This is a genomic window from Thermodesulfobacteriota bacterium (assembly GCA_040756475.1).
Classification (GTDB): Bacteria; Desulfobacterota; Deferrisomatia; order Deferrisomatales; family JACRMM01; genus JBFLZB01.
Genome location: JBFLZB010000011.1, coordinates 1 through 48,881, shown reverse-complemented (window position 1 = coordinate 48,881; position 48,881 = coordinate 1). Strand labels below are relative to the sequence as shown.

The 48,881-nt window shown below is 70.2% G+C and carries 37 protein-coding genes; 5 read left to right on the top strand and 32 right to left on the bottom strand.

What is annotated here, in order from left to right; genetic code table 11:
- The 10 genes from AB1578_03100 to AB1578_03055 all read right to left on the bottom strand — a co-directional run.
- Nucleotides 1–8,042: CxxxxCH/CxxCH domain-containing protein (locus AB1578_03100; protein ID MEW6486885.1), on the bottom strand; the 8,042-nt coding region annotated here is incomplete at its 3' end.
- A gap of 97 nt (nucleotides 8,043–8,139) precedes the next feature.
- Entirely contained in the window at nucleotides 8,140–11,661 is a 3,522-nt protein-coding gene (locus tag AB1578_03095; GenBank protein ID MEW6486884.1) for a CxxxxCH/CxxCH domain-containing protein, read from the bottom strand.
- A 10-nt stretch (nucleotides 11,662–11,671) separates the two neighbouring features.
- Nucleotides 11,672–14,257, bottom strand: coding sequence for a hypothetical protein (locus AB1578_03090; protein MEW6486883.1), 2,586 nt, complete (start codon nucleotides 14,255–14,257; stop codon nucleotides 11,672–11,674).
- 18 nt (nucleotides 14,258–14,275) lie between these two features.
- The gene (locus tag AB1578_03085; GenBank protein ID MEW6486882.1) at nucleotides 14,276–15,628 is read right to left on the bottom strand and encodes a hypothetical protein; all 1,353 of its coding nucleotides are present in this window, start codon (nucleotides 15,626–15,628) and stop codon (nucleotides 14,276–14,278) included.
- Nucleotides 15,629–15,684: 56 nt separating this feature from the next.
- Nucleotides 15,685–16,527, bottom strand: coding sequence for a carboxypeptidase-like regulatory domain-containing protein (locus tag AB1578_03080; GenBank protein ID MEW6486881.1), 843 nt, complete (start codon nucleotides 16,525–16,527; stop codon nucleotides 15,685–15,687).
- Between the two features lie 126 nt (nucleotides 16,528–16,653).
- Nucleotides 16,654–17,181 carry a TlpA disulfide reductase family protein gene (locus AB1578_03075; protein ID MEW6486880.1) on the bottom strand — a complete coding sequence of 176 codons (528 nt, stop codon included), beginning with the start codon at nucleotides 17,179–17,181 and terminating at the stop codon, nucleotides 16,654–16,656.
- 28 nt (nucleotides 17,182–17,209) lie between these two features.
- The gene (locus AB1578_03070) at nucleotides 17,210–18,904 is read right to left on the bottom strand and encodes a cytochrome c3 family protein (GenBank protein ID MEW6486879.1); all 1,695 of its coding nucleotides are present in this window, start codon (nucleotides 18,902–18,904) and stop codon (nucleotides 17,210–17,212) included.
- 46 nt (nucleotides 18,905–18,950) lie between these two features.
- Nucleotides 18,951–19,619, bottom strand: coding sequence for a zf-HC2 domain-containing protein (locus AB1578_03065; GenBank protein ID MEW6486878.1), 669 nt, complete (start codon nucleotides 19,617–19,619; stop codon nucleotides 18,951–18,953).
- Nucleotides 19,620–19,691: 72 nt separating this feature from the next.
- Entirely contained in the window at nucleotides 19,692–20,351 is a 660-nt protein-coding gene (locus AB1578_03060; protein ID MEW6486877.1) for a hypothetical protein, read from the bottom strand.
- Nucleotides 20,348–20,926, bottom strand: a complete 579-nt coding sequence (locus AB1578_03055) for a sigma-70 family RNA polymerase sigma factor (protein ID MEW6486876.1) — start codon at nucleotides 20,924–20,926, stop codon at nucleotides 20,348–20,350. Before AB1578_03055 ends, AB1578_03060 begins: the two co-directional genes overlap by 4 nt.
- A gap of 441 nt (nucleotides 20,927–21,367) precedes the next feature.
- Here AB1578_03055 and AB1578_03050 point away from each other — a divergent pair, with 441 nt between their 5' ends.
- Nucleotides 21,368–21,907, top strand: coding sequence for a TlpA disulfide reductase family protein (locus AB1578_03050; GenBank protein MEW6486875.1), 540 nt, complete (start codon nucleotides 21,368–21,370; stop codon nucleotides 21,905–21,907).
- A gap of 124 nt (nucleotides 21,908–22,031) precedes the next feature.
- The gene (locus tag AB1578_03045; protein ID MEW6486874.1) at nucleotides 22,032–22,607 is read left to right on the top strand and encodes a TlpA disulfide reductase family protein; all 576 of its coding nucleotides are present in this window, start codon (nucleotides 22,032–22,034) and stop codon (nucleotides 22,605–22,607) included.
- Here the strand turns inward: AB1578_03045 and AB1578_03040 are convergent.
- The 5 genes from AB1578_03040 to AB1578_03020 all read right to left on the bottom strand — a co-directional run bounded on the left by AB1578_03040 (nucleotide 22,604) and on the right by AB1578_03020 (nucleotide 27,645).
- Nucleotides 22,604–23,158 carry an HD domain-containing protein gene (locus tag AB1578_03040; GenBank protein MEW6486873.1) on the bottom strand — a complete coding sequence of 185 codons (555 nt, stop codon included), beginning with the start codon at nucleotides 23,156–23,158 and terminating at the stop codon, nucleotides 22,604–22,606. The two genes, AB1578_03045 and AB1578_03040, sit on opposite strands and share 4 nt — an antisense overlap.
- A 5-nt stretch (nucleotides 23,159–23,163) precedes the next feature.
- Nucleotides 23,164–25,107 (bottom strand): transketolase, encoded by a 1,944-nt coding sequence (locus tag AB1578_03035; protein ID MEW6486872.1) that lies wholly within the window; start codon nucleotides 25,105–25,107, stop codon nucleotides 23,164–23,166.
- Between the two features lie 56 nt (nucleotides 25,108–25,163).
- The gene (locus AB1578_03030; protein MEW6486871.1) at nucleotides 25,164–25,499 is read right to left on the bottom strand and encodes a hypothetical protein; all 336 of its coding nucleotides are present in this window, start codon (nucleotides 25,497–25,499) and stop codon (nucleotides 25,164–25,166) included.
- Nucleotides 25,500–25,718: 219 nt separating this feature from the next.
- The gene (locus AB1578_03025) at nucleotides 25,719–26,465 is read right to left on the bottom strand and encodes a hypothetical protein (protein ID MEW6486870.1); all 747 of its coding nucleotides are present in this window, start codon (nucleotides 26,463–26,465) and stop codon (nucleotides 25,719–25,721) included.
- A gap of 148 nt (nucleotides 26,466–26,613) precedes the next feature.
- Nucleotides 26,614–27,645: a DUF72 domain-containing protein gene (locus AB1578_03020; GenBank protein MEW6486869.1), complete on the bottom strand. Its 1,032-nt coding sequence runs from the start codon at nucleotides 27,643–27,645 to the stop codon at nucleotides 26,614–26,616.
- A 189-nt stretch (nucleotides 27,646–27,834) separates the two neighbouring features.
- Here AB1578_03020 and AB1578_03015 point away from each other — a divergent pair, with 189 nt between their 5' ends.
- Nucleotides 27,835–28,347 (top strand): ferritin family protein, encoded by a 513-nt coding sequence (locus tag AB1578_03015; GenBank protein MEW6486868.1) that lies wholly within the window; start codon nucleotides 27,835–27,837, stop codon nucleotides 28,345–28,347.
- 12 nt (nucleotides 28,348–28,359) lie between these two features.
- Here AB1578_03015 and AB1578_03010 read toward each other — a convergent pair whose 3' ends face one another.
- The 13 genes from AB1578_03010 to AB1578_02950 form a co-directional block, all read right to left on the bottom strand.
- Nucleotides 28,360–28,731 (bottom strand): response regulator, encoded by a 372-nt coding sequence (locus tag AB1578_03010; GenBank protein MEW6486867.1) that lies wholly within the window; start codon nucleotides 28,729–28,731, stop codon nucleotides 28,360–28,362.
- A gap of 37 nt (nucleotides 28,732–28,768) precedes the next feature.
- Entirely contained in the window at nucleotides 28,769–29,242 is a 474-nt protein-coding gene (locus tag AB1578_03005) for a chemotaxis protein CheX (GenBank protein MEW6486866.1), read from the bottom strand.
- A 5-nt stretch (nucleotides 29,243–29,247) separates the two neighbouring features.
- Nucleotides 29,248–30,966, bottom strand: coding sequence for an ATPase, T2SS/T4P/T4SS family (locus AB1578_03000; protein MEW6486865.1), 1,719 nt, complete (start codon nucleotides 30,964–30,966; stop codon nucleotides 29,248–29,250).
- Nucleotide 30,967: 1 nt separating this feature from the next.
- Nucleotides 30,968–31,321: a zinc ribbon domain-containing protein gene (locus tag AB1578_02995; protein ID MEW6486864.1), complete on the bottom strand. Its 354-nt coding sequence runs from the start codon at nucleotides 31,319–31,321 to the stop codon at nucleotides 30,968–30,970.
- Nucleotides 31,318–32,331 carry a diguanylate cyclase gene (locus tag AB1578_02990; protein MEW6486863.1) on the bottom strand — a complete coding sequence of 338 codons (1,014 nt, stop codon included), beginning with the start codon at nucleotides 32,329–32,331 and terminating at the stop codon, nucleotides 31,318–31,320. The genes AB1578_02995 and AB1578_02990 overlap by 4 nt, the downstream gene beginning before the upstream one ends.
- A complete protein-coding gene (locus AB1578_02985; protein MEW6486862.1) occupies nucleotides 32,280–33,098 on the bottom strand; it encodes a hypothetical protein in 819 nt (272 codons plus the stop codon). The genes AB1578_02990 and AB1578_02985 overlap by 52 nt, the downstream gene beginning before the upstream one ends.
- Nucleotides 33,095–34,741 carry a tetratricopeptide repeat protein gene (locus AB1578_02980; GenBank protein ID MEW6486861.1) on the bottom strand — a complete coding sequence of 549 codons (1,647 nt, stop codon included), beginning with the start codon at nucleotides 34,739–34,741 and terminating at the stop codon, nucleotides 33,095–33,097. The genes AB1578_02985 and AB1578_02980 overlap by 4 nt, the downstream gene beginning before the upstream one ends.
- Nucleotides 34,738–37,359: a DNA mismatch repair protein MutS gene (gene mutS / locus AB1578_02975; protein ID MEW6486860.1), complete on the bottom strand. Its 2,622-nt coding sequence runs from the start codon at nucleotides 37,357–37,359 to the stop codon at nucleotides 34,738–34,740. Before mutS ends, AB1578_02980 begins: the two co-directional genes overlap by 4 nt.
- 407 nt (nucleotides 37,360–37,766) lie before the next feature.
- Nucleotides 37,767–38,240, bottom strand: a complete 474-nt coding sequence (locus tag AB1578_02970) for a LapA family protein (GenBank protein MEW6486859.1) — start codon at nucleotides 38,238–38,240, stop codon at nucleotides 37,767–37,769.
- Nucleotides 38,225–38,776, bottom strand: a complete 552-nt coding sequence (locus tag AB1578_02965) for an HIT domain-containing protein (GenBank protein ID MEW6486858.1) — start codon at nucleotides 38,774–38,776, stop codon at nucleotides 38,225–38,227. The genes AB1578_02970 and AB1578_02965 overlap by 16 nt, the downstream gene beginning before the upstream one ends.
- Nucleotides 38,773–39,270 (bottom strand): metallophosphoesterase, encoded by a 498-nt coding sequence (locus tag AB1578_02960; protein MEW6486857.1) that lies wholly within the window; start codon nucleotides 39,268–39,270, stop codon nucleotides 38,773–38,775. Before AB1578_02960 ends, AB1578_02965 begins: the two co-directional genes overlap by 4 nt.
- Nucleotides 39,271–39,427: 157 nt before the next feature.
- Complete coding sequence (gene dtd, locus AB1578_02955) at nucleotides 39,428–39,877, bottom strand: D-aminoacyl-tRNA deacylase (protein ID MEW6486856.1); 450 nt, start codon at nucleotides 39,875–39,877, stop codon at nucleotides 39,428–39,430.
- A gap of 7 nt (nucleotides 39,878–39,884) precedes the next feature.
- A complete protein-coding gene (locus tag AB1578_02950; GenBank protein ID MEW6486855.1) occupies nucleotides 39,885–41,216 on the bottom strand; it encodes a peptidoglycan DD-metalloendopeptidase family protein in 1,332 nt (443 codons plus the stop codon).
- Nucleotides 41,217–41,816: 600 nt separating this feature from the next.
- Between AB1578_02950 and AB1578_02945 the strand changes: the two genes are divergently transcribed.
- Entirely contained in the window at nucleotides 41,817–44,081 is a 2,265-nt protein-coding gene (locus tag AB1578_02945) for a hypothetical protein (protein ID MEW6486854.1), read from the top strand.
- 66 nt (nucleotides 44,082–44,147) lie between these two features.
- On the top strand, nucleotides 44,148–45,254 hold the full coding sequence (locus tag AB1578_02940) for a VCBS repeat-containing protein (GenBank protein ID MEW6486853.1): 1,107 nt from the start codon (nucleotides 44,148–44,150) through the stop codon (nucleotides 45,252–45,254).
- A 213-nt stretch (nucleotides 45,255–45,467) separates the two neighbouring features.
- On the opposite strand, the gene AB1578_02935 is transcribed toward AB1578_02940, so the two are convergent.
- From AB1578_02935 to sppA, 4 genes are all read right to left on the bottom strand, one after another.
- On the bottom strand, nucleotides 45,468–45,872 hold the full coding sequence (locus AB1578_02935; protein ID MEW6486852.1) for a HEPN domain-containing protein: 405 nt from the start codon (nucleotides 45,870–45,872) through the stop codon (nucleotides 45,468–45,470).
- Nucleotides 45,869–46,201: a nucleotidyltransferase domain-containing protein gene (locus tag AB1578_02930; GenBank protein ID MEW6486851.1), complete on the bottom strand. Its 333-nt coding sequence runs from the start codon at nucleotides 46,199–46,201 to the stop codon at nucleotides 45,869–45,871. Before AB1578_02930 ends, AB1578_02935 begins: the two co-directional genes overlap by 4 nt.
- Before the next feature lie 165 nt (nucleotides 46,202–46,366).
- Entirely contained in the window at nucleotides 46,367–47,995 is a 1,629-nt protein-coding gene (locus AB1578_02925; GenBank protein ID MEW6486850.1) for an NFACT RNA binding domain-containing protein, read from the bottom strand.
- A 101-nt stretch (nucleotides 47,996–48,096) separates the two neighbouring features.
- Nucleotides 48,097–48,881: signal peptide peptidase SppA (sppA, locus tag AB1578_02920; GenBank protein ID MEW6486849.1), on the bottom strand; the 785-nt coding region annotated here is incomplete at its 5' end.

Genomic DNA, 48,881 nt, shown 5'->3' with positions numbered 1-48,881 from the left:
AAGTCCACGATGAGGCTCACGTGGGTCGCGGCGCCCGTGCCGTAGGCCGGGTGGCAGTTGGCGCAGGCCGTCTCGCTCGCCGTGCCGAACTGCGGCCCCCAGGCGTCGGCCAGGTGGGCCCGGTGGTTGCCGGTGGAGAGGTACGTGCCCACGGTCGTGTCGGTGGTGTCGGTGTCGTGGCACATGCCGCACGCGCCGTCCCCCGGCTGCCAGACGGGGGCGGTCTTGCTTCCGCTCACCACGGCAAAGGTGGCGCCGTGGCAGTAAAGGTTCGAGCAGGTGTTGTTGATGTCGTTGAACGAGGTCGAGTCGAGGCTCGTGTCCACAGGATTGCCCGCCTCGGCCACCGGGTTCCAGCTATCGAACCGCACTTGCACCCGGTTGTCGATGTTGGGCGCAACCAGGCTGTCCCACTGGTCGGCCGAGGTGATCGCCCCGCCGGTGCCGCTGTTGTGGGCAGAGCCGTTGTGGCACTTGGCGCACTCGAAGCCCTTGTTGGGCACCGCGGCCTCGCTGCTCGGCCGGCCCACGTGCACGTCGTGGGGGGAGCTCATCCGGTGAGTCCCCGCGATGAAGGGCAGGCCCGGGTAGCTGTGGCAGCCGTTGCACTGGAGCGCCATGAGGCCGTCGGCGGTGGCCAGGTTCGAGTCCTGGTTGTGGATGTGGCACGAGGCGCAGTTGTTGCCCCGCTCGTCGCGGTTGTAGGCTGGCGCGGCGTGGTTGCCGTCCGCGTTGTGGGTCATCGGGTAGCCCGGATTCGCGGTGTTCGTGTGGCACACGGCACAGATGTCGTCGCTGTTGGTGCCCTGGGTGTCGTTGTACGAGAAGTTGCCGGTGCGCCCCTCGAAGCGGACTCCCGAGACCGACACCGCCCCGGTGATCCGCACCGTCGGGTTCATCATGAAAATGTTGTAGCCGGTGCCGTTGGCCACCATTCCGTGAGGCTCGTGGCATTGATCGCAGGCCGTGGTGAATTGGGCCTCGAGGCGGGCCGCGTAGCCCTGGTTCGAGTGGGTGTTGACGTCCTTCTTCGTCGCCGGCGAGGCTCCGGTTGTGGAGTGGCAGGCCTGGCACGCCTGGGTCACGTTGGACGCCGCGGCCCCGTTGATGGTGCTGCGCATGCGGTTGCCGGCGTAGGTGGTGTCATTGGCATGGTTCACGTGGGTCGACCCCAGGTCGTGGCAGTCGCCGCAGGGCCGGTTGCCCGGGGTGTTGTTCGAGACCGGATAGGCCCCCAGGGCAGCCGGCCGGCTGTGGCCGCGCACCTCGGCGCCAAAGTTGGTGCCGTCGCCGTACACCGCGGGCGCCCGAACCTTGGGGTCTGCGGCCGAAGCGCCACCCGCCTTGGACCAGGCGGCGTCGGCAGCGTTGTGGCAGGTGAGGCAGTCGAGCTGGTAGGCCCCGTTGGACCAGTTGGCCTTGGCCAGCACGGTCCCCACTCCCCCACCGGGGAGCGAGGCGGTGGTGACAGTGGCGGTGGAGTGGCAGTAGTTGCAGCGGTCGGTGCTGGTGGCGTCGGGAGCGCCGGAAGGGGCCGACGCGCCCAGTACGGCGTACGGGGAGACCGTCTGATTGTTGTTGACGAAGTCCACCTTCCCGTCCACGTGGGTGGACGTGGGCGAGCTGGCTCCCGGATTCGTGGCCCCATACATTTCCGTGCCGATGTGGCAGGACGTGCACTCCGATGTCACGGACGCCGCATTGTGACAGGCATTGCAGCCGTCCCCCGCGTGCGTGTTCGAGAGCCTTGGCCCCCTGTCCGGCTTGTAGTGCACCGGATGATTCCCACCCGATACTTCCTTCAGCGCGGTAGCATTGCTCCCGAAGCTTCCGTGGCACGTGCCGCAACTGCCCGTAGTGTAATCGTTCCAGTTGGGTGTTTGGTTTGTTCCGCCGTTCCCGAGGCCGTCGCCGTGGCAATAGAAGCTCGAGCAGGTGCCGAAGGTGCCGGTGCCAAACTTGACCGGCGGGGACGAGCCGAGCGAGTAGGACTCGGTGCGGGTACCCCCGGGATCGAGGGTCCCGCTAAAGTCGAGGTTCACCGCCCCGGATTGGTGCGCCATGTTCGTCCCGTGGTTGGGATGACACAGGGTGCAGGCGTATCCACGCCCCGGCGGAAGAGCGGCGCTCGAGCTCACGTGAGCAGGGTGCACGTTGGGAAGGGCCGCCCCCGCCGTTCCCGACCCATGGCAGTTGGAGCAGGTCGCCACCGCCAGGGGCTGGAACCAGCCGTCGCCGTCCGCCGTGGGGGTACCCGTCGTGGGGGTCGTCACCCGGTAGTGGCAGTCCACCGTGGAGCAGCTCTTTCCTCCTGCCGTGACGGCGTTGTTGTATGTATCGGTCGTCAACCCGTTCGCGGCGCCGGTAATGGTCAGGAACGACGTCCCGGTGTTCTGGGGGTCGCCGTGCACGTCGGCAGTGCTCGCCAGAGACCCTGCCGTGTTGACCTCGTGGTTGGCGCCGCCGGGGTTCGGGTGGCACGTGGCGCAGGTGGTGTTCTTCTGCGCCGTGGTGGGCGACGCCCCGAACCGGGCCACTGCGACCGCGTCGATGTGCTGCTGGTGGTCCGCGAGCCGGTTGGGATAGGCGGTTCCGTGGCCGCCGCTGCCGGCGGGCACGCTGTCGGGCCACCAGTTGCCGTTGCCCTCGGAGGCCAGACCGCCGCCGTGGCACCCGGTGCAGCTCCCCCGGAAGCTCTCCTTGTGGTCGTGGCACGACAGGCACGCCGCGCCCCAGTTGTGGTTGTTGGGGAGCGTGGTGTTCGCGTGGGCCTGCGCCGCGTCGGCGTGGCAGCGGTCGCACACGCCGTCGTCGGCGGCGCTCGTGGGGTCGAGCCCGGTCTCCGCGAGGAGCGTCACGTTCGTGGCCGAGGCTCCCATGCCGTCGACGATGGTCGTCTTGATCATCGCGACGTTCGACGTCCCGTGGGGCTCGTGGCACACGACGCAGGAGTAGTTGTAGGCCGGATTCCCGGCGTAGCGGCCGGTGACCGAAGAAGCGTGGGCGCTGGCCTCCACCGTGGCGTCGCGCCCGAGCACCGGACCGGGTGCCGACTGCCCCGGCGCATGGCAGTCCGCGCAGGCGGTCTGGGCCGTCAATGCTCCCACCAGGCGGTCCTGGTCGTCGAGGGCGTGGCTCACGTGGGTCTTGGCCTCGTCGTGGCAGACGGCGCACCCGTAGTTGGGGGCCGGGTTCCCGGTGGCCGAGAACGTTCCGCTACGCCCGTGGCCGCCGTTGTCGGCGGCGTAGTACGCGTCCTTGCCCGGGGCCCGGACGTTGGAACTGGGCGTACCCGCTCCGCCCGCCTTGGACCACGAGGGGTTCGCCGCGTTGTGGCAGGTGACGCAGGCGAGCTTGTAGGAGGCGTTGCTCCAGTTGGCGGGCGTCTTGGCGAGCGCCACGCCGCTCAAGGTCTGCCCCACCGCCACGGCCGTGGAGTGGCAGTTGTCGCAGGCGGGCGATGCGGCCAGGGTGTTCGGCACGTAGGGGTCGAAGGCCGGGTTGGGGGCTGGGTAGGTGAGCACCCCGTTTCGGAAGTCGACGGTGCCGTCCGCGTGGCTCCCCGTGGGCTGGTTGGCCCCGACGCCCGACATGTGGCAGGAGGTCGTGCAGTTTTCCAGGATGTTGTGGCAGGCGTTGCAGCCGCCCTGGGCGTTGCCGGGATGGGGGTCGAGCCGGGGCCCCACCGAGACCGCGGCGACGCCGCTCGCGTCGTACTGCTGGAAGTGCACGGGGTGATTTCCCGACGTGACCGGCGGCCGGGCAGTCCCGCCCGAGTTGAAGGGGCTCCCGTACACGCCGTGGCAGGTGCCGCACGCGCCGTGGGCGGCCGTGCCCCAGTTGGGGGCATTGGCAACGGCGCCGTTGGGGAAGTTGCCGTGGCAGTACAAGCTCTGGCAGGTGGCGAACGTCCCGGTGCCGAACTTCACCGCGGTGGTCCCCGTGGGCAGGGCGTTGTAGGTCTCGGCGCGGGGGCCGCCCGCGGCCGGATCCAGCGTGGTGGCGAAGCTCCAGTTGACGGCGCCGTCCTGGTGGCTCGTGGAGTACGCGGCGTTGTTCACCCCGCTCGGGTGGCAGTACCAGCAGCCGTAGGCCATGCCGGCAGGGGTCCCGGCGGGGGCGTTCACGTGGGCGGGGTGGGAGTTGGGAAGCGCCGCTCCCGCGGTGCCCGAGCCATGGCAGTTGGAGCAGGTGGCCATGGCCAGGGGCTGGTACCAGCCGTCGCCGTTCGCCGTTGGGGTGCCCGTGGTCGGGGTGGTGACCCGGTAGTGGCAGTCCACCGTGGAGCAGGTCTTGCCGCCCGCGGCAATCGAACTGTTGTACGCTCCCTGTGCGGCCTGGGTCGCCCCCGTGATGGTCCGGTACGTGGACGCCGCGGCGCCCGCGCGCCCGTCGCCGTGGAGGTCGGCGGGGGCGTTCCAGGTGGCCTCGAAGTGGGCGGCCTCGCCCGTGCCCGACCGGGAGGCGCCCGGGTTGGGGTGGCACCAGGCGCAGGTCTGGTTCTTCTTCTGCGTCTCGGTGGCGCCCGAGAGCGTTGCCGCGTTGACCGCGTAAATGGCGTCGATGTGCTGCTGGTGGTCGCCCGGGCGGTTGGGGTAGTCGCTCCCGTTCTGGGCGGTGCCGTCGGGCCACCAGGTGCCCGCAACGGGGTTGCCGTGGCAGCCGGTGCAGGTGCCCACGAAGCTCTGCTTGTGGTCGTGGCAGCCCACGCACGAGAGTCCCGTCGCACCCTGGTTGTGGTTGTCCGGGTGGCTCGTGTCGGGATGGGGCCGCACCTCCCCCGAAGACCGGTGGCAGGCGTCGCACGCGCCGTCGTTGGCGGCCGTGGTCGGATCGAGGCCGCGAAGATCGGTCGCCGAGGAGTCGAAGGCCGCGCCTACCGCCACCGGATTGCTCGTCCCCCCGAGCTGCCCGTCGAGGGAAGGCTTCACCATGGCGAGCTTGGGCGTGCCGTGGGGGTTGTGGCAGTCGGCGCACTGGTAGCCGGGGCTCGTGGCGTAGTTGGCGCTGTTGCCGTAGGCGGGATAGGCCGTGGGCGCCAGGGCGCTGGTGTTGTATCGGCCCGTGACGCCCCCCGAGTGCACGGTGGCCTCCCGGGTGGCGTCGCGACCCAGGACGCCGGCCAGGGTCTGCCCCGGCCGGTGGCAATCGAGGCACACCTCGCTCACCGCCGTGGTATAGGCCAGCCCGTCGGAGGAAACCGCCAGGAAGCGGTTGTCGCCCAGGGCATGGTTCAGGTGCGCCAGGGCCGTATCGTGGCAGACCGCGCAGCCGAGATTCGCCGCCGGGGCACCGGTGGCGTTGTAGGTGCCGCTGGGCTTTCCGTGACCCACCAGGGAGTAGTAGGTGTCGACGCCCGGGGCCTGGACCTTGGGATCTGCCGCGAGCGGCCCCGCGGCCTTGGACCACGCCGGCCCGGCCGCCGCGTGGCACGTCTCGCAAGAGAGCTTGTAGGTGCCCGTGGCCCAGTTCTGCTTGGCCAGCACGGTGCCGCTCAAGGTCTGGCCGACGGCCACGGCAGTGGCGTGGCAGTAGTTGCACCGGTCGGTGCTCGAGCCGTCTAGGGGCGCGACCGGCGCCGTGAGCCCCAGGAGGCTCGCGGTCACGACGGAGGTGTCGACGTTGGCAAAGGTCTTCCCGCCGTCCACGTGGGTGGCGGTGGCGAGCGCGCTCCCTGTGTGGCAGTTGTCGCAGGCCGTGGCCGCGTTGGGCGTCCACACGGGGCCATAGGCCGCCGTGAGGTGGGCCGGGTGGTTCCCGGTGGAGATCGAGGTAGCCGGGGTCGCGTCCACCGTGGTCGCATCGTGGCAGGTGCCGCAGGCGCCGGTGGCGGCCGTTCCCCACACGGGCCAGTTGGGGGCGACCGTCCGGGTTCCTCCGGCGTTGAGTGTGGCGCCGTGGCAGTAGAGGGTGGCGCACGTGCCGCCCGTCACCCCCGACGCGCCGTCGGTGTAGACGCCGCCCGCCGGGATGCCCGGCACCAGGGAGAAGTCGAAGGCCACGATGTCCGTTGTATTCAGCGTCCCCCTGGCGTGGGTGCCGCTGTAGGTGTTGGCCGCCGCGTTCTCGTCGGCGTGGCAGACGCGGCAGGAATACCCCTTGGCTGCGGCGTTGTCATGCTTGTAATGGCTTCCCCCGTCGGGATTGGCCGCGGGCGAGGCCGCGTGGCAGCCCAGGCAGTCCACGATGGGGGCGTAGGCGTTGACCCAGACGGGGGCGTTGTTCGTGGCGGTGTCGCTCTTGCCGGTGATGCCCACCCCCGTCCCCACCGGGCCGCTGTCGGGGTTGTGGCAGCGCAGGTTCGAGCAGGTGTTGGTACCGGAGTCGTAGGTCGGAACGAGGGCCCCGACTCCGGGATTGAGGGAGGGATTGAAGGCTACGTCCACCGTGCCGGCGGGAATCGGAATACCCGTGTTTCCGAGCCAGTTTGACTCGTTGTGGGTGTTTCCGAAGTGGCAGAGGTTGCAATTGCTGGTGCCGTAGATGGCCACGTGCAGTTCGTGTACGCCCACCGCGTCCGGGTTGTCCACGAAGGGGTCGCTCCCGGTAGGGGGGTATCCGTGGCAGTCGGCGCAAGCCCCCGCTCCCCCGAACCCAGCCCCAGGGTCGATGATACTGTGCTTGTGGCAGCCCTGGCAGTTGCTGCCGACCGCCTGGTTGCCCACAAGACTCTGGCCGTGCTCGGCGCCCCAGGTGCCGAAGTAGGTCGTGAGGGGCCACACCTCGTGGCCGCTCACATTTTGCACCCCGAAGTGGCAGTCGCGGTTGTCGCACACCCCCCGGGTCGAGCCCCCGGCCCCAGAGGTATCCGCCGCCCGCCAGAAGTCGTAGTTGGGCACCGTGTCGTGGATGCCCGAGACCTGGAAGATGGTCGTGTCCTGGGGCGCGGCGACCGGCACCTGCCGGCGCACCATCATGATGTTGTGGTCCACCCCCGACCCCATTCCCTGGCCGTGGGGCTCGTGGCAGTCGAGGCAGCCCGCCGTGGCCATGTGGGAGGTGAACCCGGCGTGGCACGTGGTGCAGACGCTGAGCATGGACTTTCCCGTGCCCATGCCCGAGAGCCCGGAGGGCACCGGGAGGCTGAAGCGCTTGTCCGCGCCTGTCCAGTCATGGGCCTTCGTACTCTCGTGGCACGAGAGGCAGTTGAGCGCGATGCTGTCGCCCCCGTAGCCGGTGGCCATCCCGTGGCCCCGCAGCATCCAGTCGCTTGCGGCCCCTCCGTCGTCCTGGGTGTGGCACGCGCCGCACCGGTCGGGGCTCACCCGGGTGGTGGGGTTGTCGGTGGGCTGGTTGGAGGTGGTGCCGTCGGTCCGCAAGACGATGAGGGAGGTGTTCTGGTAGCTGTTGTGCTTGCCGTGGCACGAGAAGCAGCCGGCGGTGGGCTGGCCGTAGATCGTCGTGGCCGCATAGGAATGGGCCGGGCTGGCGGCGTAGATGGTTCCGTAGGGCACGGGGGTGGCGCTTCCGTGGCAGGCGGCATTCCGGCACGTGGCCGCCTCCACCGCGGCCTCGTTCGCCGGGGTGCCGATCAGGCCGGAGTACTTGAGGTTGTTGGTCTGGCTCGCGTCCACGCCGTGGACCGTGGCGTTTCCCTGAGTATCGGTGACCACCCCTGCGCTAAGCCCCGTGTGGCAGTCCAGGCAGTCGAACGACGTGGCGTCCCCTCCGAATCCAGACCTCTCGTTGGCGGAATGCTTCGAGAGCGACGTGGCGTTGAAGTGGTCCCACACCCCCATCATCTTCGTTCGGTTCGTGACGGAGACCGCGTTCTTCTCGTGGCAGAAGAGACACCGGATGGCCGTGGACGACTCGGTGATGCCGAGATCGACGGTCTTCTGGGACTTCTTGATGAGCCGGGTTCCCACCACCATCTTCGACTGGCTCACGGCGTGGCAGTCGACGCAGAAGGAGCCGGGCGGGTAGTGTGTAGCGGCCCGCGCGGGCGAGCCCGCGGCGAAGAGGCACACCGCCGCGGCGAGAGCGCCTAGCCAGAAGGCTCCCGCAAGGCGTGCAATGGTGGGGCTGGTCGAGCTCGGCATGGCGATCCCTGTGCCTCTAACGGACCAGTGCGGGCCCTGTCCCTAACGGTGGACCGGGGTACCGGGATGAAACGACGTTGGTTTCACGCCCCTGTCCCTATGGCAGGTTCTTGTGACAGGCGTTGCACAACGTGTTGTCCTCGTCGCGCAGCCGCAGCATGTTGTTGTCGGGGATCGCGCCGCCGATGCCTCCCGGATCGAAGACATAGAGGTCCGTCCCGTGGGGATTGTGGCACGTGACGCAGATCACGGTGTTGGTCGTCCCGCTCTGGTCGCCCACGAACTGGATGAGCGGCAGCACGGCCAGGGGTTGGGGCCTGGGTGGGGTGCCGGAGCCGTTCCACCAGTCCACGAAGAAGTCCGGGTTGCCGGACACGCCCGAGGCGCTGTAGCCGTCCTGCTCCCAGTGATCGCTGCCCGGGGGGTTCTCGAACCACGTGGTGGGCGCTTGGCGAACGGGCTGGGACGCCGCGTTCACCACGATATCGCGATTCGGGTTCTGCGTCGTGCCCTGAAGGCTCGGGTGGTGGTTGTCCGGGTAGGTGGTGCGGGGATGGCACCCGTTGCACAGGCCCGTGCCCCCCGTGTTCTCGATCGTGACGACGGACAGGCGGTTCCGATTGCCCGAAGCCGACGGGAAGTGGTCGGCGCCATCGGCGTGGCACGCCGTGCAGTCGATCGGGGTGGTCGACCCCGGAGCCGAGTTGACGAAGGGATCCTCGTTCTGGATGCCGGCATCCCCGTGGCCGCCGCGGGAGTAGCCGCTCAAGGTGCGGTAGTAGTTGGCGGCAGCGTTGGAGGCGTTGCCCGTGTATGCGAGCGTCCCTCCCGCGTCGTACACGCGCCACTGGGAGGGGGTCTGGTCATGGCACCCCTTGCAGGCCTGGCTCTTCGCAAGGCCGTCCGAAGCCCCGGCACCATCGGTGATGGGCGAAAACCAGTTCAGGTTCTCTCCCGCCGCGGGCTGGCCGTGGCAGTCGAGCGCCACGCACCGGCTGTTGGCGGCGTCCATGGCGACGTTGCCGGGCGTCGTGCCCGTGGCGTCCACGAGCGCTCCGCCGTAGGTGCCGGAGCCCCAGGAGCTCTGCCCTGCCGCCTTGGCCCGGATGTTGACCACGTCTCGGGCCGAGGTGGGCCAGGCTCCCGTGGACTGCCCGGACTCCGCGTGGTTCGTGCTCCCCGCCCCCTGCCCGTGGCAGGGCCCGCAGATCTCCCGGGCGTCGGTGGAGCTGGCGAGTTTGCCCTTCAAGGCCTCCACATGGGCCTTGTGGAACCCGCCGCCGCCGGGGTAGTTCTCGGCCAGATAGTCGGGGTTGCCGCCCTCCTCGCCCGGCCGCACCGGCGGGTACCCGTGGCAGCCGTTGCAGCCCGAGGGCATGAAGCCGTCCTGGCTGGTCGTCCCGAAGGTCCCGTCGAAGTCGTGCTTGTGGCACAGGATGCAGTCGGTGTTCACGTGCCCGTCGTTCGAGTCGTACTGGAAGTGCACCGTCTGCGTGTGACACGCCTGGCAGATCCAGCTCGCGAAGCTACCGTTTCCCACGGTGGGGTTGGCGTACCCGGCGCCCACCGTCGTGCTCGTGCCGACGGAGTCGTCCAGGAAGGAGACGGTCCCCCGGTACAGAAGGGTGCTCAGGTTCTCGGAGCCGCTGTAGAGGCGCGGCGCGACCAGGGGCCCGTCCAGGGACGGAGCCGCGATCATGAAGATGTTCTCGGATCCGTGCACGTCGTGGCACTCGGCGCAGTTGAGCTGGAACGACGCCCGCTGCGGCTGATAGGTGCTGGTCATCGTGGTGGAAGTGTTGGCGTGGGTGGAGACCTGGCTCACTGCCGATCCCGAGCCGCTTCCGTCGTGGCACCCGTTGCACAGCGCGTTGCCCGCGGTACCGAGGCGGTCGGTGTCGCCCAGGGTTCCCGAGATGTGGGCGGCTGCCGTGGCGTGGCAGTCGCTGCACGCGGCCCCGGCCCCGGAGCGGTTGGAGGACCATGGGTAGCGTGAACCCGTCGCGAGCCCGTGGCCGCGGGTGGCGTAGTGGGTGTCCTTGGGGGGAGCGAGGACGCCGGAGCCGTCCGCGTTGCGCGTCGCCGGGTCCGCCGCGTTGTGGCACGTGAGGCACGGAAGCTCGTACGCGGCGCTCGCCCAGTTCGCCTTGGCGAGCACGGTCCCGACGCCCACCGCGGGGATCGAGGCCGTGGAGTGGCAGTTGTTACAGCGGTCGGTGCTCGTGGCGTCCGGGGCCCCCGCCGGTGCGGTCGTGCCCAGCACCGACTGGGTGGCGGTGGTCTGCACGGTGTTGCCGAAGTCAACCTTGAGATCCACGTGGGTGGGGGTGGGATTGGAGGCACCCGGGCCGATCGCGCCTCCCATGATAGTGGCGGCACCGTCGAAGTAACTCGGATGGCAGTCGCCGCATCCGGCCGCGTGGTCGGCCGCCACCACGCTGTTGTGGCACTGGTAGCAGCCCGCGGACGCGTGGTCGTCCAGCAGAACGGGACCGCGCGGCACGGTGAAGTGGACGGGGTGGCTCCCCGAGGTCACCGCCTTGCCGGGAGCTCGGCCCAGCGCGACAGGATCCCCATTCACGCCGTGGCAGGTGCCGCAGTTGCCGGTCGTGAAGTCGCTCCAGAGGGGGGTCTGGTCGGTGCCGCCGTTGTTCAGATCGGAGCCGTGACAGTAGAAGCTCTCACAAGTGGCGTACGCGCCTGCCCCTCCGAACTTCACCAGCAGGTCGCTGCCCGTCTGGAAACCCTGGACCGGCCCCGGCTCGCCAAGCGCAGAAGCAAAGCTCAGGTCGATCGAACCGTTCTGGTGGCTCATGTTGGTGCCGTGGGCCGGGTGGCACTGGGTGCAGGCGTACCCCTTCCCCGGCGGCCGGTTGTTGGCCGGGGGAAAGGCGGCCACGTGGGCCAGGTGGACGTTGGGCAGAAGCGCCCCCGCCGTGCCCGACCCGTGGCAGTTGGAGCACGTAGCAACAGCAGCCGGGTTGTACCAGCCGTCCGGGCTCGCGCCGGTCACGGGGGTCGGGACCCGGTAGTGGCAGTCGACGGTGGAGCAGCGCTTGCCGCTGGCGGCGGTGGAGTTGCTGTAGGTTCCCGAGACCACCTGCGCGACACCCGCGAGGGAGGGGTCGTCCTGCTTTCGAATCGTCTGGAAGGTGGAGGCGGTGCTCGGGGTGCGGCCGTCCCCGTGCACGTCGGCGATGCCGGCGGGGTCGGCGTTCACGGCGTGGGAGGACTCCCCGGTGCCGGCCCGGGGCTGGCCGGGATCGGGGTGGCAGGCAAGGCACAGGGCAACCTGCTTGTCGTGGGCCGCACCTTTTGCCGTGTCGGTGACGAGGACGGCGGTCGTCTCCTGGTACCGCGCCTGGCTCAGGGCGGCGATGTGCTGGGGGTGGTCGGCCGCTCGGTTCGGGTACGATCCGGGGGCTGCCGCGGGCCAATATTGGCCCACAGGGCTGCCATCGACAGCCTGGCCGTGGCAGAAGCTGCACGAGCCGGGCTGGTAGGCACTGGCGAGCCCGAACCCGACCATCCGGGTGTTGTGGGCCCGCGCGGCCTGCGGCACGAGGAAGAGGGCGGCCCCGACTGCCAGCAGCCCCAGGAGGACGTGCGCGCGTTTCATCCCCTCCTCCTCACGGGCTCTCGCTGTGCGGGTGGCATTGGGTACACCGTTGGCCCAGGGCGTGGTCCGCCGTGTCCTGGGCCGGATCCAGGTTGCTCCAGAGAAGGCCCGAGTGGCAGACGTTGCACAGGTGCTCGCTGTTGCTCGTCTTGTTCGGATCGTAGGGCGGCACCGGGTCTGCCCCCGAGACGTAGAAGTTGACCTCCGTCCAGTTGGAGGAGTTCTGTGCGTCGGTGAGGTTCTCGGTCTTGCCGTGCTTGATCTTGCCTCGGATCATGAAGAAGTTGGCGTTAGTGCTGCTCCCCGAGCCGTGGGGATCGTGGCACTCGGCGCAGTCCTTGAAGAAGGCGATCTTGTCTCCGGTGGGCTGCCCGGCGCAGTTGGTTCCGCCTGGGTCGCCCTCGTGGGTGTAGATGCGCCCGTAGGCGCTGGCCGTCCCGTCGGTGCTGTTGGAGTAGAAGTGGCACGCGTTGCAGAAGCCGATCTTCGGCGTCGTGGTATTCCTGGCGTCGGTGGCGTCCTGGTTGCAATCGAGGGACCGGTTGCTGTTCTGGGTGTTCGGCCGCACGTCGCCCGAGGTGCCGAAGGGCGTCCAGATGCCGGCGGGGTTTCGAGGCGTGTCGCCCCGATTGGTGGACCAGTCCACCGTGTAGTTCGACAGGTACCCGGACCGCAGGTCGTTGCTCGCTCTGCCGCTCAGTCGGCTGTTGTAGAGGGTGGGGCTGTCGGGTGTACCCCCCTTGTCGGTGTAGTCGGTGTAGTCGATCTTGCGGCTGTCGGTGTTGTCCCCGAGGGGGAAGACGGTACCCGTGGTCTGCCGCGCATAGGCAAACCCCTTCACCACCCTGGCCTGCCCCACGAGGGAGTCGCCAGGCAGGAGCTTGTAGGCGGAAGACCCGTGGTACAGGTGGCACTCGAGGCAGGGAATCTTCGGTGCTCCGTTCGACGAGGGTAGGGAGAAGCTCGTCGTCCTCCCATGGCCGGCCGAGGCGAAGTACCTTCCGACGTTGGGGGCGGGCAGGTTGCCGCGAAATGCCGGGTAGCCGCCGTTGTGACACGAGAGGCAGAAGGGGTCGTAATGGTTGAGCGCCTCGCGGTTGCTCCATCCAGTGGGCCCGGCCGAAGGCCGACCGTAGGCAGTACCGCTCAGGAGGGTACCCACCCACACCATGGGCATTCTGCCGGAGATCGCGGTTTGGGCCCGCACCCGGTGGCACTTGAGGCACTCGTTGACGGCCGGGTCGCTCAGGTCCAGCGTCAGGTTGTCGGTCGAGAGGGTGGGGTCGTCGTCGTAGCGCACCGAGTGCTGGCTCCACCGGTCGCCGTGGAACACCTTGCCGACCCCCTCGGCCGTCCGGCCGAAGTCGTCGTCCACGTGGGCCACGGCCACGAGGCGCGCGGGCGGCGAGCCCATGGCGGAGGTCACCGCCGTGCTGTGGCAGTCGAGGCAGCGGTAGATGTCGGTGTTGTGGACGTCCTGGTGGCACCCGTTGTTCTTCTGGAGGCAGTTGCCCGACGAGCCGAGGTCGGCGTGGGCGTTCTGGTGAAAGGGGAACCGGGGGCTGAAGACATCGGGATCGAGGACGTCGCCGAGGGTCTGGCCCTCGACCAGGTACCCACTGTGGCAGCCGTAGCACACCAAGCGGTCGTTGGCCCCCGTGTAGCCCACGGGAGGCAGGTTGGCCCCCGTATAGCTCGTGCCGTAGGGGGTGTGGGAGTATCCGACGGCCCGGGTCACGATGAGGGCGGCGTTGCCTTCGGTGACGTCGGTCGTGCTCGGGTTGTCGGTCGAGGCGTGGGGGTCGTGGCAGTTGTAGCAGCCGAGCTTTTTCGTGAGCGTGCCGTTCTGGTTGGCGCTGTCGTCCGAGCGGCTGCGGATGTTGTGCCCTCCGTTAGGGGCGTCGTACTTGGCCTTGATGTCGGTGTGGCACTTGAAGCAGAGGGGGACGTTAGACCCGGTGAACGTCGCCGCCGTCCAGTCCACGCCGTAGGCTGCGTCGGTGTCCGTGTCGCCGTACTTGTAGCTGGGGTCCAGGTGAGCGGCGGCTCCCGTACGCTGGTTCGTGCCCGTGTCGACGGTCACGGCCGAGAGGTTTTTGTGGTTGGGGTAGCCGTCATCCGCCGTCTTGCCGCAAAAAGGGTCCGAGGGGGACACGTCGGCGTTGTGGCAGTCGCTGCACTTGATGCGCCCCGCTCCATAGCTCGTTGCGGGGCCGATCACGTCCACCGGGTGGGCCGAAGAGGCCGAGCCCGCGGCCCCCCCCCGATCCCAACCAATCTCCAGCCCGATGTCCGAACCCTCGGAGTGGCAGTAGGAACAGTCGAGGGGCTGACCCCCGCTGAAGGAGTTGCCGCAATACCAGTACTGTGTGTACAGGGCGTAGGGATCGATCCGGTCGGTAAAGATGTTCCGGGTGCCCACCTTCACCTTCGTCGAGCGGAGGGCGTGGCACTGCAGGCAGGGATAGCCGAGGGAGTGGTCTGCCCAGCTTGCCCGCACCCCCAGGAGCACGACGGCAAGAGCTGCCCCGGCCAGGAAGAGCCTCACGGCCACCCCTGGGGCGCGGACGGGCAGACGGGGCTGCGCTGTAGACATCGCTGTGCGCTCTCCCGGTCAGTAACTGGTTTCGAGGACGGTCAGACCGTTGGCCGTGCCCACCCACACCTCTGCACCCTTGACGAAGAGGCTGGTGATGCGATCGTCGGTCAGGCCGTCCGCCATGTAGAAGTTCGTGAAGTCGAAGCCGTCGAAGAGTCCCAGGCCCTTCTTCGAGCCGAACCAGACCAGCTCGCCGGCCACTGCGATCGCGTTCACCGTCGAGTGCGGCAGGCCCTCGGCAATGTCGTAGACGCGCCACGTGCCCCCTTCGAAAGCGCTGACGCCGCAGCAGCCTCCCAGGAAACAGGTGCCCCCCCTTACCGCCAGCGTGTAGATAAAGTTGCTCGTGATCCCATCGCTGACGGTGTAGGTGGTCCACTCCTTCCCGTCGAACCGGTATACGCCGCGGTTGGAGGTGCCGAGCCACACGTCCTTGCCCGAAAATCCCAGGCTGGAGACGTTGTTGAGGACCCCTCCGGGCATCATGGTGGACCGGTTGCGCCAGGAAATGCCGTCGAAGGTCACCAAACCGCCCCGCATGGTCCGGCTCGAGAGCCAAAGCGTGCCCTCGTGGACCGCGAAGACCGGATTCACCAGGGGCACGCCGGCGGCCTCCGTCTCGGTCTTCCAGGAAACCCCGTCCCAGACGCTGACCCCCTCCTGGGTTCCCACGAAGACCAGGTCCTTGACCTGGGCGATGTCGGTAATCCGGTTCGAGGTCAGCCCGTCTTCCACCCGCGTGACGATCCAGTTGCCCTCCGCGAAGTTGAGCCGCGCCACCCCGGCATCCGCCGTGCCCACCCAGGCGTCCTCGGCGTCCACATACAGGGCGGTGATGCGGTTCGAGGGCAGGCCGTTCTCCGTGGTGTACTTGCGCGCAACCCGCACTGAGGGAACCGCGGCCCGTACCGGCGCCGTACCCGCAGCGACGGCAGGCCCGGCAGGGGTGCGATCGGGCGAAGGCGGCACGGAGGGGAGGGGCGCCGGAGGAGCAACCCGCGGCGGCGACGGTGCAACGGCAGGGGGAGGAGACGCCACCTCGGCAGGAATCGGGGGAGGGACCACCGCGGCGATCTCGCGCCCCATGTCGGCGGCCATGGCCCGGGCGCGCGCGTTCGCGCTCTCCCACGCCTGGGCCTCCGTGCGCTCGGGCGGGGGGGGCAGCTCGAAGCGGAGCCGATCTTGTGCCGCGGGCGCGCCCGGGGCGAGAGCGTCACCCGGCTCCGGCTCGGAGCGCACTGCGCCGGCAGCGCAGCCGAGCGCCGAGGCGAGCACCACGGCGGCGGCGAAGGCAGCGAGCCCTCGCCACAGGAGCCTTCCGGCGCCCCAACGCTGTGGGTCTTCTGCCGAGGATTGGGATGCGGGCAAGCCCCTCCCAGGGCGCACCCCATCCTCTTCTTGCGCCGGCCGCTTCGGCCCGGTGCTCAGCGGTGGCACTCGTAGCACAGTTGGCTTTCCTGCTCGTAGGGCATCACCACGTAGTGCTTCTGCGCGGTGGGCACGTGCCGCGTGTGGCACGTGTCGCAGTTGACGAACTTGTCGTCCACCAGCTTGAGGTTCGTAGGCTTGCGGAAACGGCCCCGGTACTCCTCGAGCTCCAGGATGGGGATCAGCTCCATGTTCATCCCGTCGGGATGGGTGTCCTGGTAGCGCATCTTGACGTAGGTGTCGCGCTGGAGCCCCTGCTGCAGGAGCTGGCGGCGCGTTTCCTCCATCTTGTCCTCGCGGACGATGATGCCGCGCAGATCTTTGCCGCTCTGGACGACCTGCTCGAAGGTGGCCTGCTCCATGCACGGGTTGGACTCGTGGCACTGCCGACAGGCCTGGTCGACGCTCTGGGAGGGCAGCGCTTCGAGGCGCAGGGTGACGGGCTCCTCCGTGCTCGGGTCGACGATGGCGATGGCGAACCTGCCGTCGGCCTCCGCGGCCAGGGGATAGAAGCGCACGGGCACGTCGATGGTGGTGCATCCGATGATGAGCCCGGTCTTGCTCTGCACCCGGATGCTCACCTCGGCGGTGTGGGTGAGCGGTACCTTCTCGAACCGGAACCGGCCCGCGTCGTCGGTGACGGTGACCTCGTAGAGGAGGCTGACCGCGATCCCCTCCACCGGCGCCCCGCTGTCGCCGTCCACGACCTGCCCCGCCACGTCCCGGTAGGTGACCCTCTCGAGGGGGATGGGGGGCTGCTGGGCGCCCGCCGCCAGGGGCAGGAGCATCCCCACCAGGAGCGTGCAACGCCGAACCAGGGGCAATGTCATTCCTCGCATGGCTCCAACTCGTGGGGACCGAGGAAACGAAACGGAAAACATGTCTCACGCAACGGCGCAACGACGCAACGAAAACCCTTGTGCTCTCTTCACGCTGCGTCGTTGCGCCGTTGCGTGAGACGAGCCTTACTGCTTTCCCGTAAGCTCGAGAATCTTCTTTTCCAGCTCCACTTCGTCTCCGGGCCGGTAGCCGCCCTTGAGGAGGCCGATGGTTCCGTCCTTCGCCACGAGCACCAGGGCCGGGGTGAAGGAGAACCCGAAGAGCTCGGGGGTCTTGAAGTCCGGGTCGTGGACGAAGGGGAAGTCGAACCCGAAGTGCTCCCGGTAGCGGGCGACGCGGGCGGGGTTTCCGGAGTCGACGCTGATGGCCACCACCTTGAGCTCCGGGTACTTGCCCCGGAGGTCCTTGAGGGCCAAGAGCTCCTGGCGGCACGCCGCGCAGGAGGTCTGCATGTAGGAGATGGCGCCGACGCTGCCCTGGAAGTGGGCACCGAGGTCCACCGGCTTCTCGGTGGCGGCGTCGGGCAGGGTGATGGCGGGAAGGGGTTCCCCCTCGGCCGCGGCCTGAACCGGGGCCGGGCCCAGGAGCAAAGCGGCGGCAAAGGCCGAGAGAAGCAAGGAGATCCCAAATCCGGAGTCGCGCATAGTGGTCATCGGTCGTCTGCTCTCCCGGGTGGAGCCCCTACTCCACGTGGCACTCGCCGCAGAGGGGGCTCGTATACGACATGGTATCGTCAAAGCGCCGACCCATCCCAGGCTCGGTATCCGGCCCCGTGCCGTGGGGGTCGTGGCACGTGAGGCAGCTCACCCAGGAGGCCGTGCCGCTCAGGGCCGTGGGGTAGGCGCGCTGGTGGAGCTCCGTCGCGCCGGCCGGATCACCGTAGAACGGCAGGATTCCGACCGGGGCGGCGGCACCGGAGATGTTCATGTTGGCCTTGCCGTAGACGCGCCACTGGCTCATGCCGTCGAGCGCAGGAAACGGAGGGACGCCGCCGTTGAGCGGGCTGTTGTCGTGGAGCACGGTGCCGTTGGCCCACCAGCCGTGGAAGGTCGAGATCTGGCCCGCAGACTGGTCCAGGGCGAAGTTCACCCCCGGCACGTGACAGTCCGCCGCCATGCACACGGCCGTGCCCACGCCGCTCGCCGTCTTGATCCCCGCCGGCGGGAACATGAGGGCGTCGTCCAGGAGAAACCGGCTCCGGCTCCCGTGGGGCACGTGGCAGCCGTCGAAGCCGTTGGTGCCTCCGGAGAGGCAGGTGCGGTCCATCGTCCCCCCGCTGATGGGCGCCGCCAGGTTGCCGTGGCCGTTGGTGCCGAAGTACGCAAAGTACTCGGGCCTCCCCGTCGCCCGGTCGTTGAGATAGGGAGCCGGGAGTTGGGCATCCTTGGGGGGTACCGCGGCGACGATCCACCCGCTGGCGGGCGGCGATGGAGGAGGCTGCTGGTTGGCCGGGTTCGTACGAAGCGTGGGTCCCACCTGGGAGCCGCCGAGGGGCCCGCCGAGCTTCTCGGAGACCGGAGTGGACCCCTCCGGCTTGCCCTTGTGGCAGTTCGCGCAAAACAGCTCGTAGAGCCGCTTGTCGTCGGGCTGCCGCGGGTAGGCGTAGGTGGCGGTCGGGGTCATGGCGTTTCCGGAGGCATCGCTGTACACGAGGAACGCCGAGCGCAGCATCCCCGTGCGCGGCCCGGTCTCCACCAGGCGCACGGTGCTGCTCGGGTGCCGAAGCGCCACGCCGTCTTCGGCCTTGTCGCCGTGGCACTTCTTGCACTCGTTGGCGTTGCCCCCCGCCGCCGCGGGCCAGAAGGGCTCGTAGGTGCCCGTGTTGCCGTCGGTGATGTAATAGGCGTTGTGCTGGCTCAGGATCGGCGGGTTAGGCTCCAGATTCTCCCCGATCTGTGCGAAGAGCCCGTCGATGTCGATGCTGGAGACCCCGCCGGCCTTGTGGCAGGTGAGGCAGTCGTCGTTGGGAGGCGGGCCGAAGGGATCGGGTCCGATGTGGGCGTGGCACCGGGTGCAGTCGTCGAAGCGGGTCTCCGCGGGGTGGGGGTACCGGGGCGGGGTGGGCGCGCCCGTCACCGTGGTCCAACCCGGTCCGGTGGGAAGCGCCGGGCTCGCGTCCTTGTGGCAGTCTTTGCACAGAAGGAGCACCGTAGCCCCGACGGGGCGCGGGTACAGGCGGATCGTGGCGGCGTTGTGGGGCACGTGGCACGCAGCGCAGGCCCCGCCGCCGCTAAACCCGTACTGCACGAAGTCATGCCGGCTCCCCACCATCTGGGCCGGCGCAGCGGCGGCGAGAAACACACACCACAGAACGACGAACAGGGAGAAACCGCCCGAAGCGGTTCTCCCTGCGACCGGCTGTGCCCTATTTCTCACGGGGCGACCTCGGAAGACCACATTTCCGGCAGGCCTTGTCCTCCCCTCACAGGGACTGACTCTCCCCTCGTCCGTGCACGTACAAGAGCGAGTTTGAACCCCCAAAACCGTCGGGGATCATACTCGGGGCCTCCGGGTCGGGCAACCACGTTTTGCCGTCCACGAGGAAGGCGTACTGGTAGCGGCCGGGCGCCAGTTCCACCCGGAAGATCCAGCGGTCCTCCCGGCGCTCGGCCCGCACCGGCCCGGGGGAGCGGCCCCAGCCGTTGAAGTCGCCCACCAGGCGCACGTCTTCTCCCTCCGTACCCGGGTACTCCAGAACGACCTGCTGCACGTTGCCCGACGAGCGGAACCACTCGTTGAGCCGGTGCACCTCTCGTGCCAGGAGCCCGGCAAAGAACGCGAGCGAAGCCGTCGTGCACACCAGGAGCCACCGCGCCGAGAAGAGCGGCCGAACCGCCCAGCCCCCCAGCCAGCCCCGGCGCCGGGGCACCTCGCCGAGCCGCGCCCGAATTCGGGCGGCGAGGTAGGGCGGGGGTTCCGCCGGCTCTTCGGAGAGGGCCTCCAGCCGCATTTCCAGCTTCTCCAGCTCCGTCACCAGCCGGCGGCACGGGGCACACCCCGCCGCATGACCATCGAGCCGCGCGGCCTCGGCGCCGGACAGCCGGCCTTCGAGCCGGCCGATCCACAGGGCCTCGAACTCCCTGCAATTCATCGGATCGCCTCCCCTCTTCCTCAAGTCTAATGAAGCCGTAGCGCTCCCGTGTACGGTCGGGAGACGGGCTGGTTACTTCCCCGGGCCCCCGCTGCGAAAGGCAGACCGCAGGTCGGGCATGCCTTCGCCACAGGGCGTGCCCTCGCGCACCGAGCGCAGGATGTCCGCCGCGCCGGCCCCGGCGTCGAGGGCGTCGGAGAGCATCTGGACGGTGAGGGAGTAGTCGCGGGTGGACCACCCCTCGAGGATGAGGGAGTCGGCGAGCCCCTTGGCCCGGCGCAGGGACTGGGCCTTGTGCTCCAGGGCCGCCTGGATCGCATCGGGGTTGGCGCCCTTCGCCAGCCCCTCGCGCAGCTTGTTCAGGAGGTCGAAGTGGGGAAGCCCCCCCAGCCTGGCCCCCGCCACCAGCCGCAGCACCCGCTGGAGCTCTCCTTCGGTAAAGCCCGCCCGGCGGGCGGACTCCACCAGGCGGCCCAGCTCCCGCTCCGTGACCCCGAGGGAGACGGCCTGCCGAAACAGGCGCCGCACCTCTTCCGCGTCCCCCTGCCCCCCCCCGGGCTCTCCCGGCTGGGCCTGGGGCCGCTGGACCTGGGTCTGTGCCCGGGCAGGCACGGAGACGAGGGCCGGCAGCACGAACAGGCACAGGGCGAGCACCACCCATCCCCGCGCCGCGGCTCCCCGGCCCCCGGAGGAGGCGATCCGCCCTGCCCCGGCAGGCCATGCGTGGCTCATTCGCCGCCCTCCTCGACGCCCAGGAGCTTGACGATCACCTTCTTGGCCCGGAAGATGCGAATCTTCGTGTTGTTGAGCGAGATTCCCAAGATGTCGCTGATCTCCTGATACGGCAGCCCCTGCATGTAACACAGGATGACCGGGGTTCGATACTTCTCGGGCAGTTGGTGGACCGCCCGCAGGAGGCGCTCCCGGTCCTCCCGGTCCTCGAGCTGCTGCAAGGGGTTGGGAGCACCCGGGGACGCCACCAGGTGCCGCGGGTGGAGCGTATCCAGGTCCGCGTGGTTCTCACGTACTCCCTCCCGGTGGCCGTCGATACAAAGATTTCTCGCCACCGCATAGAGCCAGGTGGAAAACCGGCGGCTCGGGTCGTAGGTGTGCAGGAACCGGAAGGCGCGAAGAAAGGTCTCCTGGGTGAGGTCTTCGGCCCGGGTGGGGTTGCGGAAGAAGTGCAGGGCGTAGCTGTAGATGGCTCGCTGAAACTTCTCCACGAGGGCGCCGAACGCCTCCCGATCGCCCTGGCGGGCGCGATCGGCGAGTTGAGCGTCGTCGTCGAAGAAGGGAGGGTGCACCACGGGAGTCCTCGGGGAAACGGTGAGCACAATGGCGGACCGGGTGAGTGAAAATCCGCAGCTCCAGGCCGTCGTCCACCCGCCCCCACGAGACCCGCCCGTGCCCGCAGAAGGGGTGCCACGCCATTGGGGCATAAGAATCGGCAAGTTAGCAAGAGGCATACCGCGGCCCCCGGGCTCACCGGAGACGAGAGAGCCGGAGCAACCCGCTGCCGCGCGCAGGGCCCGGGGGGTCCCCGGGAATCGGCCAGCCGGTCCGCCGCTTCGGGAGGCGCGGAGCGCGCACTCCCGGGCCGGTAAAGTCCGGCGTCTGCCGGTCGATAGGGTTTGACACCCGGTTCTCCCATCGCGCAAGCTATCGGCCGGGTGTCGTGCGGCACAGAGCTTGCTCCCGTGTTGCGGACCCGAGAGCCGGATGTGCCGGCCGACCGCCCGGAGGAGACCGTGGCCCGCGCCCCCTTGGTCCTGTTCGCCGCCCTGTGGGCCCTTCTGGGTTCCTCTCCGGCAGGGGCCTTCTTCGGCTCGGGTTCGGAAAAGCCCCAGGTTGGGGAGGCGGCGCCGCGCTTCTCGGCCCCCCAGCTCGACGGCGTGGAGTTCGACCTGGGGCCGCACCTGGGCAAGAGCGCCATCCTTCTGGATTTCTGGTCGATCTACTGCGTGGCCTGCGTTCAGGCCATGCCGCACCTGGTGACCCTGCACGAACGATACAAGGACCAGGGATTCCTCACGGTGGGAATCGATCTCGACAGCTTCGGGACCAAGCGGGTGGCAAAGTTCATAGAGGGGCTGCCCTTCCGCATCCCCTACCCCGTGGTCATCGACAAGCAGAGACAAGTGGCGGCCAAGTACGGGGTGAGCGTGCTGCCCACGGTCATCCTCATCGACCGTGAGGGAAAGGTGGCCTACTACCACGTGGGGTACGCCCCGGGTGACGAGAACGAGACCGAGGCGACGATCCGGGAGTTGCTGGGGCTCGCCCCCTGATCCGTGCCCGAACCGCCGGCCGCACCGCTCGAATCCCCACCACGGGGGGAGGGCCGTGCCCTGGCAGAACGCGGGGCCATCTGGGGCTCCGCCGTTGCGCGCAAAGCGAAAGGAGCATCCGCACATGATCGCGGCAAGGCCTTCCGGATTCCTCTTGTGCCTGTCTCTCGCGGCGTTTCTCCTGTGGGGAGCCGACGCGCGGGCCGCGGGCGAAGCGACGGCGGTCAAGGGCAGAAAGACCGACCCGAACGGGATGCTCGCCCCCGGGTCCGATCCGATCCCCTTCGCCCTGCTGGACCTGGAGGGCAACACGGTCTCGCTGTCCGACTACCAGGGCCAGAAGGCCGTGCTGCTGGCCTTCTGGTCGTTCTTCTGCGGCCCCTGCCGGGAAGAAATTCCCCTCCTGGACGAGATCACCAAGAAATACGCCGATCAGGGGTTCGAGATGCTGGCCATCAACCTGGACGGGCCCAAGCTGGAGAAGGCGGTCAAGCAGTACGTGGCGGCGGGGAACTTCGGGTTTCGGGTCCTGTGGGAGGAGATGGAGGGCACCCAGTACAAGACGGCCGACGCCTACGGGGTTCTGGGCACGCCCAGCAGCGTGCTGATCGGCGTGGACGGCAAGGTGAGCTGGACGCACGTGGGGCGCGAGGAGGGGCCGGCCATCGAGGAGGCCATCCGCAAGGCCCTGGCCCGCTAGAGCGCGTCGGGCCCGAAGGGCAGCCGCGCAAAGAGCTTCGCCTCCAGCTCTTCCATGATCCTCCAGTTGTCGCGGATGCGCGCCTGGGCGGCGGGCCGGTCCTTCCCGTAGCGTTCGAGGAGGTCCTGGAACCGCTCCCCCAGGGTCACCACCTCTTCGTGGCGTACCCGCTTGTCGGCGTAGTTCAGGACCTCGGCCTCGGTCACCTCTCCCGCCGGCTCCCACGCCCCCAAGTCCACGTGGCGCTCCACCAGGGCGGCCACCTCCGGATACCCCAGGGCCCGAAGCCGCGCGCCGCCCTCCCGCGCGTGATCCTGGCGGCCGCCGAGGCAGTCCGCCTTGGCGATGTCGTGAAGGAGCGCGGCTGCCTCGAGGCGGTCCAGGTCCAGCGGGAACCCCGCAGCGCCGAGCGCCTCGCCAAGCCGGAGGGTCACCCGTGCCACCTGCTCGCTGTGGCGGCGGATGTGGGGCGGAACCCCGTGGCTCTCCAGGAGCCTGCGGCACTCCTCCCGCCCGGGCACCCCCCCGGTGTGGCCCGGTAGCTGCCCCACCGCGCTCACCGCTTGAGAAACTTGACGGCCTTCGCCACCAGGGCCTCGGGGTCGAGCCCGAGCCGGCGGCGGACCTCCGCCGGGGAACCCGAGACGCCGTAGTTCTCGATGCCCAGCTTGAGGAGCCGGCACGAGATGCCCCGGGCGGCGATGTAGTTGGCCACGCGCGAGCCGAGCCCGGTGTGGACGTTGTGATCCTCGTAGGTGATGACCCGCCCCTTGCGCAGGCACTGGAGGAGCACCGGGTCGTCGGTGCCGTCGAGGGTCTTGGGGCAGGACACATGGAGGACGGAAGGCTCCAGGGACCGCTCGCGCAAGGCCTCCCACGCCTGCACCGCGTGCGCGAGCATCTGCCCCGTGACCAGGATCACGCCGTGGTCGCCGGGGCGCACCAGGTCTACGGCCCCGTACCGGAACTGGTAGTCACCGGCGAAGAAGGGCTCTCCGTCCTCACCGACGACCACCGGCACGGCCTCGCCCCCGAGACCCAGCACCCAGTTGCCGGGCTGGGTCAGGAGGTACCGGAAGACCCGGTCGGCGTGGTTTGCGTCGGCGGGGAAGACCGTGTGGAAACCGAAGAGGTTGTCCAGCAGGCTCAGGTAGTCCGTGCACTGGAGCGCCTTGCCCCCCTCTCCCGCGTCGAGCCCCAGGTGCGTCAGGACCACCTTGAGGTGGGTACGATTGAGGTCGTTGAGGCGAAGCTGGTTGTATGCCCCGTCGAGGCCGAAGGCGCCCTTCCCCACGCACACCGTCACGACCCCCTCGAGGCTCAACGCCCCCGCCACGGTGGCGGCTGCCTGGTCCTGGACGCCGAAGGAGAAGTGGGTCTCGCGGTTTTCCCTGGCATGGGCCGCGGTTCCCACCGCCGCGGCCGGGGCGGTGTCGATCACGGCGATGGGACACGCCCCGCTGCCCCGGTTTGCCTGCGCCACTTCGCGAAGCGTCTCTCCCCAGGCCTTCCAGGCCTCGAGCACGGTGCCCACCGGGTAGGTCAGGGGTTCCCCGATCTCGGGCACGGGCACCTCTTCCACGTCGTGGGAGATCTCGAGATCGAACTCCCCGAAGGCCTGCCGGTAGTCGTGGGCCTCGGCCAGGTCGTCCTCGAGGCGCAGCTCCCGAATGGCCTCCCGATACTCCTCGTCGGTCAACGCCCGCTCGTGGTACTCGGGATTGTTCTCCATGAAGGACACCCCGCTGCCCGCCGTGGTGTGGGCCAACACCAGGACGGGAGCGCTCTGGATCTGGATGCCCCGCCGCAGGGCCTTGTAGATCTCGCCGTGGTCGTGCCCGCTGATCTCGATGACGTCCCAGCCATCGGCGATGTACTCGAACTTCACGTGCTGGGGGGTGAGCTCGTGACCGCGCACGCCCCCCTGGCCGCCGTTGAAGTCGACGATCGCGGTGATGTTGTTCAGGCGGTAGCGCTTGGCCAGCCGCCGCGCCTCGGCGACCTGCCCCTTGAGCTGCTCGCCGTCGCTCATGGCCACGAAGACGTTGTACTTGAGGTTGTGGAACCGGGCCGCGAGGGCGAAACCGCACGCCGCCGAGAGGCCCAGGCCCAGGTGCCCGCCGGTCCACTCGACCCCCGGCACGGTGCGCTCGAGGTTGCCCTCGAAGATGCTCCCCGCCTTGCGAAAGAGCGCCACGGCGTCGTCGAGGTCGAAAAAATCCAGGCGGCCCAGGGCTGCGTAGTACGCCGGGGCCGAGTGCCCGTGACCCACGACGATCCGGTCCCGCTTGGGATCGTCGGGCTGACCGGGCCGCAGGCTGGCCGAGGCGAGCAGCGTCACGAACAGGTCGACGGAAGAGAGGCTGCCGGCCGGGTGCCCGCTCTCCGCAATCCGGATCATGCGGAGCACATCGCCCCGGACGGTGCGCGAGAGGGTGCGCAGATAGCGGATCTGCTCCGTCGTGAGCTCTTCGTCCCGAAAACCCTTGGGAATCTGCATCAACCCCACCTCCGTTGGAGGGCAGGAAACGGCGGGCGCCGGGCGCGCCCCTGCCGCTACTCGTCGTCGTCGTCCTCTTCGTAATCCTCGTGCAGGTCGCCCTCGTCGTCTGCCTCTTCGCGCTCTTCCTCTTCGGCCTTGCGCGCAACCTTCGACGTGCGCAACTGCCGGATGCCCCGCATCACCGCGCGCACCGGGTTGTCGACGTCTTCGAGCTCATCGCTGTCGATGTACTCGGCGAGCTCCTCGGCCACCTCGGTCACGAGCTCCGGGTCGGAGAGGTCTTCCCAGCTGAACTCCATGTCCTCGATGGGCTCGCCGTCGCAGAGAAAAGCCACTCCGTTCTCGTCGTAGACGGCGTCGATCGTGGGAAGTATCCGCTTCCTGGGCATGATTCCTCCTCGTTCGAGACAGACTCCCTGGGCTCGAAAAGCGCCCGAACATACCATCCGCCTCCGGGGATGACAAGCGGACTCGACACGGGAGTTGTGCCCGAAGTGCGCGATAAGCTCAAGAAAAACAAATCTTTGGGGCTTGTGAAACGGCGGGCGGGGGATGGGCAGGCGGTTGGGGAGCGTGCGCCAGGCCGACGGGCTCGTGCTACGGTGAAGCTATGCGACCAGGTCCAACTCCGGCGCCTCCGCAACGGCCTCGGCAGCCCACTGGGCCACCCACTCCTTGGCCAGGTCCACGGTCTGGCGCGAGATCTCGGGGAGAGCTCCGCCGAAGGCCTGCTGAGCCTGGCGCAGCCCGGTCTCCATCCCCCGGGCCATCTCCGCCGCGTGGAAGGCGCGGTCTCCCCCGCCAAACAGGCTCACCGCGAAGTCCCGGAGCCGTCCCGCGGTGGCCTCCACCGACCAGTAGTCCGCCGGGGTGTCCGCCGGCATGGAGAGGGTCACCGTCACCGACTGATGCACCGAGAGGAACTCCGCGTACTCGTGCTCCACGACTCCCAACCGGGCCGCCACCGGGTCGAAGGAGCGGTAGTGGCGGGCATAGCCCGGGTCCACGGCCTGGAGGAAGCGGTGGAGGAGCTTCTGGAAGCCCGCCACGGCCAAGTCCATTTCCCGAAACGCCCGGCGCAGCTCCAGGGCCTCGCTGCGGGCCTCCTTGCGGTGGCCCAGGGCAAGGCCCCTGCCCTGGCCCGCCTCCGGCTGGAGCCCGCCCCGCCGGTCGTAGGTGAGGGAGTAGGCGCTCGTGCGGCGCTCCAGCGAGAGGTCGAAGGAACGGCCCGCCTCGTCGGTAAAGGAGAGCTTGAGGCTCTCGGCGCTGGAAAGACTCGTCTCCCGAAGGGATACGGTCTCCCGGGAGAGGGGGTGGACGGGTCGGCAGCAGGAGCCGGCGGCGTGGGCGAGCATGGGTGTTCCTCCCTCCATGGAGTGTTGGGGTGCGTATCGGCCGGGAGGGGAAGCCGCTTGAGCTCGGGGGCTCCCGATCGATCTCGATTTCGATGGATCCGGAGCGAAAGGAGCGGTCCCGCGGCCGGCGGGCCGAGGTGGAGCCTCGTCAGCTCTGCGCGCCCTGCGCCCCGCTGCGCGCCAGGAACTCCCGGGCCAGGGCCCGGGCGATGAGGGGGGCGTTGCCGCCTGCCCGGTTGTTGACGATCACATGGAGGCGCTGCCCCCGCCCCGCCGCCTCGTGCATCAGGGTGGCCGCGTCCCCCACCATGCCCGGGTCGAGCATCCCCGGCACCAGGCGGTCGAAGGGATGGGCCGCCGCGTAGGCATCTTCGTAGCGCACGTTCCGAGGGGTCATGAGCCGCACCACGGCTTCCCCGGACCCGTTGCGGAACTTCCCCTCCCCCAGCTCGAACTGTCGCAGGAGCGGCGGGAGCCAGGTCCAGTGGGAGAGCACCTGCCCTACACCATGGTGCTCCAGCACCTGGAAGAGCGGCGGGGCCAGGTACGCCTCGGTGCGCAGCTCCAGGTGGTAGAGGCCGCAGGCAGGCACGGCCGCGAAGAAACGGCCCCACTCCTCGGCCGCCCGCTCGGGCGCTTCCCGCTCGTCCTTGCGCCGGTACTCCTGCTCCAGGATCACCCCGGCCAGAGCGGGCCCCAGGAGCTCGGCCGCCGGCCGGAGGAAGCGGTGGGCGAAGAGCTCCGGGTTCAAGTACTCGGGGTTGGGGACGACGGCGCCGCCCCGCCGGAGCACGTGTGCCGTGACCGCCTGGGGCGCCTTGAGCAGCAGCCGGGCTCCCTCCGGGAGCTGCCCGCGGTAGGCCAGCAGGGTGCGGTAGATGCCCGTGGGCTTGCCGGCAGGGTCCAGGAGGGGCCCGTAGAACGTGTAGTCGAGCTCCAGCACGGGAAAGTGCTCGAAGTACTCCCCCACGCACTCCACCGGCAGCACCTCTTCGACGAATTTCCTCCCGCCCAGGCTCTTGGTCCGACGGGTCACCCGGTGGGCAAAGCGCTCGGGGTCGTAGATCTGGCCGAGCCAGCCCGCGTATCGGTCGCTGGCCGTGCCGAGGTGGATCTGGGGGTGGAGACCCCGGAAGCGAAAGCGCTCCAGGTCCAGATCGCCGGCAGGGGGGCCGCTCACGCGGGAACCCCCCGCTGGCGGACCAAGCCGCCGCGCCGCCGGTGAAGAGCCCGGGGAGCGCTCTTCCGGCAGCTCCCCGGTCTGCTACACTGGGCCTCCGGCTGCGGCCCCCCGCTGGACCCGGAAGCTCCGGGGGCGGGGCACCCACGCCTGTTTCCTGCCCCCCAACCTCTGCCTCGGAGGTTCCCCATGACCATCGAAGAAGCCCTCGTCACCTCGCTGGAGTACGAGCACCGGGTGAGGGACCACTTTCGCACGTGTGCGGGGCAGGCCGCCAGCCCCGAAGCCCGGGGGTTCTTCGAGCTCATGGCCCGGGAGGAGCAGGGGCACGTGGACTACCTGGAGGCCAAGCTCTCCCGGTGGCGGGAGACCGGGCGAGTGGGGAAAACCGAGCTCGCGACGGCGGTGCCCCGGCGGGGTTGGCTCGCGCGAGGCAAGGAATCTCTCGGCGCCCGGCGCCCCGCGACGGGCGGCCCCTCACCCCGGGAGCACCTCTACCGGGCCCTGGAGCTGGAGCACCAGGTGAGCGCCTTCTACCGGAAGCTCGTGGACGCCGTGGAGGAGCCCGAGGCGGCCGCCCTGTTCCGGCGCTTCCTGGAGATCGAGGACGGCCACACCGCGCTGGTGCAGGCCGAGATCGACCACGAGACCCACACCGGCGTCTTCTTCGGCGTGCAGGAGTTCACCCTGGACGGAGAGTAGCCCCTCCCCTCCTCAACCCGCCTGGAACACCACCTTGTTCAGCACCTCGACCACCTTGTCCTCCTCGAAGGGCTTGAGGATGTAGTGGCTTGCGCCGGCCTTTGCGCATTCGAGGATCTTGTCCTTGCCCGACATGGAGCTGACCATGATGACCACGGCCTGGGGGTCGATCTTCTTCAGGAGCACCAGGGTCTGGAGCCCGCCCATCTGGGGCATGACGAGGTCCAGGGTTACGAAGTCGGGCTTGACCTCCTTGTACTTCTTCACGGCCTCCAGGCCGTTGGAGGCGGTGGCCACCACTTCACACCCGTGCTTCTCCAGGATCTTCCCCAGCTCCTTTTGGATGTACGGCGAATCGTCCACCACGAGGGCCCGCTTGCTCATCTGCGCTCTCCTCCCACTGCCCGGCGCCCGGTCTGGTTCAGGGGCGCTCCCGGGTCAGGGATACGATCATCTCCAGGCGCCCCAGCTCCGTCTCCAGGGGCACCGCCACGCTCTCGACCCCCGACCCGAAGTCCAGGTTTACTCCGACGCCCGCCACCACGGTGGGGGGGGTGATCCCCTCCCGCAGGCCGAGCTCGTAGAGGTGTCCCGTGGCGTTGCCCACGATGGTGTTGGCCACCTCGGCCAGGATGGCCTGGACCTCCTGCCACCGGTCTTCGCCCATCTTTTCGTCCAGGATGCGCTCGGCCAGGCTCCAGACCACCTCGCGGGCCGCGGTGAGCACCACCGAGCCCGACAGCCTCCCCTGGAGGCCGATGATGATGCTCAGGTTGTCTCCGAGGCGGCCCGCGTCCAGGCGGGTCACCCGGCCCAGCGTGACCTCGAGCCGGGCCATCTTCCGGAGCACCCGCACCGAAGGCACCAGGAAGGCGTTGACGTACTCGGCTCGCATGGCGCCTAGTCCACGGCCTTGGTGGCCCGGATCACCTCTTCCAGGCTCGTGATGCCGGCCAGGACCTTGCGCAGGCCGTCGAAGCGCAGGTCCCGGAAGCCCTTGGCCGCCGCGGCGCGCCGGATCTGGGTGGTACTCGCCCGGTCGGTGATGAGCTCCCGGATCTCCTCGTCCACCCGCAAGACCTCGTGGATGCCCGTGCGCCCCTTGTACCCGTTGCCCCCGCAGTACCCGCACCCCTTGCCCCGGTACAGCGTCACCTGCCCCGCCAGCTCCTGAAGGCCTGCCTCCCCGAGCTCGGCGTCCTTGGGCTGGTACCCCGCCTTGCACTGGGGGCAGACGCGCCGTACCAGGCGCTGGGCGAGGATGCACAGGAGGGTGGGAGCGAGCAGGAAGGGCTGAACGCCCATCTCCATGAGCCGGGTGATGGAGCTCGGGGCGTCGTTGGTGTGCAGCGTGGAGAGCACCAGGTGCCCCGTGAGCGCCGCCTCGGCTGCGATGGAGCCGGTCTCGGGGTCGCGGATCTCCCCCACCATGATGATGTCAGGGTCCTGGCGCAGGAAGGCCCGCAGCGCCCCGGCAAAGGTGAGGCCCCGCTTGGGGTTGACCGCCACCTGGTTGATGAGGGGGATCTGGTACTCCACCGGGTCTTCCACCGTGACGATGTTGGTCTCGATGGAGTTGATGGCGTTGAGGGCGGCGTAGAGGGTGGTGGACTTGCCGCTCCCCGTGGGGCCCGTCACCAGCACGATGCCGTTGGGCTGGCGGAGGGCCGCCTCGAAGAGCTTGAGGTTGTGCTGGGAGAACCCCAGTTTGTCCAGGGTCACCCGCACGCTCCCCCGGTCGAGGATGCGCATCACCACCTTCTCGCCGTAGTACACGGGGAGCACGCTCACCCGGAACTCCAGCTCCTTGTCGCCCATCTTGAGCTGGATGCGGCCGTCCTGGGGCCGCTGGCGCTCGGAGATGTCGAGCTCGGCAAGGATCTTCACCCGGCTCACCACGGCTGCGGCCAGGCGCATGGAAAAGGAGAAGCGCTTCTGGAGCACCCCGTCCACCCGGAAGCGCACCATGAGGTTGTCTTCCCCGGGCTCGATGTGGATGTCGCTCGCCCCCTCCCGCACGGCGAGCTTGAGGATCTTGTCCACCATCTTGACGATGGGGGCCTCTTCGCCCGCCCGGCGCAGGCTCTCCAGGTCGGTCTCCCGGCCGCCGGAGCCCAGGTCGAGCTTCTCCAGGGTGAGGAAGTCGTCCTTCTCCCCTTCTCCCCCGTCCTTGCCGTAGTGGGCGTTGAGGGCCTGGAGGATCTGCACCTCCCCTGCCAGCACCGGCTGGACCGGCCGCTTGAGGAGCCCCCCCACCAGGTCCACCGCCTCGATAAGGGTGGGGTCGGAGACGGCCAGGGTCACCTCGTCGCCGATGGCGAAGAGCGGCACGACCCGGTAGCGCCGGCACACCTCCTCGGGGAGCTGGGCCAGGAGGTCGGTCTGCACCTGCACCTCCTCCAGGTCCATGACCGCCAGGTTGAACTGGCGGGCCAGGGAGTGGAGCAGGTCCTTCTCCTTCAAATAGCCCGACTCCACCAGGAACTTCCCGATGGGCTTGGCCGAGAGGCCGCGGCTCTTCCGGTCGGAGAGGGCCTGCTCGAGCTCTTCCTCGGTGAGGAACCCGTCCTCCACCAGGAGCTGGCCCAAGCGGGCCTCCACGCGGCGCTGGAGTGCCACGTCAGACCCCGAACAGGTTGTCGATGTCGTCCTGGGAGACCTTTACGTCGGCCTCCTCGGGCGCCGACTCCACGCTCTCCCGGGCCGCCTCCAGGAGCTCGGCGAGCCCGGGCGGGGCACCCGGAGCCGAGGCCGCCCCAGGGGGGGGCGAGGGGGTGGCCGCGGGCGCCGCCGCAACGGCGAGAGCCTCGGCGCGGCGGGCGGCGTCGAGACCTGCGCCGCACCCGCCGCAGAACCGGTCGGCGGCGCCGTTGCGGAAGCCGCACCCGGCACAGTACCGGGCCAGGGGCGCTCCGCAGGCCCCGCAGTAGTTGCGCTCCGGGGCGTTGGGTTGCTTGCAGGCGAGACAGTTCATGGCTCCCTCGTGGCCACCCGGTTGCGTCCGGCGGCCTTGGCTTCGTAGAGGGCCTCGTCGGCGAGGCGGATCAGGTCGTCGGCGGTGGCGACCCGGGGGCCCGGGCACGCGGCCGCGCCCACGCTCACGGTGATCCCCAGGCGCTCGCCCCGGGCTTCGATGGGCGTTCCCTCCACCGCGGCGCGGATGCGCTCGGCGAGCTCCGCTGCCCCCGGCAGGCCGGTGTGGGGCAGGAGAACGCAGAACTCCTCCCCGCCGTAGCGGCCCGCCACGTCGGTGCCCCGCACCCGCACCCGCAGGAGATCCGCCAAGCCCCGGAGCACCTCGTCCCCGGCCTGGTGGCCGTAGGTGTCGTTGAGCCGCTTGAAGTGGTCGATGTCGAGCATCAGGAAGGCCAGCGGCGTTCCGTAACGGGCGCTGCGCGCGTACTCCGCCTCGAGGGCCTGCATGAAGTAGCGGCGGTTGAAGAGCTTGGTGAGGGGGTCCACCGACGAGAGCTCCCGGAGCTGCTCGTTGGAGGCGCGAAGGGCATCCTGGAGGGCCTTGATCTTGAGCTGGACCTTGATGCGGGCCAGGAGCTCCCCGGGATCGAAGGGCTTGGTGACGTAGTCCGAAGCCCCGAGCTCGAGCCCCCGGATCTTGACCCCCACTTCGGTGCGGCCCGTGAGCAGGATGACCGGGATGTCGCGCAGGTCGGGGCGGGCCCGCACGAGGTTCAGGAACTTGAAGCCGTCCACCGAGGGCATGACCAGATCGCACAGGATCAGGTCGGGGGCCCCGGCCAGCACCTCCTTGTAGCCTTCGATCCCGTTCTCGGCCTCCCGGCACGAGGAAAAGAGCCCCAGGCGCTCCACGAGCCGGCGCACCTCCTGACGCAGGCCCGGGGAGTCGTCCACGATGAGCAGCGAGAAGTCCCGGCGCCCCATGAGGCCCAGGGGGTCCTCCAGGTGGCCCCCCTCTATCCGTCCGGCCTCGGGAGCCGCCACACGGGAAACGGCGCTTGGTTCCACTGGGACAGTCCTTCCGACCCCCTCACGGCTGTGCCGGGCGGCAGGGTCAGGGTGAGGGTGCCGTCGGCCAGGGAGGCGTCGGGCACGATCCGTCGAAACTCCAGCTCGTAGCCCCCCTCTGCGCCCCCCGCCCGCACGCTCACGCGACCGGGAAAGGGATGTCCCTCCACCTCGGCGTACTGCCCATAGGCCAGCTCCAGCCGAGGCGCCCCCTCCTGGGAGAGGGAGACCCGCTGGGGCAGCCCCGTGCCCGCGGCAAAGGCCACCTCCTGGCGCCACCCCCCCGCCCCCTCCAGCACCAGCACCCGGCGCCCGTCGGGGTAGATCCAGGCCTCGGTGGGGCTACCGACCCGGGGTACCCGCCCCAGGAGCAGCGTCTCGAACCAGGGCCCCCAGGCGTCCCACGCCTCCCGATAGGCGGTGCGGCGGGTGGGCAGGTACACCTCGCAGGTGCCGCCCTCCCCTTCGCGGCACGCGAGCGAGAGCACCGGGGTGGAGAAGGGACCCGCCACCGCGTCGAGGCGCAGGCCCTCGCCCCGGCGCGCCCGGGCGCCGAAATCGGCGCTGCCCTTTCCATCGGCCCGGAGCCTCCCCTGGAGCCGCACCGCCTCGGGGGCCGCGTTGTACTGCCGGAGGAGCCGGTCCAGGGCGGCCGGGTCGGTGGTCGCCCCCACGGGCTCCCGCACCGCCGCCCGCGGCCCGCAGGCCGCGAGCCAGAGCAGCGCACCGAGCGCCGCGAGCGCCCCGGCGAGTGCCCGGCCCCTCACAGGGCCTCCAGCTTCTGTCGCGCCGACTCGGTATCCGGCGCGATCTCCAGGGTGCGCCGGTAGGCCTGGGCTGCCTCGGCGGGCTCTCCGGCCGCCACCAGGGCGTCCCCCAGGTGCTCCCAGATGATGGGGTCCTCGGGGTTCGCCTCCAGGGCCCGGCGCAGGGTCTCCACCGCCTCGGGATACCGGCCCTGCTTGTAATAGACCCAGCCCAGGCTGTCGGTGATGAAGCCGTCGCCGGGCTTGAGCTCCAGGGCCCGCAGGATCAGGCGCTCGGCTTCCTCCAGGTGCACCCCCTGCTCGGCATAGGTGTAGCCGAGGTAGTTGAGGGCGTGGGGGTCGTCGGGGTTGTGCTCCAGGGACCGCTTCATATATTCGGCACTGCGCCGCCAGTCCTTGAGCTTGTCGTGGAGAACTCCCAGGGTGAAGAACACCCGGGCGTTCCCGGTCTCCCGTTCCTGGAGGTAGCCCTCCAGGAGGTCCGCCGCCCGGCGGTACTCGGCGTCGTCCTCCCAGAGCCCCGCCAGGGCCAGGACGACCTCCTCGTCTCCCGGATCCTCCGCCAGACGGGTCTCCAAGAGCGCCCGGGCCTCGGCCTTGCGCCCGAGCCCGTCCAGCGCGATGGCCTTGCGCACCAGGGCGTCGGAGTACTCCGGCGCCCCCGGCGGCACCCGGTCGAAGCTCTCCACCGCTTCGGCGTACTTCTTCTGGGCCAGCAGGCTCACCCCCAGGAGATACCAGGCCTGGGAGTCCGCCCCGTGGGCCTCGGCCATGGTGCGAAACACCGCCTCGGCGTCCTGGGCGCGCTCGGCCTGGAGGAGCAGCACCCCCAGGCGGAAGCGCAGGCCCGGGTCCCCGCCGCTCCACCGCTCCGCGGCCTCGAAGACCTCCAGGGCCTCGTCCACGCTCCCCTGGCGCAACAGGGTCTGGCCCAACCGGAACCGCGCCTCCACGTCGTGGGGGTTGACGTCCACCAGCCGGCGATACAGGGCCTCGGCGGCGGGGAAGCCGCCCCCGTCCTCCTCGAGCCGCGCCAGGGCGCGCAACCCTCCGCGATGATTGGGGTCCAGGGACAGGGCCCGGCCCAGAGACTGGCGGGCCTGGTCCCGATCCCCCTCGACCAGGTGGAGCCGGCCCAAGGTGAAGTGGGCGTCGGCGTTTCGGGGGTCCGCCTCGGCCCATGCCCGGGCTTCCTGCAGGGCCTCCTCCTTGCGCCCCAGCCCCTCCAGCAGCCGAACGGCCAGGCCGCGGGCCTCGGCGCTGCCGCCCGCCGCGGCCTCCCGAGCGGTCGCCGCCGCCTCCTCTCCCCGGCCCTGCACCTCCAGGAGTCGGGCCCGGAGAAGCAGGAGCCCCGGCTCACCGGGGCGCAGCTCCACGCCCCGCTCTACCAGCACCAGGGCCTCCTCGAAGCGGCGCTGCCCCAGGAGGAGCCGCGCGGCCTCCAGGCGCAGCACCGCCGACTCCGGGTCGGCCTCCACGGCCTGGAGGAGGGCGTCCAGGGCCTCGTCCGGCTCCCCCGAGCGCTCCGCCAGGTAGGCCCGCAGGGCGTGGGGCACGGCGTTGGTGGCGCGGGCGGTATCGGAGGCCCAGGAGGGGAAAGGGGGCAGAAGGAGCAACAGCACGGAGGCTACGAGAATCCTCATGGGGTCTCCCCTTCGGAGATGAGGGTGCGGGCCCGGTCGCACAGGTCCTGGAGCCGGACCAGCGCCTCCACCGGGGTCAGGGTGTCGACGCTCTGGCCCGCGAGCTCACGCACCAGGGCGTCGCGCCGGCGCTCGGCCGCGCTGGCGAACAGGCTCAGTTGGCTGGGTCCCCGCCGGGCCGCACCGGGCCGCACCCGCGCCGAGAGGGCGAACCGGGGCTGGCCGACCTCGTCGAGCTCCCCGGCCTCCAGGTTGCCCAGGACCTCCCGGGCCCGGCCCAGCACCCGGTCCGGGAGCCCCGCCAGGCGGGCCACCTGGATGCCGTAGGAGCGGCTCGCGCCGCCCTCCACCAGGCGCCGCAGGAAGATCACCTGCCCCTCCCACTCCTTGACCGCCACGTTCCAGTTGGCCACGCCGGGCAGGGTCCGCGCCAGGTCCGTGAGCTCGTGGTAGTGGGTGGCAAACAGCGTCGGCGCCCCCAGCTCGTGCAGGTACTCGGCCACCGCCCAGGCGATGGAGAGGCCGTCGAAGGTGGAGGTACCCCGGCCGATCTCGTCGAGCACGATGAGGCTTCGCCCGGTGGCATTGTGCAGGATGTTGGCGGTCTCGGTCATCTCCACCATGAAAGTCGAGCGCCCCCGGGCCAGGTCGTCCGAGGCCCCGACCCGGGTGAAGATGCGGTCCACCGCTCCCACCCGTGCGCTCTCCGCCGGAACGAAGGACCCCGCCTGGGCCAGGAGGACGATGAGGGCCGTCTGGCGAAGGATCGTGGATTTTCCCGCCATGTTCGGGCCCGTGAGGATCAGCAGGTGCGCCCCCTCCCCTGCGACGCACACGTCGTTGGGAACGAAGCGCTCCTCGCCCAGGGCCTCGACCACCGGGTGGCGCCCCCCCCGGAGCTCGATCCCGACGCCGGCGTGGACCCGGGGCCGCACGTAGCCCCGCTCCACGGCCAGGTCGGCGAAGCTCGCCAGCACGTCGAGGATCTCCACCGCCCGGGCGGTGGCCTGGAGCCGGTCCAGGTGGCGTGCCGTCTCCCGGCGCACCTCCACGAAGCCCTCGTACTCCAGCGCCCGGGCCCGGTCTTCGGCCCCCAGGACCTTCTGCTCCATGTCCTTGAGCTGCGGGGTCACGAACCGCTCGGCGTTGGCGAGCGTCTGGCGGCGCTCGTAGTCGGGGGGGACGGCGGCCAGGTTGGCCCGGGTCACCTCGAGGAAGTACCCGAAGACCTTGTTGAACCCCACCTTGAGGGAGGCAATTCCGGTTCGCTCCCGCTCCCGGGCCTGGAGGCGGGCGATCCAGCCTCTGCCGTCGCGCTGGATGGCCCGCAGCTCGTCCACCTCGGGGTGGTAGCCGTCGCGCAGGAGCCCCCCCTCGGTGAGCACCGCGGGGGGGTCGTCGGCCAGCGCCCGCGCAAGGAGCCCGGCCACCTCGGGCAGAGGGTCGAGCGCCCCGGCCACCTCGCCCAGCAGGGCCGCCTCGGCGCCGCCCAGCAGCGCGGCGAGCCCCGGAACCGCCTCCAGGGAGCGCCGCAGCGCCACCAGGTCTCGGGCGTTGGCCGTGCCCTGGGCCGCCTTGCCCCCCAGGCGGGCCAGGTCGTGCACCGAGCGAAGGGTGTCGCGAACCTTGCGGCGGGTCTCGCCCCGGCGGACGAGCTCGTCCACCGCGTCGAGCCGCCCGTCGATGGCGCCCACGTCCAGCAGGGGAAAGGCGAGCCACTCCCGCAGCCGCCGCCCCCCCATGGCCGTGCAGGTCCGGTCGGCCAGGTGGAGGAGCGAGCCCTCCCGGCGCTCTCCCGAGAGGGTGCGGAAGAGCTCGAGGTTTCGTTTGGTGGCCTCGTCCAGCACCAGGGAGTCCCCGCCCCGGTGCCGGGACAGGCGCCGCAGCGTCGCGAGCCCTCCCTTGCAATGGGCCTCCACGTAGCGCAGCACCGCGGCGGCGGCCTTGACCCCCTCGTCCAGGTCCTCCACCCCGTACCCCGCCAGGCCCGCCACCCCGAAGTGCGCCCTCAGGGCCGCCCGGGCGCGCCGGCCGTCGAAATCCCGCCCCGGCACTTCCGCCACCGGGACGCCCGGCGGGAGAGCGTCGGCCGGGATCTCGCTGCGGCGCCCCTCGGCCACCAGCACCTCCCGGGGCTCGATCCGCGCCACCTCGGCGGCCGCCGCCTCCCAGTTCCGGGCCTCCCCCACCCGGAACTCCCCCGTGGTCACGTCGGCATAGGAAAACCCCACCCCCCGCCGGCCGGGGTGGAGCGCCAGGAGATACTGGGCCCGCTTGGCGTCGATCATCTCCGTGTCGGTCACGAGCCCCGGCGTCACCACCTGGACGACCTCGCGCCGCACGAGCCCCTTGGCCTGCCGGGGATCCTCCACCTGGTCGCAGACGGCCACCTTGTGCCCGCTCTCCACGAGCCGCGCGATGTGGGCGCGGGCCGCGTGCCAGGGCACGCCGCACATGGGCACCGCACCCTCTCCCTTGTCCCGGCTGGTGAGGGTGATCTCCAGCACCCGGGACGCCACCTGGGCGTCGTCGAAGAACATCTCGTAGAAGTCCCCCAGGCGAAACATAAGGATGCACCCGGGATGCGCCTGCTTGAGCTCCAGGTACTGTCGCATCATCGGGGTAAGCTTGGGGGGCGGCGGCGCGGGGCCGGCTTCGGAGGACGAAGACGAAGCGGGAACGTCGGGTGTCGTCACGGAAGCCACCTGGGAATCACGAGAATGAGGGGCGTGGGGAGCTCATGGCCGCACCGTCTACGTCGAAATCGATATCGAGATCGGCATCGAAATCGACCTCGATGCCGATCTCGACTTCGAGTTCGATCGGCCGAGGGCGAAAGGGGCGGGCCGGGGGTCTCCCCGCAGGCGGCGCAGGCGGCTTTGGCGATATGCCTTGGCGGGCACAGGATGCCCCTCCCCTCCCCCCCTGGACTGCCACGGACCATCCAGAAGCCCACGGGATCCTGCGCCGCCGGAGGGGAGACACCCGGGCCGCCGACGCATGGGTGATGTGCGGCGCAGCGTCGCTAGAGGGTGGGCTCTTCTTCCAGGGGCCGGGGGCTCGGGCTGGCGGGGCGCCGCGGGGAGGCCTCCCCCCCCGGGGGGAGCGCCCGCACGGGTCCCACGGGCTCCGCCGGAGAGGACCCCGCGGGGGCCGGCTCTTCGGCCGCCGCCGGAGGCTTGAGCTCCGCCGCCTGGGCCCGCAGCTCTCCGAGCTCTTTTTCCAGCTCCCGGATGCGCTTGTCCCGCTTGCGGATCTCCACCCTGCGGGCCAGCCGCTCGTAGATCCCGTGGAACCCCGCCGCGAGCATGCCGAAGAGGAAGAACACCGCAAAGAGGATCCACACGGGGAACGGGGGCGTCTGGTACCGGTACCCCTGGAAGTAGGCGTCGAACACGAAAGGCACGTTGGTCCCCAGCGCCTCCAGGTTCTGGTAGACGAAGACCAGGAGCACGAACAGGCACAGGGCGAAGAAGAGCTTCTTCACGAAGGCGAGCATGGGTCTCTCCCCGCAGCAGGTTTCGGGGCCCCGGACCCCGCCGCGAAGCGGGGCGCCAGGGAGTCGTAGATCTCCGTCAGGTGCTGGGAGATCACGCGGACCGCCCCGAGCACCGGCATGAAGTTGGTGTCGCCCACCCAGCGGGGCACCACGTGCAGGTGCAGGTGATCCCGCACCCCCGCCCCCGCCGCCGCACCCAGGTTTAGGCCCAGATTGTACCCCTCGGGGCGCAGCACCGCCTCCAGGGCCCCCCGGGCCCGCACCGCGAGCCGCCAGACCTCGCCCGCCTCGGCGTCGCCCAGGTCCTCGAGGCCCGCGGCGTGGCGGTTGGGCACCACCATCAGGTGCCCCGCGGTGTAGGGGTAGCGGTTGAGGATCACGAAGGCCCGCTCCCCCCGGTGGAGCACCAGGTGCTCCCGATCGGCTCCGGCCTCCAGGGCGGCGCAGAAGACGCAGCCCCGGGTCTTGGGCCCTCGCACGTACTCGATGCGCCACGGCGCCCACACGTTGCCGCCCTCGACGACGCCGCCTCTCAAGGGGCCACCTCCTCGAACCGCACCGCGATCCCTCCCGGCGAGAGCTCCACCAGCGCTACCGTGCACCGGGGGGCGTGGCGGCGCTCGAAGGCCGAGCCCGGGTTCACCAGGACGGTCTTCCCCCGCTGCGTGCGGGCGGGCCGGTGGCTGTGCCCGTACACGAGAAGGTCCGGCGCCTCGCCGAACGCCGAGAGCACCCGGTCCTCCAACCCCTCCGACGGCCCCCCGCCGTGCACCAACCCCACCCGGCAGCCGCCCAGGTCGAGGAGGCGCGACGAGGGCAGGCGCCGGGCCACGGAAAGAGGGTCCGCGTTGCCGGCCACCCCGTAGAAGGGCCGGGTGTCGCCGAACTCCAGGTAGTCCACCACCGCCTCCGCAGCATAATCCCCCGCGTGCAGGAGCACCTCGGCCGGCCCGAGGACGCCCGAGAGCAGCGCCGGCAACCGGGCGTCCAGAGCGAGCAGGTGCGTGTCGGAGAGAAGGCCGAGAAGCATGGGAGTTGTCCGTGGTCCGTGGTCCGTTGGAGTTTCGGACCGATCGGTCCGATCCGACCGATCCGACCGATCGGCCGCTTCACCCATCACCCATCACCCATCACCCATCACCCATCACGCCTCACGCCTCACGCTTCACCCGTCACCCGTCACCCTCTCAAAACCTCCGCCGCGAGTCCAGGAGCAGGGTCACGGGGCCCTGGTTCACCAGCGCCACCTCCATCTCGGCCCGAAAGCGGCCGGTAGCCACGGGCAGACCCTGCGCCGCAAGGCGGCGGGCCACGGACAGATAGAGGGCCTCGGCTGTGTCGGGCGGGGCGCTGGCCGTAAACGACGGCCGGCGCCCCTTGCGGCAGTCGCCCACGAGGGTGAACTGGCTCACCAGGAGGACGCCGCCCCCCACGTCCTGGAGGCCGAGGTTCATCTTCCCCCCGTCGTCCTCGAAGACCCGCAGGCCTGCGACCTTCTCGGCCACGTACCCCGCGTCGTCCTCCCCGTCGCCCCCCTCCACCCCCAGGAAGACGAGGAACCCGGTGCCCACGGCGCCGACGACCCGGCCCTCCACCCGCACCTCGGCCCGGCTGACCCGCTGCACCACCGCTCGCACCGTTCCCTCACTGCCCGCCGGACGCGCGTGCCACCCGGCGTTCGGGCTCCCGGGCGGCGACCTCGTCGAGGCGATCGAGCCACCCCCGGGCCCAGGCCCGGTAGGCATCGGCTTCGCCCCGGGGCACCGGGTCGCCGGGCACGTACTTCTCCCGCAGGGGGTCCACCCAGCGGCCGTCCTTCTTGACCCGGAAGTCCAGGTGGGGACCCGTGGCCAGCCCCGTCTGCCCCACGTATCCGATCACCTGCCCCTGGGCGACCCGCGCCCCCGCCCGGATGCCCCGGCCGAAGCCCGAGAGGTGGTTGTACAGGGTCTCGTAGCCCCGGGCGTGGCGCAGCGCCACGGTGTTGCCCGCTTCGCCCTTCCACCCCGCGTGCTCCACGGTGCCGTCGGCCACGGCCCACACCGGGGTGCCCGCCGGAGCGGCATAGTCCACCCCTTGGTGGGGACGCACCACGTCGAGCACCGGGTGGCGCCGGGCGTGGGTGAACCGGCTGGAGATCCGGGAGAACTGGAGAGGGGAGCGAAGGAAGCTCTTGCGCACGCTCCGGCCCTCGGGATCGAAGTACCCCTCCACCGCCGCCGACCGGTAGTACACGGCCGACCAGGTGCCCCGCGCCCCCCGGTACCGGGCTGCCAGGAGCCGCCCGTTGCCCACCGGCTCCCCGCCGGCGGAGAGGGTCTCGTAGAGGGCCTCGAAGGCATCCCCCTCCCGGGTGTCCCGGGAGAAGTCCAGGTCCCAGGCGAAGAGGTCCACAAACGCCATCACCAGGTCCGGATCGGCCCCGGCCGCCAGGAACGACGCATAGAGCGAGCCGCGAACGCTCCCCGCGAGCACGGCCTCCTCCCGAGCCACGGGGATCTCCACCTTCTCGGCCCGCCACCCCTCGCCCCGGGCCTCGGCCCGGTACACCTCCACGGGGCTGCGCCGGTACGTGAGCTCGGCAGGGCGGCCCTGGGGGTCGAGGAGCAGGGTGTAGGCGTCGCCGGGGCGGGCGCGGCGGGGGTCGAAGACCGGCGCCAGGCTGCGGGCCAGGGCGAGGGCGTCTGCCGGCGCCACGCCGCTCTTCTGGAGCACGGCCCCCAGGGTCTCCCCCGAGGCCACCTCCCCCTCGGCCCGGCGAAAGCCCCTAAGCTCCCGGATGCGCTCCTCCAGGAGAACCCCGAACCGCTCGTCGATGCTCGGCGTCCAGGGCTCCGACAGCGAGGCCCTCAGGGCATCGGCAGCCTCCGGCGTCAACCGGGGGGGAAGGGACGACCACAGGCGGTCCGGCCGCGCCACGCCGAGAAAACACGCGGCCAGCGCAGCGGCGTGGAGCACCCGGTGCCCTCGGCCCATCTCGCCTCCCGGTCCGGCCCCCCGCGCAGGAAAGAGGGGGGCATGGTAGCCGACCGGAGCAGGGGCATCAACCCCCCGAGAGCCGCCGACGGGGTGTGCCGCTCCCCGCTCTTCCCAATCGCTATCGCAATCGGTATCGCAGTCGGAGTCGATACCGATGGCGATACCGATACCGATACCGATAGCGATGGGAAGGTGCCGGACTAGGCTCGCTCCCGCGGCGCGGGGCGGACCGGTGAGGGGCTCGGCGCAGGAGCGCGGGCAGGCGTGCGGGCTCCAAAGTCCTCTGAAGAGGTCCTTGCCCTGCCCCCGGGGCTCGTGGCAATCGTCTCGCCGCTCATCGGCTACGAGGGGGCCATGACGAAGAGCCGATCCGCCGCCGCTATCCGATCTCCGAGGCCGCGCCGCTTGCCCAGCCCAGGCTGCGGCCGTTTCGGTGTGGCATCCCGCCCGCGCAGCACCTCGCTACACACACAAGTCATCCCGCACCGGTCTGGGGCGTCTTTTCTGGAGGCCCACCGCCGCTTTGCCGGGAAGCCAGGCACGGGAGTGCCCGGCGCCGGGGGGGGCGTTTTGCGCGTCGCTGCAAAGGAGGAAGCCATGAGGGGAAGAAGAAGGGGGCTTGGGCTGGCCGGCGCCCTGGGGGCGCTCTTGCTTGCGGGGCCGGCCCTGGCCAGCCCCGATCTCACCGGTGCCCACGGGGCCTACGAGTGCGGTAGCTGCCATCTCGGCACCCCGGCACCGGGAACCCCTGCCGGCGAGATCGCCTTCGTGGGCGGCGACGTCAACGCGTCCTGTCTCTCGTGTCATGACGGGGGTCATGGGGAGGTCTGGGGAGGGGGCCTGGGTTCCTTTGGGGCAATGGCCCTGGGCATGCAGGCGGTGAGCTCCGACCAGTTTCAGTTCAATGCAATGGCGGAGACGGGGCTGTACTGCAACGACTGCCACGCCCTGAGCGCTTCGAAGATGATTCCCGGCTCTAGGAACATCAAGCTCGGCATGGGCCTGGACCAGTTCCAGATGTGCCGCACCTGCCACGTCACCCCTTACTACGCGGGCAGCCCCACCGTGGGGCCTTTCGAGATTACGGATCGGGGGTTCGACCCCACCTGGCCCGGCACCAGCCGCACCCGCATCTACGTCTTCGAGCTCACCGACCAGCGGGCACAGGGCAAGATCGGCTTTCGCGCCGCCGTGGTTCGCTTCCCCTCGGCCGGAGACCAGAAGTGCTCGGCGCAAAAGTCCCACCGGGGCCCCACCCCCGGCAACGGCATCCGCATCGCCTGGTCCCAGGTGGGCAACCCCGCCAACCAGGGCCAGCAGGTCTGCCCGGACCTGTGGAGCCTCCAGTACCCCAATCCCGCGTTTTCGTGGAACCTCGCCAGCCTGGCCGCCGGCCGCTACGAAGTGCGGCTCATCCCCTTCTACCAGGAGAGCGACGGGGTGCCGTTCGTGTTTCGGGTGGACGTGCCGGCGCAGGCCCCGGCCTATCGGGTGCAGTACCGCGAGGTGACGGGGATGACGGCGGAGGCGGGGGGCACGACCCGCCTGGAGCTCGACCCCGCCTGGCGCGAGGTGCCCGGCGCGGGTGACGCCCCCCTGCGGGTGGCCCTGGGGCGGCCGGTGGTCTTTCGGGTGCTTCGGGGCGAGGCCCCTGTGGCGGCCTCCTGGGCCCTGGCGTCGGACCTCGACCGCAGCGCCCCCCTGCCCGACGCCTCCGACGAAGGGCGCCACTTCCTGGTCTGGCGCCAGTCGAACCCCGAGCGCTACGGAGGCGAGGTGGGGTTCTTCTTCACCGAGGGCTACGCCTACGCCTCTGGCGAACCGGCCCTGGGCAAGCTCTTCTGGCCGGTGCACCTGGGGGAGGCCACGGTGGGAGTGGCGGTGAACGGGGCGCCGGCGGCCCAGTTCGTCTTTGAGGTGGTGCGCCCCAGCGCACGGGGCCTTCGGCTCGGCACCAGCCGAAACGAGTTCGACTGGAACCTCGAGGGCACGGCCAACCGGTTCGGCATCCCGCCCCAGATCATCAAGGCGGTGATTCACCAGGAATCGGTCTTCGACCCCGCCGCCTACCGCTACGAGCCCAAGTACGACTTCGACTACATCGGCCCCGGGTGCCGGCCCGGCGAGGGGTGCCGGGATCGCCGCGACGAGGTACCCTACGCCCACTACCGGGTGGCCACGGGGATCGATCCCTTCCAGGTGGACCCGGAGCTCATTGGCCCCAGGCCGCACGACGACGGGGTGCGCGGGTGGGGAGCGCGGCTGCTGGCGCCGGTGGGGCCGGGGTCGCCCGACGTGCAGTACCGGCAGATGTACGTCCTGCGCGACGACAGCCCCGCCGACGGGTTCTACTCTCAGCGAGAGATCCTGGAGGCGAACCGGGTGAGGCACTACGCGAAACTTTATCAGGAGCTTGCCAGCAATACGGCCGTCCTGAACGGCATGCGCTACCACACGGCGCAGACGACGCTGGCCTCGAGCTACGGGTACATGCAAGTGCTGTGGGGCACGGCGGCGGCGCCGCTTCGCTGGAACGTGGCTGACGGGTGGCGCCACATGAACCCGAGCTATCTCACGGCAGGCTACAGCCCCAACGTGGAGCTGGGGTGTGAGAATCTGATGTACTTCTTCGAGGACAGAAACAGGAACCGGGCTCCTATCCAGTGGTACGACACCGACGGGGACGGGAGGCGAGACCGGTTGTCAGGATTGGAAGCAGCGAACGGGGTACGCAGTTTTTCCGAGTGGCAGAACTGGCTTGAGTCCGCCTTAAGCGGGTACAACGGTCAGCCAGAGAGATTGATTGTGTCGGAGTACTCTCAGAAGGTCTGGGCATTGAGTCTCGGCCACTACCCAAGGTGATGGAGGAGGACCATGCAGATCATTTGTCTTGCCATAGCGCTGATTCTAGGAATTAGTCCTTTCTCTGTGTTGGCCCAAGAGGCTCCGGGCTCCGACTCCATCAAGGACTTCATCATTGCTCACCACCCGGAGTACGTGGATGTCCATCCGGAGGAGATCGAAAGTCGCTGGAATCTTAACGGCTGGGAAGATCTGGACCTCGACGAAACCGGGGCGAAGGACTACCGGATCGTCTTCTATACCAGCGGGGCCAGCGGGGCCGTGTTGGTGTTTCGGCGCGAGGTCGGCAACTACCGCCTGATCTGGGAAACCGGCCCTCAACGGCGCCTCGGGACGGGGGTGGGTACGGGCATTAGCGCCTTGGATATCGACGGCGACGGCCGGCCTGAGATTCACCTTTCGACGAGCACCCACCGCGCCGAGGCTCACTACCTGTTTCGGTGGGACCGAGAGAAGAACGAGTTGGTGAGCCTACTGGCAGGAGAGGACCCCGAGTGGCCCTATGGAGCCTTCGGCGGCTCCTCGGTGGTCTTCGCCGACTTCGACAACGATGGAAGACTCGAAGCCATGGTCAACGAGGACCTGATCGTACCGGATCGGCCTATGTCTCGCGGGCCGGGGGCCGGCCAGACCACGTTGTGGCGGTTCGACGGGACAAAATTCGAGGCGGTGGAGACGCGGCGTACCTTCGACATCGACGACCCGAGTGTGGTGAATCCCTATTTGGCCCGGTACACCGACATCGAGGTCAAGCCCAAGGCCTGGCGCCAGAGTTGGCTCACCGGGCAGGGGCCGGGCAGTAGCGTCGAGGGGCAGGAGCATCGGCACGTGGTGTTCTACCTGGGGGGCGTCGAGGACAATCAGTACCGCCTCGACCAGGTGGACCGGGCGAGCTTTCGGGTGGCGGCGCCGCAGGGCACGCTGCTTGCGCCCGTGCGGCCCCAGTCGGCGCTTCTGAAGGCCGCCGAGGCTGACCCGGCCTCGGGCAACCAGGGGGTGGGCGGCCCCCGGATCGAGGTGACCTTCCTCGTGGGCGACCTGCTCGAGATGGCGCGTGCCCCCCAGCCGGTGCCGGACCACCTGGGGCGCGTGTGCTTCGATCTCCAGTCGAACCTCACGGGCCAGCCTGGGCTGGTGCGTGCCTGGGCGTGCCTGCCGGTGTCGGCGCAGTAACCCGTCGAGCCCCACCGCCCCCCGCCCGGCTCCCGCGGCGAGGTAGATCCTGTCAGTTGGGCAGGGGGCAACAGAACGGGGTTGCCGGGCAACAAAGCGGTGGGATTCCGGGAGGGTTGAGCCGATGGGGCTCCCTTGGAACTGTCGGCGGCAACTGGGGGCCGTCCTCGACCACCGGTTCGAAGGAGGTGAGACGAGACGTTCGGCCCCGGGTCAGGGCGTCGACTCTGCGATGATCTGTCGGACTCCGCAAAGAAGCTTCTCCGCGGCGCTCACGGCCGCGGCGGCATCCTCTCGGGAGCACGAGGAGAACTCCCGGTAGTCTGCCTCCTGCCGGGCGTCGAACAGGCGGTGCAGCGTCCGTGAATGTTCCCGGTCTAGCCTGCCGGTGTGCACGAAGGCACGATCGAAGGCGGCGATGACGCCCGAGTGCCTGGATGTCCGGTGATCGATGTCTTCGTGGAGCAGGAGCGCCAAGACCGCGTAGAAGACCGCATAGTAGGCCCGGTTCACCACGGACCGTGGCGTGAGTTCCGCAGCGAGCATCGCCCGTGCGTCGGACAGGGTTTCCTCAGCTTGCGCCATCCGGTAGCGAAAGAGGACCTCCAGGTCCATCATACCGGCACCCCTTCCTCGGCGATTGCCTTTAGGATGGGGGAGGCACGCAGGGGTGACTCCTCCACCTCTTGGCGCGAATAGACGAGGGGGGAGATGACGAGGTGGTGCGAGAACCCTACCTCCCAGGCCGCGTCGAGGACGCGGTCCCGGACGTCGCGGTCGAGCACCTCGACCTCGACGAACACGTCCATGTCGGAGTCGGGGTCGGCGTCACCCCTTGCGCGAGAGCCGAAAACGCGCAGTTCGACAAGCGCCGTCTGCTGTGCGACCCGCCGCTTGAGCTCCTCGGCGATGGCCCTGTCTCGCGCCCTCATAGCAAGTCTCTCCATGCGACCTCGGGGTGCGACAGACCAGACGTTACCAGCGATGCCGAATGCTGTCGACCGGGCCCGGGCAGAGGAGCACTGGACCGCGACATCTGATGACACACAGGCGCCCGCCCCACCCATCCGGCCGGAGCCGGCCGATGCCTCCGGGCGCGTCACCGCGGGCGGCTACCTGTGTCGAGCACCCAGCGCGGATTCAGGGGCGAGGCGCGGATTCCCCGCACCGGGGGCGACCCGCAGCGTGCGCTCGCCGCTCACCACGACCCGCCCCCGGCCGGCCCCCTTGGGCTTTCGCACCCGGCCGGCCTCGGCCACCAGGACCTCCACTCCGGCGTCCTCCCGGAGGCGGGAGTGTGCGGCAGCGAGCCCGGCGGCCTCGGCCAGGGTGCGGTCGGGGGGGCGGGCCTCGCGGCCGGGCTTGCGCAGGAGCACGTGGGCCCCCGGCGCCTCCCGGGCGTGGAGCCAGAGGTCCCAGGGGCGCGCCTCCCGCAGGAGGCGGTCGTTCTCGGCCCCGTTTCGGCCCACCCAGATCGCCCACCCGTCGGAAGAGACGTAGCGCCGATAGGGGCCTTCGCCCCGGGCGTCCTCTTCCCCCCTCCGGCCACGGGCACTTCCGCGCCCGCCGACGGCTTGCGCGGGGCCCCTCGCGAGCTCCTGCCGGGTCTCCTCCAGCCGGACTCGGAGGGCGGCCCCGGCGGCTTCCACCTGGCGCGCCTTCCGGTACAGACGGTCCAGGTTCGCCCCCGGCCCCAGGGACGGGTCCAGGGCGATGCGCCGGACGGTGCCCGGCTCGTGGAGGTCGGGCACGTCGGCCCAGGGGGCCCCGGGTGCGAGCCGGTGCAGGTGCGCCGCCAGCGCCTCGGCCTCGCCGCGCAGGGCGCGAGGGTCGGGCAGGGCCGCCAGGTCGGCGCGGATGTGCTCCAGGCGCCGCTCGAGGCGGTCCCGAAAGGCGCCCTCCTCCCGCGTCTGGCGCCGCCGAGCGGCTTCGGCCTCCGCCCGGGCTCGGGCTTCCTCGAGCCACGCGCCGGCGCGCCCGAGCGCCCCTCCCCAGGGATGCACCGCCAGGGGCGCACCCCGGTGGGTGAGCTCCACGGCGGACAGGCAGTCCCCATACTCCCACACGGGGCCGGGCCGCCCGTAGTCCGCCCGCAGCGTCTCGAAGGCGTCCCACGCCGTCAGCCCGCCCTGCCGGTGCCGGTGGAGCACCTCGGCTGCGAGGGCGGGACCGAGTCCCAGGAGGCGGCGCGAAAGGGGCTCGCCCGCCGCCACCCACGCGTCGAACGTCCCCTGCGCGACTTCCCCGAGGCGCACTCCGGCCGGCGCAGGCGGCGCCCGGTAGGTGGCTCCGGGGGTCAGGGGCCGCAGCGGGCTTCGCTCGGGGCCTTCCCACCGCCAGGCGGCGCGCAGGCCGCCGCCGGCATCGAGGGCCAGCAGGTTGCCCCGCCGGCCCGTGGCTTCCAGCACCACCCCCACACCCTGCCCTTTCCTGCCGAGCCACAGCTCCACCGCCCGCTCGTAGGGCTGGCATCTTATGGTCTCGAGGCGCTTCCCTTCCCCGTGGGCCCGCACGTAGGCGGCCAGGGCCGGGGGACTCTCGGGGCAGGGGGGCCGACGGGCGAGAAGGCCCAGCCCGGGGCTCTCGGGACGGGGGGAGAGGACCAGATGGGCGGTGCGGCCGGGCGAGCGCAGGCGCAGCACCAGCCGGTCCTCCCGGTCCTGCCACACCCCCTGCACCCAGCTGCCGCTCCAGTGCTCCGCGAGCTCGGCCGCCAGGCGGGCAAGGAGAAAGGCATCCATGGTAGGTGGCACGTTGTCCGTTGTCCGTTGTCCGTTGGAGTTTCGGACCGATCGGTCCGAGCCGACCCGTCACGTCTCACGCTTCGCGCCTCCCCCGTCCCCTACCAGCCCGGAACGGCGTAGCGCAGGGGGGGGGCGGCGGCTTCTTCCAGGGGGGCCAGGGCGCGCTGGTCGTCCCCCAGCATCCAGCGCAGGATGCCCCGCGAGCGCTTGCGGCGGTAATCGAGCTTGGGCTCGCCCTTGACGCCGCCGAGCTCCGCCGCCACGGCCACCGCGTCCCAGAACCCGCCCAACTGGTCCACCAGCCCGAGCTCCAGCGCCTGCCGGCCGGAGTAGATCCGCCCATCCGCCAGGTCGCGCACGGCCTCCGGGGAGAGCCCTCGGCCCTCGGCCACGGCCTCCACGAACTGGCCGAAGAGGTCGTCGATGAGGCCCTGGAAGACCACCGCCTCCTCCCCGGTGAGCTCCCGGAAGGGGGAGCCTGCGTCCTTCATCGGCCCGCTCTTCACCACCCGGGTGCGCAGCCCAAGCTTGTCGAAGAGGGCGTGGACCTCCTGGAACTGGATGAGCACGCCGATCGACCCCGTGGCCGTGCCCGGATTCGCCACGATGCGGGTGGCGGGCGCCGAGACGTAGTACCCCCCGGACGTCGCCAGGGCCCCCATGGAGACCACCACGGGCTTCACCTCGGCGGTGCGCCGCACCTGGTCGCGGATCTCCTGGGAAGGAGCGATCACTCCCCCGGGGCTCTCGACCCGCAGCACCACCGCCTTGACCTCGGCCTCTGCGGCCAGGGCCCTCAGGGCGTCCACCGTGGGGCGGGCGTCGGAGATGAACCCCTTGAGCTCCACCACCCCGACCCGCTCCCCCAGGGGCAGGGCCGACT

Bases quoted from the DNA above. Each gene is read 5' to 3' on its own strand.
- AB1578_02925 (MEW6486850.1), bottom strand. From the start codon at position 47,995: ATGGATGCCTTTCTCCTTGCCCGCCTGGCGGCCGAGCTCGCGGAGCAC.
- AB1578_02930 (MEW6486851.1), bottom strand. From the start codon at position 46,201: ATGGAGAGACTTGCTATGAGGGCGCGAGACAGGGCCATCGCCGAGGAG.
- AB1578_02960 (MEW6486857.1), bottom strand. From the start codon at position 39,270: ATGCTTCTCGGCCTTCTCTCCGACACGCACCTGCTCGCTCTGGACGCC.
- AB1578_02945 (MEW6486854.1), top strand. From the start codon at position 41,817: ATGAGGGGAAGAAGAAGGGGGCTTGGGCTGGCCGGCGCCCTGGGGGCG.
- AB1578_02995 (MEW6486864.1), bottom strand. From the start codon at position 31,321: ATGAACTGTCTCGCCTGCAAGCAACCCAACGCCCCGGAGCGCAACTAC.
- AB1578_03045 (MEW6486874.1), top strand. From the start codon at position 22,032: ATGATCGCGGCAAGGCCTTCCGGATTCCTCTTGTGCCTGTCTCTCGCG.
- AB1578_03075 (MEW6486880.1), bottom strand. From the start codon at position 17,181: ATGACCACTATGCGCGACTCCGGATTTGGGATCTCCTTGCTTCTCTCG.
- AB1578_03010 (MEW6486867.1), bottom strand. From the start codon at position 28,731: ATGAGCAAGCGGGCCCTCGTGGTGGACGATTCGCCGTACATCCAAAAG.
- AB1578_03095 (MEW6486884.1), bottom strand. From the start codon at position 11,661: ATGAAACGCGCGCACGTCCTCCTGGGGCTGCTGGCAGTCGGGGCCGCC.
- AB1578_03015 (MEW6486868.1), top strand. From the start codon at position 27,835: ATGACCATCGAAGAAGCCCTCGTCACCTCGCTGGAGTACGAGCACCGG.
- AB1578_03035 (MEW6486872.1), bottom strand. From the start codon at position 25,107: ATGCAGATTCCCAAGGGTTTTCGGGACGAAGAGCTCACGACGGAGCAG.
- AB1578_02970 (MEW6486859.1), bottom strand. From the start codon at position 38,240: ATGCTCGCCTTCGTGAAGAAGCTCTTCTTCGCCCTGTGCCTGTTCGTG.
- AB1578_03090 (MEW6486883.1), bottom strand. From the start codon at position 14,257: ATGTCTACAGCGCAGCCCCGTCTGCCCGTCCGCGCCCCAGGGGTGGCC.
- AB1578_03060 (MEW6486877.1), bottom strand. From the start codon at position 20,351: ATGAGCCACGCATGGCCTGCCGGGGCAGGGCGGATCGCCTCCTCCGGG.
- AB1578_03080 (MEW6486881.1), bottom strand. From the start codon at position 16,527: ATGCGAGGAATGACATTGCCCCTGGTTCGGCGTTGCACGCTCCTGGTG.
- AB1578_02980 (MEW6486861.1), bottom strand. From the start codon at position 34,741: ATGAGGATTCTCGTAGCCTCCGTGCTGTTGCTCCTTCTGCCCCCTTTC.
- AB1578_03030 (MEW6486871.1), bottom strand. From the start codon at position 25,499: ATGCCCAGGAAGCGGATACTTCCCACGATCGACGCCGTCTACGACGAG.
- AB1578_03065 (MEW6486878.1), bottom strand. From the start codon at position 19,619: ATGAATTGCAGGGAGTTCGAGGCCCTGTGGATCGGCCGGCTCGAAGGC.
- mutS (MEW6486860.1), bottom strand. From the start codon at position 37,359: ATGATGCGACAGTACCTGGAGCTCAAGCAGGCGCATCCCGGGTGCATC.
- AB1578_02950 (MEW6486855.1), bottom strand. From the start codon at position 41,216: ATGGGCCGAGGGCACCGGGTGCTCCACGCCGCTGCGCTGGCCGCGTGT.
- AB1578_03025 (MEW6486870.1), bottom strand. From the start codon at position 26,465: ATGCTCGCCCACGCCGCCGGCTCCTGCTGCCGACCCGTCCACCCCCTC.
- AB1578_02935 (MEW6486852.1), bottom strand. From the start codon at position 45,872: ATGATGGACCTGGAGGTCCTCTTTCGCTACCGGATGGCGCAAGCTGAG.
- AB1578_03005 (MEW6486866.1), bottom strand. From the start codon at position 29,242: ATGCGAGCCGAGTACGTCAACGCCTTCCTGGTGCCTTCGGTGCGGGTG.